We start from the raw sequence: 56,386 nt of genomic DNA on the forward strand, positions 1-56,386 counted from the left end.
GCACGATATCGGTCCTGCCGGCTGTACGTATGTGCAAGGCATCTATCACAGCACGTCGGGTTCGATCAAGAACAACGTGGTCTACCGCGTCGGTTCGGCAGCGATCCACCTGTGGCACGATGCAACGAACCTGAAGATCACCAACAACACGGTGAGTGCGTCGAACTTCGGGATCATCGTCGGCGGTGGCGATTACTACTTCACGAGTGCCGGCGCGAACAACGTGCACGTGCACAACAACATCGTGTACGACAACAAGTACGGTATCTCGGAACAGGGCAAGACCGGCACCGGCAACACGTACAAGAACAACCTGGTGTTCAAGAACACGACGTATGCCTGGCAGCTGCGCAATGGCTTGAAGCACACCGGCACCATCAGCTCGGACCCGCTGCTGGCCGGCTACTCGCGCACCGCCGCGATGCCGAATTTCAAGCCAAGCACGAGCTCGCCGGTGATCGGCCGCGGTATCGCGACCTATGCCCATCCGACCGACATCGACGGCAAGCCACGTAACACCAGCACCGGTGTCGATATCGGCGCTTACCAGCACTAATCAGCGAGTTCGATATCGAAATTGCTCGTCAAGCCTGTCGGCTTGACGCCCCCGCGCAGCCGCAAGGCGCGCGGGTTTTTTTTGCGAAAAAATTAAGTGTATTGAGTTGGCGCAAATACTGATTGCAAATGCGTATTGAACAGCAGGATGCTTCGTGTAGAATCAATTCCTTCATGTGCTTGTCGATGTCCACACAGCGCCACCGGCACCCCTGTCGCCAGGCGACTCGCCCGGCTCGCCTGATCTCGGCCGACGCGGCGCGTCATGCCCGAGCATCCCGACCTGTTGTCGCTCACGGCGGTTCTGCAGTCCCGCATTTGCCGGGTTTCCGGAAGTTACGTAATGGAGTTGAGATGAACACAGAAGACGATTCGACACAACAGATGGGCACGAATGGCGTCCGTCCGCGCCGCACTATCGCCAAGCAGGTAGTGGAACGCGGCCAGCGCCTGCGTACCCGCGCCGGCGTGCTGATCGGTATGTCGCTGGGACTGGTGGCGCTGCTGACCGTCCTCGAATAAACCCGGCCTGACATTTCCGGGAGCACGCCATGGCGCACGCGCCCTGTGCGGCCCCGCGGCATGCTACTCGGGCATCGGCAGCGCCATCTGCGCTCTGTCGGTAGTCGAGCGGTTCATTTCCGGCCTTACCTTGAACCACTCGAAGGCATCGGGCGGCAGCGCCGCATGGCGCGCCAGCTCGAGCGCCTGTTCGGGACTGATAGCCGGATCGAGCCAGAGAGCGGCGCTGGCAGCGTCGAGCACGACCGGGCGCCGGTCGTGGATGTCGAGCATGCCTTCGGCGGCGTCGTCGGTGACGATCACGAAACCGGCTTCGGCGCGGTTTTCGGTAGAGGCGCCGAAGTTCGCCAGCGCCAGCATGAACAGCGGCGCGCGGTCCTTGCGGTGGATGTGCCAGGGCTGCTTTTTCCCCTTTTCGCCGGTCCATTCGTACCAGCCGTCAGCCGGCACGATCGCGCGGCCGTTCTTCAGCAGCCGGCTCCAGTAGCGATTGCTCAGCTTGTCGAGGCGGGCGTTGATGGAGATCGGAAGTTTGCCTTCAGCCCATTTTGCGCGATAACTCCAGAACACGTCGTCGATGCGATGTTCGCCATCCTGGATGTGCATGAGGGGGCGGTACGTCCCGGGCGGCACGTTGTAAGCGGGCGTCGATTCGCTGTCGTACACGGCATCGGCCCAACCGAAGACGTTCGCATAAAATCTCGCCGTTTGGCTTTGGTCAAATCGTCCACACATGGGGTCATGGTACTGCAGAATCATGCGCCGCACGATTGCCCTGCTCGAGGGGAGCGGGGCAGGGCCCAGGTGGTGCTATGCTGTACAAACGACAAGCAAATGGAGAAGGTACTATGGCGGGAGCATGGCTGAGAGTGTTGAAGTCCGTTCCGTGGAGCGAGGTCATTTCGGCCGCGCCCCAGGTGGCAAGCAGTGCGCGCCGGCTGTGGGACACGGTCGGTGGGAAAGGCGTGCGGACACCAAATACCGAGCTCGACGAAGCGGTCGCGCACATGCCCCTCGACGACGGGATGGCGATGATCGCCGTTCAGGTGGAACAGCAGGACATCGCCATCACCCAGCTGCAGGGCCAGATGCGCGACGCGTCGAGGCTGATCGCGGAGCTGGCCGACCAGAACGCCCAGCTGGTGGCGAAGCTGCAGGCCGCGCGCGAGCGCCTGACCCTGATTGGCTTCACTGCGGCGGCCTCAGGCGTGCTGGCCATCATCGCGCTCAGCCTGGTGCTGGCCCGTACCTGAGGGCCGAGCCGTGAAATTTGTTCTGACCCTGTTCGCAAGCTTCGTCTTCATTGCGATGCTGATGAATTCCGGGCGCAAGCGCGGCATGTTCGGCAAGGACGCCGACAAGGCGGTGACGGGTCTCGCCACCGCGATGCGGTATTTTCTGTATGGCCTGCTTGCCGTCGGCGCCGCCGCCATCGCGGTGCTGATCTACCAGGGCAGTTAGGCAACGGGCGCCCGCGCAGCGTGGTGCGTCGGGCTTCCTCCCGTGTTATCAATCCTGGATGCCATCCTGTTCACTGTGTTGTGCCGATGATGCAGAAAAGCAAGAGAATCGTGGTTGCCCTGTCATGAAATCCGGGATCGGCGGCAGAGAAGCATAGAATTCGCGTAGGAATTGCCCTACGGAATTTTTTACCTCTGACCGAGGCGCCACGCGCCCCCACCGCCACCGATGACCTTCATCACCCGACGGCACTTGCCGCTTGCATGCCTGCTCCTGTCCGCACTGCCGTTCGCGCACGCCGATCAACCTGCCGGCTGCGCGCCTGAGAGCGCCTGGAGCATGACCGGCAACGCCGCCATCGCTTCGCAATACGTGTCGCGCGGCTTTCGCCAGACCTGGGGCAAACCTGCGCTGCAAGGCGGCATCGACATCGCCCATGCCAGTGGCTGGAGCGCCGGCAGCTGGGTGTCGAATGTCAGCGGGCGCTACATCGAAAACGGCAAGCTCGAATGGGACTTGTACGCCGGCTACAGCGGCAGTCTGGGCGCCGTCGGTTACAGCCTGATGGCGGTCTACTACAAGTATCCGGGCGCTGTCATTGGCGCCACCGGGACCCGTTTCGACTATGGCGAACTCTCGGCCGGCCTCAGCTACAAATCGGTCTACGCCAAATACAACACCACGCTGACGCGCGACTTCTTCGGCGTCACGAACGCGCGCGGCAGCGGCTATTTCGATGGCGGCGCGAATCTTCCGATTGCACAGGGCACCACGCTCAACCTGCATGCCGGCCAAGGCCGCGTGGCCGGCGCCGGTAACGACTACTGGAACTGGCGCGACGTGAAAGTCGGCCTGACCCGCACCCTGCACGGCGGCTGGAGCGTGGCCGGGGCATACACCCGTGCCTATGGCGCAACCCATGCCTACGACCGCTACAGCACCGGCGTGCCCGACGCGGCCGGCCGCATCGCCTATTCGAATCCAGCGCAGGGCAGCGTTGTCCTGACCCTGACCCGCAACTTCTGAAGCGCCACTCCAGCACCCTTACCCGAACTCCCATGACAACTCCCTCGACTTCTGCACGTCCGGCGCGTTTCGCGCTGTCGCTCAACGCGCGCATCTGCACAACCGCCACCTTTCTCGTCGTCCTCAGCCTGGGCATCACCTCGACCTTCATCGGTTTCAAGGGCAGCGCAGCATCCGAAGAGGCGGCGCTGCGCCTGGCGCACACTGCTGCGCGCGAAACCGCCAGCGTGCTCGAAGGGCGGATCGGCGCCAACCTGAAAGCGGTCGACGTCCTGTCGGCCAGCGTCGCCGCGACGCTGGCCGGCGGCGAGCCGCTCGCACGTACCCAGCTGGGCGCGGTCACCAGGGGCGTGCTGCTGGGTGCATCCGACCTTGTCGGCTCGGCCGTGACGATGGAGCCGGACGCACTCGACGGCAAGGATGCCGAGTTCGCCGGCAAGAAGCCGGAGTACGACGACAGCGGCCGCTTCATGCCGTACTGGACGCGTGCCGAGGACGGTGCGATCCGGGTCGAGCCGATCGTCTTCGACGGCACCCCGACCACCGACGGCTGGTACGACATTCCGAAAGCCAGCGGCAAGCGCTATTTCTCCGAGCCATACGCGTACCCGATCAACGGCAAGCCAGTGCTGATCGCTTCGCTTGTGGTGCCGATCATGGTCGACGGTAAGTTTAAGGGCGCGACCACCGGCGACATCATGGTCTCCAAGCTGTCGGCGATCCTGGCCGGCATGAAGCCGATCGAAGGCGGCGTGCTGACGCTGGTGTCGAACGGCGGCTTGTACGCCAGCCACCCGGATGCGGCGCGCAACGGCAAGAAGGCCGACGACATCCCGGCCGCCGCGTTGGAAAACATCCGCCAGGGCAAGCCTTATACGTTCACGGATGACAAAGGCATGGTGCGCCTGCTGCAGCCGCTGCGTCCGCACCCGGAGATGGCGCCATGGGCAGTCCAGCTCAGCTTCCCGCACGCTGTCGCCACTGCCTCGGCGCGCGAACTGCTGACCTATTCGCTATTCGTCTCGCTCGCCTGCGCCGTGCTGGCGGCGTTCGCGATGGTCACCGTGCTGTACCGACTGATGCGCCCGGTGCGCGCACTGGCCGCCACCATGCACGATCTGGCCGGCGGCAATGCCGACCTGTCGGCGCGCCTGGAGGTGCGCGGCAGCGATGAACTGGCCACGATCGCCGACGGCTTCAACAGCTTCGTGGCGAAGATCCAGAATGTCCTGCTGAGCGTGCGCAGCAGTTCCGACAGCGTTGCCGGGGCCAGCCTCGAGATCCGCCAGGGGAACGCCAACCTGTCGGCACGCACCGAACAGCAGGCCAGCGCGCTGGAAGAGACGGCCGCCTCGATGGAAGAACTGACCTCGACCGTGCGCCAGAACGCCGACAACGCCCGCCAGGCCAACCAGATGGCGGCCTCGGCATCGCAAGTAGCGGTGCGCGGCGGCGACGTCATGGCGCAGGTGGTCGACACCATGGCCTCGATCGACGCTTCCTCGCGCAAGGTGGTGGACATCATCGCCGTGATCGACGGCATCGCCTTCCAGACCAACATCCTGGCGCTGAACGCGGCAGTCGAAGCAGCCCGCGCCGGCGAACAGGGCCGCGGCTTTGCGGTCGTGGCGAGCGAAGTGCGCAACCTGGCGCAGCGCAGCGCGGCCGCCGCGAAGGAGATCAAGGGCCTGATCGGCGACTCGGTCGACAAGGTCGGCATGGGTTCGATGCTGGTGCGTGAAGCCGGCCAGACCATGCAGCAAGTGGTCGACAGTGTGCGCCGCGTGACTGACATCGTCAGCGAAATCAGCGCCGCCAGCGCCGAGCAGAGCACCGGCATCGGCCAGGTCAACCAGGCCATCGTGCAGATGGACGATGCGACCCAGCAGAACGCAGCCCTGGTCGAGCAGGCCGCCGCCGCCACCGAAAGCCTGCAGGAACAGGCGGCGACCCTGGTGGCCCTGGTCGGTGAGTTCCGCCTCGACAGCGCGGCCGCTCCTGGCGCCGGTCGCCAGCTCGCCCTGGCGGCACCGCGCTGAGCGCGGCGCAATGCACCCTGGCGCCCAGGCGGGCGCGGCGCCGCCCTCAGGCCCGCCGCGTCCGCTGCAGCACCAGCCATTCCAGCACCAGCACGACCGCCGCCGAGATCCCCAGTAGCGGCATCAAGACGCACATGGCGGCAGCGCCGATCAGGGCAGGGGGGCCCGACACCAGCGAAAACAGCACCCCGGCGCCGAACAGGAACAGCACCAGCTGGTTCCACAGGCCGAATTCGCCGCGGTGGAATGGAATGCCGACGGCGGTCGCCTTGCCGAAAGCCGTTTGCTGACTCCACCCGGCGCGGTGCAGCACGCGGCCGTCGTAGGCGTCCAGCACCAGGTCGAAGCGCCTGGTCGGGCTGGTGCGGTCTGCCCCGGCCGTGCGGCACCCGTGGCGATGCCTGCCCGGCGGCGTCGCGCAGGCGGCGCACCGGCTCGCCCGCATACTGGCTCCACGTAATGCCGGTCATCACCATCACCAGGCTCAAGAGGCCAAGCGCGACCCCGGCGAACGCATGCCACTCGCGCCACGCGGCACGCCCTCTTTTGTCGGCGCGCGGCAGGCCACCCTGGCCAGGGCGCGGCCACCATCGATAACAACCCGTCAGCAGCATCACCAGCATCGCGCTGGCCGCCAGCTCGATCATCCAGCGCCAGCCGTCGCCCTGCAGCAGGCGCGAGTAACGCGAGCGCCGAATGGACGGCGCCGCAGAGCCTGCGATGTGCGCACAAGGGGCAGCGAACGAAAAAAAACCCGCTTTGCCGGGACGGCAAGCGGGTTTCAATCACTGCTCAAGCTTGTTACTGCATGCCGCCGGCGCTGACGAAATGCTGACGCGCGTAGGCAAGCAACTGGCCGTCCGACGGATGATCCACCGTCTCGACCGCTTTGATCTTGCCGGCAATGGCAGGCAGCTTGTCGTTCAGATAGCTGACGAAGGTCGTCTTCTCTTCCGCAGGCCCGACCACCAGGATCTGCTCGCTATCGGTCAGGGCGTTGGCGATGTCTTTGTAGAAGAGCGTGTTGTCATCGCCATTGACATGGTTGTCGCCGTGCTTCTGGTGCGGATGTGGATGGGTCGAGTGCGTCTTAAGCGACTCCGACTCCGACGCGTTTTTGTCGAAGTGGATGATTTGGGCTTTGGTATGGTCGAGCCAGACAACGGCGTTATTGAATGATGACATGGTTGCTTTCATAGGAGTGCATGACGTCAAGTGCATCTTTGGCCGCCGCGTTGGCAGCGACAAGATGACGACGTCGGGCGGATGCGGGCTGAGATGCGCTTGCCCGCAACCGAAGAATGGAAATACCGTCAGGTCGCCGGCGGTTCACGGTGACTGACAACAAGGCCAGCATAACGCATGCCGCGCTTCGGGTAAGTGCGGTACCACACCGAGAACGGTGGACGCCTGCTGCCCGGGCGCTCGCTCCCGCGGTCTTGCAACTTTGAACGCATTGCGTCACGGCTGTGCTAGAATCCTGCCGCTGCCCGGATGGTGAAACTGGTAGACACCCGGGACTTAAAATCCCGTGCTCGCAAGGGCGTGCCGGTTCGATTCCGGCTCCGGGCACCACTGTCATTCGCAATACAAGGCCAAAGCAAGAAACCCGTTGATCTCTTCTGACAGCGGGTTTTTTTACGTCCCGACCGGGCTCGGGAAAGGGCGCCAGCCTATGGCCGGGCCATCGGATGGTGTAGCATGCTCACCGGCGCAGAGAAGCTTCGAATGAGCGCCGTGACAAGAGCTGCAAGGACCTGAATTGACCACCACTATTATCATCAACGACCAGCTGCGTGCTTTCGTCGACCCGCTGAGCGATATCGAACACGATGCCCTCGAACGCAGCCTGCTGGCCGAGGGCTGCCGCGACGCCCTCGTGCTGTGGCGCGACGTCCTGATCGACGGCCACAACCGCTACGAGATCTGCCGCCGGAACAACATTCCATTTCGCACCATCCACAACAACAACTTCGAGACCATCGAAGATGTCATGCTGTGGATGATCGATAACCATCTGGCGCGCCGCAGCGTCTCGGATTTCCAGCGCGGCTTGCTGGCACTGAAGAAAAAAGAGATCGTCAGCGCGCGCATGGCCCAGAAAATGGCCGACGCGCCGCCGGCGCCGGACCCGGACGACATGGATCCGCGCCCGCCGCCGCCTTGGAATACGCGCGAGGACGTCGCGAAAGCGGCGCGCGTATCGAGCAATACCATCAGCCAGATCGAACGCATCCAGAAGGCGGCCACGCCGCAACTGGTCGAAGCGGTGCGCTCGGGCACGATCTCGATCAACGCCGCCGCCAACGTGTCGCAACTGCCGGAAGAAATGCAGATTGCCGCCGTTGCCGGTGGCCGCAAGGAACTTCAGCAGGCGGCGCGCCAGGTGCGCGAGCAGAAGGCGGCGAACAAGCCGAAGAAGCTCGGGCCCGACGGCGAACCGGTCGACGAAAAGGCCGCCTTGAAAGCGGAGATCGCCGCGCTGAAAGACCGCATGGCGACCTTGCTGACGGAGAACGAGGTCCTCAAACAAAAGCTGGCCCACGCTACGTGAACTAAATAACGATAACAACACCGGAGAATCGCGCATGATCCTGTCCCGTTTCGCAGCAATCACCTTGGCCGGCACGGTGTTCGCCGTCGCCGCCCCGTTTCCTGCGCTAGCCGAGCAGCCAGCTCCGGCAAGCGTAGCGGCCACAGCCCCCAGCGCGGCGGAACTGGCGCGCTGGCAAAAGACGGCGAAGGAGGTCACGATCATGCGCGACAAATGGGGCATTCCGCACGTGTTCGGCAAGACGGACGCCGACGCCGTGTTCGGCATGCTGTACGCCCAGGCCGAGGACGACTTCAACCGCGTCGAACTCAATTACATCAATGCGATGGGGCGCCTGGCCGAAGTCGAGGGCGAGAAGGAAGTCTGGCGCGACCTGCGCATGAAGCTCTACATCACCCCAAGCGACATGCAGGCCAAGTATGCAGCCAGTCCCGCCTGGCTGAAGGACTTGATGAATGCCTTCGCCGACGGCCTGAATTTCTACCTGCACACCCATCCTGACGTCAAACCAAAGCTCCTCACCCGGTTCGAACCGTGGATGGCGCTGTCCTTCAGCGAGGGCAGCATCGGCGGCGACATCGAATCGATCGAGCTGAAGGACCTGGAAGCGTTCTACGGCAAGCTGCCGAAGCTGGCGCTTGCCGACAATCGCAATCTGCACGACGCCGAACCGCGCGGCTCGAACGGCTTTGCGATCGCGCCGAAGCTGTCCGCCTCCGGCCATCCGCTGCTGCTGATTAATCCGCACACCTCGTTCTACTTCCGTCCCGAAATCCACATGGTCAGCGAAGAGGGCCTGAACGCGTATGGCGCCGTGACCTGGGGCCAGTTCTTCATCTACCAGGGTTTCAACGACAAGGCCGGCTGGATGCATACCTCGGGCGGCGGCGACGTGATCGACGAATACCTCGAGACCGTCGTCGAGCGCAAAGGCAAATTCTTCTACAAATATGGCGGGGAGGAGCGCGCCCTGCGCGCCGTCCCGGTGAGCCTGCCGTACAAGAAGGCCGACGGCAGCATGGGCAGCCGCAGTGTCACGGCGTACTTCAGCCACCACGGCCCGATCGTGAGAAGCGACAATGGCAAATGGGTCGCCGTCAAAATGATGGACGAGCCGGTCAAGGCGCTGACCCAATCGTATTCGCGCACCAAGGCGAAGAACTACGCCGCCTTTTACAAGGCGATGGAATTGCGCACCAATTCCTCGAACAATACGGTGTATGCCGACGCGGATGGGAATATCGCTTACTTCCACGGTAACTTCATTCCGAAGCGCGACCCGAGATTCGACTGGTCCAAGCCGGTCGACGGCAGCAATCCGGCCACGGAATGGCAAGGCCTGCACGCTATTCCAGAGACGATCACCCTCTTCAATCCTGCCAGCGGCTATATCTCGAACACGAACAACTGGCCCTTCAGTGCCTCCGGCGCCAACAGCCCGAAGCGCGAGGACTATGCGGACTATATGTGGTCGCTGCCCGAGAATGCGCGCGGCGTGCACGCCGAGCGGGTGCTGAAGGACGCGAAGGCGCTGACCTTGGAGAGCCTGATCGCCAGCGCCTACGACAGCTACCTGACGGCCTTCGAGCCGCTGCTGCCGCAGTTGGTGAAGGACTTCGATGCGCTGCCCGCAGGCGACGCGCGCAAGGGCGCGCTGGCCGGGCAGGTGGCGAGCCTGCGCGGCTGGGACCTGCGTTTCGCGGCGAACTCGGTGCCGACCGCGCTGGCCGTTTACTGGGGCCAGGAAATGGTGGCGGCGCACGCGCCACGCGCACGTGCGGCCAACATTCCCACGGTCGATTTCATCACGACGAAACTGAATGCCGACGAGCGCCTCGAGGCATTGCATCGCGCCAGTGCGAAGCTGACTAAAGACTTCGGCACCTGGAAAACCCCGTGGGGCGAGATCAACCGTTTCCAGCGCATCAGCGGTGATGTTCAACAGGAATACGACGACAGCAAACCGAGCTGGCCGGTTGCCTTTACCTCGGCGAACTGGGGTTCGCTGGCCTCGTTCGGCATGGTCGCCAAGCAAAAAACCAAGCGCATCTACGGCGACCGCGGCAACAGTTTCGTCGCCGCCGTCGAATTCGGCCCCAAGGTGAAAGCGAAGAGCATCCTGGCCGGCGGCCAAAGCAGTGATCCGGCCTCGAAGCATTTCGCCGACCAGGCCGAGATGTACAGCCGCGGCGAGTTCAAGGATGTCTTGTTCTACAAGGAAGACATCCAGAAGCAGCTGGAGCGCAGCTATCACCCGGGGCAATAACATGGACAACGGCGCAAAAAGCGAACTGGAAAAAATGCTGGCAGGCGAGCTCTACCACGCCAGTTGCGCGGAGATCCAGCCCGAGCTCGCCGCCTGCGCCGCCTGGCTGGCACGCTACAACGCGGCGCTCGGTGAAGTCTCGAGCGTCTGGGACGCGCTGCTGCGCGAGCGCCTGGGGGCAGTGGGCGAGGGCGCGCTGCTGCGTCCGCCGTTCTACTGCGACTACGGCAGCAACATCCACCTCGGCAAGAATGTCTTCATCAACTACAACTGCGTGATCCTCGACGTCGTGCGCGTCACGATCGGCGAGGAAACCCGCATCGGACCGGCCGTGCAAATCTACGCGGCCGACCACCCGCGCGACCCGGATGTGCGGCGCAGCGGCCTCGAATCCGGTATTCCCGTGACGATCGGCAGCAATGTCTGGATTGGCGGCGGCGCCATCATCCTGCCTGGCGTGACGATCGGCGACAACGCGATCATCGGCGCCGGCAGCGTGGTGACGCGCGACGTGCCGTCCGGGGTCACCGTGGCCGGCAATCCGGCGCGCGTCCCAGGCAGTATGGCCAAAGGCTGAGCTGGCGCGGGCACTACCCCGCGCGCTATAATTTCGCTTCAGTTCTTCATCTTCACTAGGCGCACGGGCACGGTAGTGGCAAAACTCTATTTCAGGTACTCGGCGATGAACGCCGGCAAGTCGACAGCGCTGCTGCAGGTCGCCCATAACTACGAAGAGCAGGGCCAGCAGGTCAAGCTGTACACGGCGGCGATCGACAACCGCTACGGCGTCGGCCTGATCACCTCGCGCCTCGGTCCCCAGCGCGAAGTCGATACCTTCGACGGCGGCACCAACTTCCTGGCCGCCGCGCCCGCGGTCGCCTGCGTGCTGGTCGACGAGGCGCAATTTCTCGCCAAGGAACAGGTCCAGCAGCTGCACCAGCTAGCCCAGGTGCGCGGCGTGCCCGTCATTTGCTATGGCCTGCGCAGCGATTTTCGCGGCGACCCGTTCCCGGGTTCGGCCTATCTGCTGGCGCTGGCCGACGACATCGAGGAAATCAAGAACATCTGCAGCTGCGGCAAAAAGGCGACGATGAATATCCGCGTCGACGATACCGGGCGCCGACTCCGCGAAGGCGAGCAGGTCAGCATCGGCGGCAATGAACACTACCGCCAAGCCTGCGGACGCTGCTTCTACAGCCACTGAAACCTTATAAAGGATGAGCCTGCTGCCTGCCTGCACGGCCGTGCTGCCGGGCTTCCTGTGCGGCCACGCCGACATCCTGCTGTACCTGGTGCCATCCGGCGCGCTCGCCTTCCTGTTCTGGATGCTGTCGCGCGCGCATCCGGCCTTCTTTCTCCTGACCGCAGCCGGCACCCTGTGCCACGAGCTCGCGCATTTCGGCGCCGGCCTGCTGACCAATGCCGAGCCGACCAAGATCAGCCTGTTCCCGCGCCGCAAGGGAAAAGTCTGGGAACTCGGTTCGGTGAGCTTTTCCAACCTGCGCTGGTACAACGCTGCGCCGGCCGCGCTGGCGCCGCTGTCGATCCTGGTGCTGCCGCTGGCGGTGGCCGCCTGGCGCACCAGCCCCGGCTGGCGCTTCGCGCCGATCGACCTGTTGATTGCCGTGCTGCTGGCGCCGCAATTCCTGTCGTTCTGGCCGTCGCCCGTCGACTGGCGCCTGGCGGCGCGCTCCTGGCCATGGCTGATCGTGCTCGGGCTGGGTGGCGCCTTGTACCTCTGGCATGACTTGTTGTTTCGACTCGTACGGGGCTGAGCGCGCGGCTTAAGCGAGCCTTAACAGGGGACGTACGCCCCGCACAAGCCAACTCGACGCGCGCCCGCGTTCCTGTAGAATGGGTTCGCACGCTGTCGATACCGCAGGTATCCGGCGTCCACTTGCAGTTACCCAAGTTTCGGAGAACGACTACATGAAGAAGCAGATGTTGATCGTCGCCCTGGCCGCCGCCTGTGCCATGTCGACGCACGCGGTCACCGCGCAGCCAGAAAAAGTCGCGTCCACCCAGATGAAACCCGTTGCCGCACAGACGCAAGCCGCGCTGTGGGCTTCGCGCGTGCTGGGACGCTACCACTACAAGGCGCTGCCGCTCGACGATGCAATGTCGGAAAAAATCTTCGATAACTACTTCGAAACGCTCGACAGCGAGAAGCTGTACTTCACCCAGGCCGACGTCGACCGTTTCGCACCGATGCGCACCCGCTTCGACGACGCGATCAACAACGAAGACCTGGCGCAGCCGTTCGCCATCTACAACCTGTACCAGCAGCGCTTTGCCGACCGCATGAACTATGCGCGCGGCCTGCTGAAAACCAAACTCGACTTCACCGTCGACGAGACCTTGCAGCTCGACCGCGAAAAAGCCCCATGGGCGAAGAGCGAGGACGAGGTGCGCGACCTCTGGAGGAAGCGCGTCAAGAACGACTGGCTGCGCCTGAAACTGGCCGGCAAGGAAGAAAAAGCCATTCGCGAGACGCTCGACAAGCGCTACGAGAACTACATCTCGCGCATGAAAAAGCTGAACAACGAAGACGTGTTCCAGATGTTCATGAACGCGTACGCTACCGCGATCGAGCCGCACACGAACTACCTCGGCCCGCGTTCGGCCGACAATTTCGATATCGCCATGCGCCTGTCCCTGGAGGGCATCGGCGCCGTGCTGCAGTCGCGTGAAGACTACACGGTGATCCGCGAAGTCGTGCCGGGCAGCCCGGCCGACAAGTCCGGCAAGCTGAAAGTAGGCGACCGCATCGTCGGCGTGGCCCAGGGTAACGGCCCGTTCACCGACGTCCTCGGCTGGCGCATCGACGATGTCGTGCAACTGGTGCGCGGCGAGAAGGGTTCGACCGTGCGCCTGGACGTGATTCCGGGCGACGCCGGCGTCGACGCCAAGCACGTCACCGTCTCGATGGTGCGCAAGAAGATCAGCATGGAAGAGCAGGCCGCGAAGAAGTCGATCATCCAGGTCAAGGAAAACGGCGTGGCCCGCCGCATCGGCATCATCTCGCTGCCGACCTTCTACCAGGACTTCGAAGCGCGCCGCAAGGGCGACAAGGACTTCAAGAGCGCCACGCGCGACGTCGCCCGCATCCTGGGCGAACTCAAGAAGGAAAAAGTCGACAACGTCCTGATCGACCTGCGCAACAACGGCGGCGGTTCCCTGACCGAAGCGGTCGAACTGACCGGCTTGTTCATCGACAAGGGCCCGGTGGTGCAGCAGCGCACTGCGGAAGGGCGCGTCGAAGTCGAAAGCGACACGGCAGCCGGCCTGGCATGGGATGGCCCGATGGGTGTCCTGATCAACCGCGGTTCGGCCTCGGCCTCGGAAATTTTTGCCGCCGCGATCCAGGATTACGGCCGCGGCCTGGTGATCGGCGAGCCGAGCTTCGGCAAGGGCACGGTCCAGACCCTGATCGACCTCGACCGCTTCTCGCAGTCCGAGAAAGTGCGTTATGGCGAACTGAAAATGACGATCGCCCAGTTCTTCCGCATCAATGGCGGCACCACCCAGCTACGCGGCGTCACGCCCGACATCAAGCTGCCGGTGACCTCCGACATCGAGAACTTCGGCGAATCCTCGTTCGACAACGCCTTGCCGTGGGTGTCGATCAAGCCGGCCACCTACATCCCGGCCGGGGACCTGAAGGAACTGGTGGCGCCGCTGCAGAAGCGTCACGAGGCGCGCATCGCAAAGGACAAGGAATTTCATGACCTGCGCGAAGACATCGCCGAGGTGATGAAGCTGCGTAAGGAAAACGCGATCTCGCTGAACGAAACGGTGCGCCGCAAGGAACGCGACTCCCAGGATGCGCGTGCCAAGCTGCGTGAAGCGCGCCTGGCGGCCGGCAAGGGCGGCAGCGTGGACGAGCCGGCCGCAGCGCCGGGCGGCAAGGAAGCCCGCAGCAAGGTGCCCGAGCCGACCCGTCCGGGCAAGGCGGTGATCGCGGCACGCAACACGCCGATGCGCGACGACGGTTTGCAGGGCGACGAACGCGCCTTGTCGGCCGAGATCGCCGCCGAAAAGGCAGCCAAGGATGCGAAGGACGTGCTGCTGCAGGAAGCCGCACACATCCTGGCGGACGAGGCCGGCATGCTGAAGACCGATACCCGGATGGCAACGCGCACCATGCCTTACATGGCAACGGGGAAGGCTGACCCAAGCGCTGCGTCGCTGGCCAAGTAAGGGGTCGTCTTGCATTGCGCATGAAATGGCGTGATCAGATCGAGTAATACGATTTGATAGCAGAAAGGTGGCATTGCCCGAGCGGGCAATGCCACCTTTTTCATTTGATAACAGCGTCTTCTTTTCGGGTACAATTCTTCCAGAACGATCGTGCTTTTTCGCCCGGCACGACGACAACGAGGAGACTGAATGGACCTGAACTATCTCGATGAGGACCTGGCATTTCGCGAAGAAGTGCGGACCTTCCTGGCTGAGGCACTGCCCGCCGACCTGCAGTACAAGGTGCGCCACCACCTGCGCCTGAACAAGGACGACAGCGTCCGCTGGCACAAGATTCTTGCCGAAAAAGGCTGGGTCGCACCCGGCTGGCCGGTCGAGTTCGGCGGACCGGGGTGGACCCCGGTCCAGCGCCACATTTTTGACGAAGAATGCGCGCGTGCGGGCACTCCCCAGATCATGCCCTTCGGCGTCAACATGGTCGCCCCGGTCATCATGGCCTTCGGCAGTCCCGAGCAAAAAGCCCATTACCTGCCGCGCATCCTGTCCTGCGAGGACTGGTGGTGCCAGGGTTATTCCGAGCCGGGCGCCGGCTCCGACCTGGCCTCGCTCAAGACCACGGCTGTTCGCGACGGCGACCACTACATCGTCAACGGCCAGAAGACCTGGACCACGCTGGCCCAGCACGCCGACATGATCTTCTGCCTGGTGCGCACCGATACCGGCGTGCGCAAACAGGAAGGCATCTCCTTCCTGTTAATTGACATGCACACGCCCGGCATCACGGTGCGCCCGATCATCATGCTCGATGAAGACCATGAAGTGAACGAAGTTTTCTTCGACAACGTGCGCGTGCCTGTCGCGAACCTGGTCGGCCAGGAAAACCGCGGCTGGACCTATGCCAAGTACCTGCTCGGTCACGAGCGCACCGGCATTGCCGCAGTGGGCCGCTCGAAGCGCGAACTGGCCTTCCTGAAAACGCTCGCCGCGCGCGAGAGCAAGAACGGCAAGCCGCTGATCGAGGACCCGCTGTTTGGCGCCAAGCTGGCCAGCCTGGAAATCGAACTGATGGCGCTCGAGACGACGGTGCTGCGCGTGCTCTCGCGCGCCGACAAGGGGCCGGGACCGGAAGCGTCGGTATTGAAAGTGCGCGGCACGGATATCCAGCAGCTGCTTTCCGAATTGATGGTGGAAGCCGTGGGACCGATGGCGCTGCCCTTCGACCCGGCCTATCTGGACGGCGAGCGTGAACACAGCAGTGTCGAGGACGACGATGCCGCGCCGCTGCTGTCGCACTACTTCAACTATCGCAAGACCTCCATCTACGGCGGCTCGAACGAGATCCAACGCAACATCATCACCCAGATGATCCTGGGCCTGTAAGGAGAACTGCATGGACTTCAACTTCAATTCCGAGCAGCTCCAGTTCGCCGATGCCCTCAAGCGCTGGATCGGCCGCGACTACACCTTCGAGACGCGTCGCGCGATCATTCAATCAGGCGCCGGCACCTCAAGCGCCGCCTGGGCCACGCTGGCAGAACTCGGCATGACGGCGCTGCCGGTGCCCGAAGAATCGGGTGGCTTCAACGGCAACGCCGTCGACATGTTCGTCGTGATGCAGGAACTCGGCCGCGGCCTGGTCGTCGAGCCCTACTTTGCCACCGTGCTCGGCGCCGAATTCCTGCGCCTGGCGGGCGGGCGCGGCGCATTGCTGGAGCAGGTCGCCGGCGGCGAACTGAAACTCGCCTGCGCACTGGGCGAGCGCCAGTCGCGCCACGACATGTTCGATATCGCCACGCGCGCGGGAGCCAATGGCGACGGCTGGGTGCTGAACGGCGAAAAGAAAGTCGTGATCCATGGCGCCCAGGCCGGCATGCTGATCGTCTCGGCACGCACGAGCGGTGAACAGCGCGGCCAGGATGGCGTCTCGCTGTTCCTGCTGCCTGCCGACACGCCGGGCATCACCATCCTTGACTACCGCACCCTCGATGGCCAGCGCGCTGCCGATGTGCGCTTCGAGAATGTCCAGGCGCCGCGCGCGAGCCTGTTGGGTGCGGAAGGCGCGGGCGGCGGGATCCTCGACGCCGCGCTCGACTACGGCGCCGGCCTGCTGTGCGCGGAAGCGCTGGGCGCGATGGAAGCCATCTTCGAAGCCACGCTCGAGTACCTGAAGACGCGCCAGCAGTTCGGCGCCCCGATCGGCAAGTTCCAGGCATTGCAGCACCGCATGGCCGACATGTACATCCACCTCGAGCAGGCGCGCTCGATGGCGCTGCTGGCAGCGGTGAAGCTGGCGTCGAACGACGTCACCGAGCGCCGCCGTTCGGTGTCGGCGGCCAAGTACCGCATCAACCTGGCCGCGCGTTTCGTCGGCCAGCAAGCGGTGCAGCTGCACGGCGGCATGGGCGTGACCGACGAACTGCCGGCCGCGCACTATTTCAAGCGCCTGGCGACGATCGAACTCACGCTCGGGGACGCCGACCACCACCTGGCGCGCTTCATGGCCCAGCCAGGCTTTGGCGAGAGGGCCGCCGCATGAGCAAACAATGGTATTTCGACGACTTCGTGCCGGGCCAGGAAATCGAGCTCGGCCGGCGCACGGTCACCGAGGACGAGATCATCGCGTTTGCTACCCAGTTCGACCCGCAGCCCTTCCACATCGACAAGGAAGCGGCAGCGAAATCGATCTACGGCGGCGTGATCGCCAGCGGTTGGCACACCTGCTCGATGATGATGCGGATCGTCGTCGATGGCATGCGCTGCGAGGAAGCGAGCATGGGTTCGCCAGGCCTGGACGGCGTGCGCTGGCTGCTGCCTGTGCGGGCCGGCGACACGCTGTCCGTGCGCTATGTGACGAAGGAGGTCAAGGCGTCCACGTCCAAACCGGATCGCGGCGTGGTGTTTACGACCTGGATTGCCACGAACCAGCGCGGGGAGACGGTGTGCACGATCGATGGCATGGCGATGTTCCGCAAGCGGCCGGAGGGCGCGGCGGACTAGTTACGCAAGGCAGTAACGATTGCGCCCCTCGTCCTTGGCCTGGTACAGCAGCGCATCGGCCGCGCGAATCAGCGAAGCACTCGTCTCCGACCGCTCCGGCACCAGCGACGCGATCCCCATGCTGGTCGTTAGCAGCGGGGCGGTCGGCGACACCGCGTGCACAATTCCGAGCGCGGCCAGCTCGTCCAGCACGCGCCGCGCCACGCACGCCGCCCCGGCCACATCCGTCTCAGGCAGCAGGATCGCGAATTCCTCGCCGCCGTAACGCGCGACCAGGTCCTGGGCGCGATTCGCGGCGCGGGACATGGCGTGCGCGGCCTGGCTGAGGCCGGCGTCGCCGGCCTGGTGGCCGTAATGGTCGTTGTACATCTTGAAATGGTCGATGTCGGCCAGGATCAGCGACATCGGCAGGCCCGTCCTGACGGCGCGGCGCCATTCGGTGTCGATCCGTTCGCTGAAGGCGCGCCGGTTGGCCACGCCCGTCAGGCTGTCGGTGAGCGTCAGGGCGCGCAGCGCATCGGCCTGGCGTTTCACCGTCAACTGGGTGCGTACTCTTGCGCGTACGACGGCGGCATTCACGGGTTTGCCGATGAAGTCGGCCGCGCCGGCGTCGAGCGCGCGCGTCTCGTCCTCGGGCGACACCAGGGCGGTCACGAAAATGACCGGTGTGTCGGCGGTCTCCGGGGCGGCGCGCAAGGCCTGCATGACGGCATAGCCATCCATGCCCGGCATGACGGCGTCCAGCAGGATCAGGTCCGGGTGCTGGCTGTGTGCCAGCGCGAGCGCTTTTGCGCCGTCGAGGGCGAACAGCACTTCGTGCTCGTCCTGCAGCGCCCTGTGCAGGATCTGGATGTTTTCCATCGCGTCGTCGACGATCAGGATGCGCCCGTTCAGGGCCAGTTCGGTGAAGATCATGCGTCTCCTTGTTGTTCCAGTATGGCCTCCACCAACAGCGCCGCGTGCGCGAAGCGCAGCGTGGCCACGGCCTCGGCGAGCTCGCCTGCCTCGCTGGCGGCAAGCCGTGCGCCCAACCCGGGCGCGAGCGCCGCGTGGGCCGCGATCGCCCTCATATTGTTATTTTGAAGCAGTTCCAGCAGCTGTGCCAACGCGTGTGTGCCGACATCCGCAGCGGGGCTCGCCTGCAGGCCAGGCGCCAGGCCGCGCGCTGCCGCCTGCAGCGATGCCAGCTCCGCTCGCAAGGGCGTCAGCCGGCTTTTGGCCTGTGGGTCGTCGCCCGCGTGGAGTGCCGCTTCCAGTTCCAGGGCGTGCGCCGCCAGCCTTGTGGCCCCGAGGTTGGCCGACACGCCACGCAGGCGGTGCGCCGTTGCCAGCGCGCCCGCACGGTCGGCCCCCTGCAACTGCGCGTGCAGCTCGTCCAGGGTCTGCCCCGCGCCGCCGACGAAACGGGTGAAGAGCGCATTGAACGCGGCGATGCTGCCCTTGAAACGCGGCAGAGCCGCTTTCAGATCGACGCCGGGCATGTTCGGAAGTAGCGCGTCGGTAGCGGCAGTGCCGACCCCGGTGGAAAGCCCGGCGCTACGCCCGGTCAGGCGCGCCAGCGTCGCCACCAGCGCGTCGACATCGATCGGTTTCGGCAGATGGTCGTCCATGCCGGCGTCGAATGCGCGCCGGCAGTCATCCTCGGCCGTGTTGGCGCTCATCGCGATGATCGGCAGGCGATGCAGCCCCATGGCGCGGATTGCTTCGGCCGCATCGTAACCGTTCATGACCGGCATCTGCAGGTCCATCAGGACCGCGTCGAACCCCGCACCAGAGGCGGCCAGCAGGTCGAGCGCGATGCGGCCATTCGCGGCGAGCGTGACCTGCGCGCCGGCATGCCCCAGCACATAGCCCGCCACTTCCTGGTTGACCGCATTGTCCTCGACCACCAGCACGCGCAGGCCCGCCAGGCTTGCCGCCAGCGCGCCGTGCCCTGTCGCATGCGCCGGGGCCGCGCCGCGCAGTTCACCCAAGGCCGCTTCCAGCGATGTGCCCGTAAACGGTTTACCCAGCAGCGCCAGGCGCGCGGCGCCCGGCAAGGCCGGCGCAGGACCGTATGGATCGGCCATCAAGAGCACGGTCGGCGGCAGGGTGACATCGAGCGTGGCAAACCCGGGCAGGGCGGCGTCAAGGAAGACGAAGTCGAAGCGTTCGCCGTGCAGGAGCGCCAGGGCGTCGTGCGCGCCCCCTGCGCACACGGCCTCCCAGCCGCGTGCGCGCAGCTGCACCGCCAGTGCCGCGCCCGTGCTTCGATTGTCGTCGGCCACGAGGACGCGCAGCGCGCAGTCGAGCGTCCCGGGGGTAATGGGGCCGGGTGCCTCGGGCGCGCCGAAATCGGCTTCGAAATCGAAGCGCGCGCCCCGGCCCGGCCGGCTTTTCACGGTCAGGTCGCCTCCCATCAGCGTCACCAGGCGGCGCGCAATCGACAGGCCAAGGCCGACGCCGCCAAGCTGGCGGTCGCTCGCGCTCGCGCTCGCGCCCATGGCCTGCGCAAACGGTTCGAACAGGCGCGCCTGCTCGGACGGGGCGATGCCGATGCCGGTATCGCGCACGGAAAAGCGCAGGCGCACCCGTCCCGGGCTGAACGCGGCGACCTCGATCGATACCACGATTTCGCCGCTTTCCGTGAACCTGACGGCATTCCCGACGAGGTTCAGCAGCACCTGCTCGAGGCGGGCCGGGTCGCCGCGCAGCAGGCGCGGAACATCGGGCGCCACCGCGAACACGGTCTCGAGGCCTTTGGCCCGGGCGGCCGGGACGTTCAGCACGGCGATGCTGTCCAGGGTGGCGTCCAGCTGCAGCGGGACGTGTTCCAGCACCAGCTGTCCGGCGTCGGTCGCGGCGTAGTCGAGCAGATCGCTGACGATGCCGAGCAGCGAGGCCGAGGCGCTGCGGATATGGGCGACGTGGGCGCGCTCGCGTGGGGGCAGGGGCGCTTCCTCGAGCAGGCGCGCCAGGCCCACGATCGCGTTCATCGGGGTCCGGATTTCGTGGCTCATGTTGCCGAGGAATTCGCTCTTGGCGCGGCTGGCCCCCTCGGCCTCGCGCAGCGCCTGCACCAGGCGGCCTTCGGTGCGCTTGAGTTCGGAAATATCGGCGTGCAGCGCGTAGAAGCCACGCACCCGTCCCGTCTTGTCGACGTCGGGCAGGTAGCTGCCCCAGACGTGGACCGGTTCGCCCTTCGCATTCTGCAGGGCGGCCTCGAAATTCTGCGGCTGGCCGCCGAGCACGCCCTGCACATACGGCCGCAAGGGCGCCATTTTGGCGCCGGGAATGAGCTCATCCGCGCGCCGCCCGAGCGCGGCGGCATCGTCGCCGGCACCCAGCCAGGCCAGGGCCGGCCGGTTGGCGAAGCGCAGGCGGTAGTCGGCGTCCCAGTAGGTGACCAGGGCCGGCAGGTTGTCGGTCACGGTGCGGATGAAGCGCTCGCGCTGGCGCAGCTGGGCGCCGCTGGCGCGCAGCGCGGCATCGGCCGCGACACGGGCGCTGATGTCGCGGATGGTCACCTGCATCATGCCGGGGCCGCCGATGTCGACGCTGCTCAGCCTGACGTCGGCGTGGAAGTTCGTGCCATCGCGGCGCCGGGGCACCCATTCGAACCCGATGCCGCCTTCGTCGAGCGCGCGGCGCATCAGCTCGGTCGCCATCTCGTCCGAACGGCGCCCGTTCGGCTGAAATTCGGGCGACGCGCCCGCCGGGGAGAGCATCAGCACCTCTTCGACGCTGGCGCAGCCGAACAAGGCGGCCGCCGCCGGGTTGGCGCTGACGAAATTGGCGTTGTAGGCAAGCAGCGCCTGGGCGTCGCCGGAACCTTCGAACAGGACCCGGAACAATTCCTCGTTGTCGCGGTTCTGCTGCTCGAGCATCTTGCGCTCGGTGATGTCGATCACGACCGCATTGATGCCCACCAGTTCGCCTGCGGGACCGAACACCGGGTAGTAGCTCGACAGCCAGTAACGTGTCACGCCCGGCTGGGCCGGCACTTCGCCGGCCACCTCGAGGTCGCGTAGCGCGCGGCCGCTGTCGAGCACGCGGCGATATGGCTGCTCGAACGCCACGCCCGCCTCGCCCAGCAGTTCCGGCAGCGTGCGCCCGAGGTGGCTCAGCGCCGGCGCGTTGTTGATGGCGGCCAGGTAGTCGTTGATCATGACGAAGCGCAGGTCGTGGTCGACGAAGCACAGGCCGACGGGCGCGGTGGCGTAGACCGTTTCGACGCGCGCGTGCAGGCGTTCCAGTTCGGCGGTGCGGTCGGCCACGCGCGATTCGAGTCCGCTGCGGTAACGCAGCAATTCGCCTTCGACTTCCTGCAGCGCCCCGGCCACGACCGCCGTCTCGCGGATCGTCGCAGGCGCGAACACGAGCGGCCGGCCCCGCCCCAGCGCGGCCGCCGGTTTCACCAGGCCCTGCACCGAACGGGCAATGGTGCCGCCGATAGTCCGGGCCAGCAGCAGGCCGAGACCCAGCAGGCCGCTCGCGGCGGCCAGGGTGGCCGGCACCGTATCGCCGAGCAGTTCGTGCGCGGCGTCGTCCGGATAGGTCACGGCGACAATCCAGCCGTGCTCGCCGGAGCGCAGCCAGGCCGCGTGCCGCAGCAGGCCGTCGCCATCGTCCGGCAGTTCGACCGTGCCTTCGAGCCTGGCGGCCGCGTTCGAGGCCAGCACGCCATTCATCGGCGCGCCGGCGTAGAGCGCGCCGCCGACGCTGCGCGCAACGCTCAAGCCGCGCCCGTCGATCACTTCGGCGACCCAGCCGGGAGGCAAGTGTTGGGCGCCGAGCAGGTCGGCAATGCGCTTTGGGCGCACCTGGCTCGAGAGCACATAGGCCACTTTGCCGTCGCGCCAGACCGGCACGTCGCTCGAGAACACGAACGGCAGGCCGGGCGAGGGCCGGTACAGGCTGGACACCCGGGCATCGCCGCGGCGCAGGACCGCTTCGATCGACGCCTGGTTGGGCGTCGATGGCAGGGCGGCACCAAACGCGTTGCGGGTGTCGAGCAGGGGCCGTCCATCCGCGCCGCTCAGGGCGAAGTACGAGACGGGGAATTCGGGACGCAGCAGGGCGCGTGCCTGGGCGTGGAACTGGCCGAGCGTGCCGGGCGCCAGCGTTGGCCAGGCGGCGACGACGCGCGCGGCCGTTTCCGCGCTCTCCAGGTCGCGCTCGAGCGCGGCAGCCACGGCACGGGTGAGGGTGGCCGCGTCGCGCGCCACGTGGTCCGCCTCACGCTCCCAGGCGTCGTGCAGGAACGCGATACAGCCGAGTACGATCGGCAGGACACTGGCGAGGACGAGCGTGAGCAACTTCGAACGAATCGAAGGCAGGGAAGTGCGGCGAAACAGTGGCAAAAGCAATCCAGGACGATACGGCGCGGATGCGCCTCCAGCGAGCATGGTAGAGGAGTGGCCAGGCCGGCGAAAGCGCAGCCGGCCTGGCACCCTTCTACGTGTAGACGTTCAGCAACAGGTCACAGGTATTTGGCAAGCTCGACCTTGGCGATCGCGTTCCGGTGCACCTCGTCCGGGCCATCGGCCAAGCGCAGGGTGCGGTTGCCCGCCCACTGGTAAGCCAGCGGGAAGTCGTCCGACACGCCGGCAGCGCCGTGGGCCTGGATCGCCCAGTCGAGCACCTGCTGGGCCACGTTCGGCGCCAGCACCTTGATCATCGCGATCTCGGCCGCCGCGACCTTGTTGCCGACCGTATCCATCATCCACGCCGCTTTCAGCGTCAGCAGGCGCGCCGTGTCGATGCGGATGCGCGACTCGGCAATGCGCTCGCGCCAGACGCCCTGTTCGGAAATCTTCTTGCCGAAGGCGACGCGGCTGTCAAGCCGCTTGCACATCAGCTCCAGGGCGCGCTCGGCCACACCGATGGCCCGCATGCAGTGGTGGATGCGGCCCGGCCCGAGGCGGCCCTGGGCGATCTCGAAGCCGCGGCCTTCGCCGAGGAGCAGGTTCGAGCTTGGGACCCGGACGTTCTCGAACAGGATTTCGCAGTGGCCATGCGGGGCATCGTCGTAGCCGAACACGGGCAGCGGCCGCTTGACGGTGATGCCGGGCGTATTTGCCGGGACCAGGATCATCGACTGCTGCTGGTGGCGCGCAGCAAGCGGATCGGTCTTGCCCATCACGATGTAGATCTGGCAGCGCGGGTCGCCGGCACCCGAAATCCACCACTTGTGGCCGTTAATGACGTACTCGTCGCCATCGCGCTCGATGCGGGTGGCGATATTCGTCGCGTCCGAGGAAGCCACGTCCGGTTCGGTCATGGCGAAGGCCGAACGGATCTCGCCGCGCAGCAGGGGTTCCAGCCACTGCTGCTTGTGTTCTTCGAGGCCATAGCGTTCGAAGGTTTCCATGTTGCCGGTGTCGGGCGCCGAGCAGTTGAACACTTCCGGCGCCCAGCCGACCCGGCCCATGATTTCGCACAGCGGGGCATAGTCGAGGTTCGACAAGCCTTCCGGCGCGCGCTTTGATTTCGGCAGGAACAGGTTCCACAGGCCCTGTTCGCGGGCGAGCGGTTTCAGGCGCTCGATGATTTCCGTCGGCACCCAGCGGTTGCCGGCCACGCCGTTGCGGTCGATTTCCTGCTTGTAGGCTTTTTCGTTCGGGTAGATATTCTCGTCCATGAAGGCGAGCAGGCGGGTGCGCAGTTCCTTGCAGCGGTCGGAATAGTCGAAATCCATGGGGGTTCCTTAGCGGTTTGCGAAGTGCCAGGCCATCTCGGCCATCGGGCGGGCGGCTTTGCCGTTTTCCAGCGCCTGCGCGCTCGAGGCGGTGCCGTCGACATAGCGTTTCATGATGCCTTGCATGATGCCGGCCAGCCGGAACATGTTGTAGGCCAGGTAGAAATTGAAGTCTTCCTTCCTGATGGTCTTGCCGGTGCGCTCGGAATAACGCGCGATGTAGCTGTCCAGGTCCGGAATGCCGAGCGCTTCCAGGTCGAGTCCCGCAATGCCGCGAAATTTTCCTGGCTCGATATGCCAGCTCATGCAATGGTAGGAAAAATCCGCCAGCGGATGGCCGAGCGTCGACAGTTCCCAGTCGAGCACGGCGAGGATGCGTGGTTCGGTCGGGTGGAAGATGATGTTATCCAGCCGGAAGTCGCCGTGCACGATCGATGTGTCTTCGCCGGGCGGGATATTCTTCGGCAGCCATTCGATGAGACGGTCCATCGCTTCGATCGGTTCCGTAACGGATGCCTGGTATTGCCTGGTCCAGCGTTCAATCTGGCGCCCAAAATAATTGCCGGGCTTGCCGTAGTCGGAGAGACCGATGGCGGCGTAGTCGACCGTATGGAGCTGGGAGATGACGCGGTTCAGTTCGTCGTAGATGGCGCTGCGTTCTTCCACACTCATGCCGGGCAGGGACTGCTCCCACAGCACGCGGCCTTCGACGAAGTCCATCAGGAAGAATGCGCGACCGATGATCGCTTCGTCGGTGCACAGCGCAATCTGGCGCGGCACCGGAAAACCGGCGCCGTGCAGCGCGTTCATGACGCGAAATTCGCGGTCGATGGCGTGGGCCGAGGGCAGCAGTTTCGCGGCCGGGCCGGGTTTGGTGCGCAGGACGTATTGCTTGTCGCCGGCACGCAGTTTGAAGGTCGGATTCGATTGCCCGCCCTTGAATTGTTCGACGTCGAGCGGGCCGGCCGGGAAGTCCGGCACATTCGCCCGCAACCAGGTCGCAAGCGCATCGACATCGAATTTCTGGCGCTCGGACACGGGCTTGGTCCCCATCATCTCTTCATACACTGGCGTCTCCTCCTCGTGTTGTTGTCAAAAGATTGTAGCTGATGAAGCGAACGACCGTACTATTCATTTTGCCAAAAATCAGGGTGCGCGGCGGTACTGTGAATACAGCTGTTCCATGGTCGTGCTGCGCGCATCTGGTTGGAGCGGTGCAGGCGGCACGTGGTTCACGAAGCGCACCACCCAGTCGCGTGGATCGTCGCCGACGTCGAGGGCATTGATGCAGCCGGCTTCCTGCGCCAGACCACCTAAAAACAGGCGTTGGCCGGTGAGCGCCAGCGACAGGATCGCGCAATTCACGCCGCCGTGCAGGACCAGCAGGATCGTGTCCCAGGTCGGGTCGGCGCGCAGCCGGTCCAGCGCCGGGTGGACCCGGTCCATCATCTCGCCGACCGACTCGCCGCCGAGGAAGCGCTGTTCTGGTGCGACCAGGCCTTCGAAGACGCCGGTGAAGGCGCGCTTCAGGTCCGCTTCCGGAATCGCGGACAGGCGCCCGCCCCGGATTTCGTGCAGCTCGGGCCAGGTGTCGAGGTCGATCTGCTGGCCAGTGACGGCCAGCACGCGGGCGGCCGTCTCCACCGTGCGGGGCAGGCCGGAGACGATCACGCGGTCAAACGTGATGCCGGCGGCGGCAAACGTGCTGCCTGCGGCATCGGCTTGCCCGCGGCCGGCTTCGTTCAGGGGGACTTGTTCCGGCAGGACGGGGCGGCCGGCGGCGTCGAAGTAGGTGACGCTGCCGTGGCGCATCAGGAAGATGCGGCGGCGCTCTGTAGCTTGATCGTGCATGTGGCTCCTCGAACGGTCGACAATCTTGTTGATATTACACGTAACGAACGGCCGGGCGCGGTGTTTCAACCACAAAATAAATTCCAACGGTAAATATTGCCCGGTTCTGCCTTAAAATGATTTCCCATTTTGACGGCATTACAAGGGGTGGTATGGCAAGGCCAGAAAAAGTCAGGCTCGGTGAAATCCTGGTGCAGCAAAAGCTGTTGTCCGAGGAGCAGCTGAACCAGGCGCTCTCCGACCAGAAACGCACCGGACGCAAGCTCGGGCGCGTGTTCGTCGAGAACGGATTCGTGACCGAAGAGCAGATCTCGGGCGCGCTGGCGCGCCAGCTCAACATCCCGTACATCAACCTGAAGTTCTACAACATCAGCGACACCCTGGTGCGCCTGCTGCCGGAAACGGCCGCGCGCCGCTTTCGGGCGCTGGTGCTGGAAGAGCGGTCTGATGCGATGCTGGTCGGCGTGTCGGACCCGACCGACCTGTTCGCCTACGACGAGATCGCGCGCCTGCTGAAGAAGAACATCGAGCTGGCCGTGGTCAACGAGACCGAGGTGCTGCACACGATCGACCGCATCTACCGCCGCACCGGCGACATCACCGATTTCGCGCGCGAAGTCGAGGCCGACATCGGCGACGCCTTTGTCGACTTCGGCGCAATGACCGCCAATCCGGGCCTGGAAGAAGCGCCGGTCGTCAAGCTGCTGCAATCGGTGTTCGACGACGCGACCCAGGTGCGGGCCTCGGACATCCATATCGAGCCGCAGGAAGGGCGCCTCCAGATCCGCTTCCGGATCGACGGCGTGCTGCACCTGCAGACCGAGGCCGACATCAAGATCGCCACGCCGCTGGCCTTGCGCCTGAAACTCATGGCGGACCTGGATATCTCGGAAAAGCGCCTGCCGCAGGATGGCCGCTTTGCGATGAAGGTGAAGAACCAGCGCATCGACGTGCGTATCTCGACCATGCCGACCCAGTTCGGCGAATCGGTCGTCATGCGACTCTTGAACCAGGCGGGCAACACGCTGCGTCTGGAATCGATCGGCATGCCGCGCAAAATGCTGGAGCGCTTCCGGGCGATCGTCCAGCGTCCGAACGGCCTGGTGCTGGTGACCGGTCCCACGGGTAGCGGCAAGACCACCACGCTCTACAGCGCGCTGGCCGAGCTCAACTCGGTCGAGAAGAAACTGATCACGGTCGAGGACCCGGTCGAGTACCGCCTGCAGGGCATCAACCAGGTGCAGGTGAACGACAAGATCGAGCTGTCCTTCGCACGCGTGTTGCGCTCGGCGCTGCGCCAGGACCCGGACATCGTGCTGGTCGGCGAGATGCGCGACCAGGAAACGGCGCAGATCGGCCTGCGCGCCGCGATGACGGGCCACCTGGTGCTCTCGACCCTGCACACGAACGATGCGGCCAGTACTCCCTTGCGCCTGATGGACATGGGCGTGCCGCGCTACATGGTCGGCGGCTCGCTGCAGGCCGTGCTGGCCCAGCGCCTGGTGCGCGTGATCTGCGAAAGCTGCACCACCGCGTATGTCCCGACTCCGCCGGAACAGACCTGGCTGCGCGCCGAACTCGGCAATTTCGTCGAACAGGCGCAGTTCTTCCACGGCAAAGGCTGCTCGCACTGCAACGGCACCGGCTACCGCGGCCGCACCGGCGTCTACGAGCTGCTGGAGATGACGCGCGCCGTCACCGACGCCGCGAACCACCCGGACCCGGCCCACTTCCTGAAGGTCGCGCATGCCGAGATGAATGGCGACACGCTGCGCCGCCACGGCGTGCAGCTGGCTGTGCAGGGACGCACAACGATTGGGGAAGCCATGCGCATCAGTAACCAGGTCGACGACTGATGCCTTTCTTCGCCTACAAGGGCCGCAACGCGCGCGGCGAACTGATGGAGGGCGTGCTGGAAGGGCTCGATTCCGGCGCCGTCGCCGACCAGCTGTTCGGCACCGGCGTGACGCCGGTCGAGATCGTCGTCACGCGACGCGGCGCCACCAGCGGCGGGGGCAACCTGCAGGAAATCTGGCGGCGCCTGCGCGAGAAAAGCGTCACCTCGATGGATGTGCAACTATTTAGCCGCCAGATGCATACGCTGCTGAAATCGGGCGTGCCCATCATGCGCGGCCTGGCCGGCCTGCAGGAGTCGGCCACCAGCCCGGCGTTCGGGCGCGTGATCAAGGATTTGCGCGAGTCGCTCGACTCCGGGCGCGAACTGTCCGCGGCGATGCGCCGCCACCCGGCAATCTTCTCGACCTTCTACCTGTCGATGGTGCGCGTGGGCGAGATGACGGGCCGCCTGGAAGAAGTCTTCCTGCGCCTGTTCGACCACCTCGAATTCGACCGAGACATGCGCGACCGCGTGAAAACCGCGCTGCGCTATCCGAGCTTCGTGATCATCGCGATGGTGATTGCCATGGCGATCGTCAACATGTTCGTCATTCCCGCGTTCGCCAAGGTGTTCGAGGGCTTCCACGCGACGCTGCCCCTGATGACGCGCATCCTGTTGGCGACCTCCAACTTCACGGTCGACTACTGGCCGCTGCTGCTTGGCCTGACGGTGGGCGCCTTCGTCGCCTTCCGGTCCTGGGTCGGCACGCCCGCCGGACGCTACAGCTGGGACAGGCGCAAACTCGGTTTTCCGATCGCCGGCAAGATCCTGCTCAAAGGCATGATGGCGCGTTTCGCGCGCAGCTTCGCGTTGTCGATGAGGAGCGGCGTGCCGGTGGTGCAAGCCTTGACCGTGGTATCGCAGACGGCCGACAACGCCTACCTGGCCGCGCGCATCGAGCAGATGCGCGACGGCGTCGAGCGCGGAGAAAGTATCTTGCGTACCTCGACCGCGGCGAACGTGTTCACGCCCATCGTGCTGCAGATGATTGCCGTCGGCGAGGAAACCGGTTCGCTCGACGATCTCATGGACGAGATCGCCCTGATGTACGAACGGGAAGTCGACTATGAACTGAAAACGCTGTCGAGCCAAATAGAACCGATCCTGATCGTCTTCCTCGGCGTGATGGTCCTCATCATGGCGCTCGGTATCTTCCTGCCGATCTGGGACCTCGGCAAAGCGGCGATGCACCGCGGATGAGGCCATTTTCCAGATCGCGCCAAGGCGGGGCGAGCCTGCTGGAATTGGTCGTGGCCGCGATCTTCACCGCCGTGATGGCCGGCGTTCTGTTGAAAAGCATTATTAGTTACCAGGGAGAAAGCGAGCGAGTTGCGGTAAAACAACTGATCGGTTCGCTACGCACCTCCCTTGCCCTGCGGTCCAGCAAGGTCATTTCGACAACGGGTGAAGCCGGTTTGATAGCACTTGCACATCAGAATCCGATGGCATTGTTGCAAGAACCGCCCGGAAACTACCTCGGTGAATACTATTCTCCTAACAAAAGTACGCTTCCGGGCGGGAATTGGTACTTCGACCGAAGTACACACACGCTGGTATATTTATCTGCCGCAGAGAAATCTTTTTCTTCTGGGACACAAAAAGACCTGACCTTCAAGGTAAAATTGCTTCACGTTCCAGGTCCGGTCAACCCAGGTGGACAAAGAAACGGCAGCACAGGCCTGGTCCTCGATCAACTCAACGATCAGGCGGTCGCCATCAACAATTCTGCGGGATTCGGCCCGCGTCCTACTCTCTCGGAGAAATAGTAATGAACAAGAGCATCAAAGCGTCGCAAGGTGGTTTTACCCTGATCGAATTGATCGTCGTGATCGTCATCCTGGGCATCCTGGCTGCGACCGCGCTGCCGAAATTCGCCAACCTGAGCGGCGAAGCCCGCCTGGCGAGCCTGAACGCGGCCAAGGGCGCGCTCGGCGCGACGTCGGCAATGACGCATGGCAAGTGGCTGGTCACGCCTGGTAACAGCAAAGTCAAAGTCGAAGGCACGGAACTGACGATGGACACCACGTACGGCTACCCAGTCGTGACCGACGCTGCTTCGGCGAAACTGCTTGCCGAGGCGGCCGGCCTGTCGACCACGGACTATACGGTGTATGTTGCCGGCAATGGCACGACCGAGCCAGCCGTCACCGCAGGCAGCGGCAAATTCGCTGTCGTGCCAAACAGCATTGCCACGACCAAGACCGCTGCGAAATGTTTCGTACTGTACTCGGCTCCGACCGCCACCAACCCGGTACCGGTCATCACCGTCGGCGCTTCGACCAACGCGCTCGCCATCGACGCCTGCGAGTAAGCGCGTAACAAGCCCGTGGCTGGCCTGCATCCCCGACCCTTGCGTCCTGCATCCAGCCGCGGCACCCGCCACCATGGCTTCACCATGGTGGAACTGATCGTCGTCATGGTCCTCATCGGCATCATCGGCACGGTCGCCGTGGGCAGGTTCATCGACCGCGGCAGTTTCGACACGGTCGCCTGGACCGAGCAGGTCAGGTCGACGCTGCGCTACGCGCAGAAAGTGGCGATCGCCCAGAACACCCCCGTGTACGTCCACATCACCCCGGACCGCCTTGCCGTCTGCCTCGACAGCGACGCCGCCTGCGCGCGCCCTGACGCGCGCTTGAGGGCGCCCGGCGGCGCCAACAGTGGATCGAAGCAAACGCAAACCGCCTGCGGTTCTGGCAGCTGGATGTGCGAAGCCCGTCCGCAAGGCGTCAGCATGGGCTTGCCCGGCAAGCCGCTGGCGCCCATCGGCGGCGTCGTCTTCAACGGCCTGGGTCGGGCCACCATGCAGGGCGACTTCGGCGGCAAACTCGACATCAAGGGCGACGGCATCACGACCGTCGTCAGCATCGATCCGGAGTCCGGCTATGTCGAATAGGTCGCTGCACACGCGCCAGCGGGGCATCACCCTGGTCGAACTGATCATGTTCATCGTGATCATGTCGGTCGGGCTGGCCGGCATCCTGCAGGTGATGCGCTTTACCACGGCGAACTCCGCCGACCCGCTGCGCCGCAAGCAGGCCCTGATGATCGCCGAGGCCCTGCTCGAAGAAGTGCGCCAGGCCGGGTTCACCTATTGCGACCCGCGCTCAAGCAATGCGGGCGAGGCCACCAGCACAACGGCCTGTGCGATTCCGGAAGCCTGGGGCAGCGACGGCGTGGTAGGCGCGCTGCGTCCTTACGATAATGTCAACGACTACGTCGGCGCCGCAGGCAGCCCAACGGCCGCCTTCGGCGCTACGGGCGCGCTGCTCGACGCACTCGGCCGTCCGATGAACCTGGCCGGCTACAGCGCGACGGTCGCCATTACACCTGACAAGCTGGGCAACATCGCCGTCAGCGGCACGGGCGCCAACACCGACGCGCTGCGCATCCGCATCGTCGTCAGCTATGCCGGAGAAGATAAGCCGGTCACCCTGGACGGCTACCGCGCGCGCTATGCGCCGGAGCAGGGCGCCGAATGATCCAGCACACTCCACGCCGCGGCCAGCGCGGCTTCACCCTGGTCGAGGCGATCATTGCGATCGTCATCATCGGCATCCTTGGGGCGATTGTCGCGGTGTTCATCCGCGCGCCGATCCAGGGCTATGTCGACAGCGTCGCACGCGCCGAGGCCGGCGACGAAGCCGACCTCGCCCTGCGCCGCATGGCGCGCGAAATTCGCCTCGCGCTGCCCAACAGCGTGCGCGTCAGCCCAACTGGCGACGCCATTGAATTTTTGCTCACCAAGACCGGCGGACGCTACCTGGCTGCCGAGGATGGCGCGGTGGGCGGCAAGCCGCTCGACTTCGTCGATGCCACCAGGCTCACGTTCACCGTGGTGGGCGGCCTGCAGGCCGCTGTAGCGAAAGGCGAGTACCTCGTCGTCTATAACCTGGGTTCCGGCATGGGGCCGGCCGACGCCTACGGTTTCAACGGAACGGACCGCAACATCGCCAGGATCGACCTCGCGGCCGCCCGCGACGCCACCGAAATCACGCTGTCCGACAATCCATTCGCCCGCAATGATGCCATGCCTTCGCCAGGGCGACGCTTCCAGGTTGTCAGCAGCCCCGTCACCTTCCAGTGCGAAAGCAAGGGCGGCAAGCTGGTACTGACCCGTTACTCAGGCTACAACATCCGCACCGGCATGAACGAGGCCATGGCCGGGACCATCGGTTCGGCCTTGCTGGCGCGCCGCGTCGCCTCCTGTGCCAACCTGTTCAATTACGCCGAGAGCGACGCTGAGCTGCGCCGCACTGCACTGGTCCTCTTGACGCTGGTGCTGCACACGCGCGGCGCCGGCGACGCGGGTGAGGGCACGGTGCGTCTTATCCACCAGGTTCACGTCGACAACACGCCATGAAGCCGTCTTCCCACGCCATCGTTACCAGACGCCGCAAAAGCCGCGGCGTCGGCCTCGTCACCGCGATCTTCCTGCTGGTGGTGCTGGCCGGCCTCGGGGTCGCGCTGGTGAGCATCTTCACCAGCCAGCGCCAGGCCATCCTGCTCGACGAGCAGGGCGTGCGCGCCCACCAGGCCGCGCGCGCCGGGATCGAGTGGGGGCTGTTCCAGCGCCTCAGTTCCAGAGGAGGCGCATGCCTCTCCGGCAGCACGACCGCCGTCGCGCTTGGGGGCGACGTGCTCGACAAATTCACCCTGAGCGTCACCTGCAAGATGCTCGAGGGCCCCGAGGTGCGCGCCGATGAGGCGAAGCTCTACCGCTGGGTCATCAGCGCAACCGCCTGCGCGCCGGCAGTCGATGGCGTGTGCCCACTGAACTCGAACAACCCCGATTACGTGCGGCGCGTGATGGAGGTGCAACTATGAGGCGCCTGCATGGCTTGCTCGTGCGCCTGCTGGCGCTCTTGATCCTGCTGGCGGGGGCTGCACCCGCGCGCGCCGATACGCCGATCGCCTTGTGGAAAACCTTCGACGGCAGGGTCAATTTCACCGGTATCCAGGCCACGGTGCGCACCGCGTCGAACGGCAGCGGCAGCCCGTGCACGGTCGTCGCGCCAAGCACCATCCGCAGCGCGACCCTGACCCTGCCGGCCACGGCCGTTGTCGTATCGGCCCAGTTGTACTGGGCCGGTTCCGGCATTCCCGACAGCACCGTGACCTTCCAGGGCAACGAAATCACGGCCAGCCGCAGGTTCACATCGAGCAGCATCGGCGGCGGCTTCGATTACTTCGGCGGCGCGGCCGATGTGACCAACCTCGTCACGGCGAGCGGCACCTACAATTTTTCCGGCCTCACCGTCGCCAATGGCGCGCCCTGGTGCGGCTCGCAGGGCGTGCTCGGCGGCTTCTCGCTGCTGGTGGTCTACAGGCTGTCGTCGGAGCCGCTGCGCGTGCTGAATATCTACGAAGGCTTCCAGCACCTGCGCAATACCGGTGTGGTCGTCAACGCGAGCAATTTCCGCTGGAACCGCACCATGGCGCCGACCGAGGAAAAGGCACGCATCGGCCATATCACCTGGGAGGGCGACCCGACCCTGGGGCAGGACGGCGAGAACCTGAGCTTCGAAGGAAACACGCTCAGTGATCCCAACAACGCCGCCGGTAACCAGTTCAACTCGTTCAGCAACGTTAACAACGACCGCGCTTCGCACGGCATCGACTTCGATGTGTATGACACGACCGTCACCATTTCTTCCGCCAACGATGCGGTCGTGACCGCCGGCTACAACACCGGGCAGGACATGGTGCTCCTGAATGCCGAGATCCTCTTGGTGCCGACGATGCAGATCTCGGATCTGGCGATCAAGATCACGCGTACCGGCGCGCTCAAGATCAATACCGATGTCGAGTACACCGTCACCGTGACCAACAACGGACCGGTGACCGAATCCGGGACGATCACGGTGACGAATACGCTGCCCCCCGGCATGTACTATACGGCGGGCATTGTCACAGGCTGGTCGTGCACCGCCACCGCCACTGCCGGCACCTGTACCTACACGCGGGGGCTTGCCCCGGGCGCCACCGCGCCGGTGCTGACGGTCAAGGCGCGCGTGGGCTCGCTGGGCGAGAAAACCAACACCGTTGTCGTGAAGGGCACCACGAGCGACGACGTGCAGGCCAACAACACGGCGTCCGATACCGGCACGGCCACCAATGCCGACGGCACGACCGGGACGCTCCCACCGCCGCCGCCGCCCTCGTATATTTTTACTGACAGCAAATGCGTGGCGGACATCGCCATCGGCGCCGCCGGTCAGACTTGCAAACGGTACACGGCCTCGATGGTGGGCGGCACGAGAACGAAGATCTGGCTGACGGCGACCACGTCCAAGGGCGTGCCGAGCGAAGCCAGTAAAAAGGACGACACAACAGCATCGTTCCAGTTCATGCTCGAGTGCGAAAATCCCTCCTCCGGTACGGTTAGTGCAACGTTTGAGGGCGTCTCCATTCCAGTGTGCGCGCCCCCGGGGCAGCTGGCCACATGGTCGAATCCTGTGAATGTCAAGTTCCTGGCCAAAACCGTTTCGGTTGAACAAACGCTCATCTACAACGATATCGGCAAGATCAGGCTCAACCTGAAAGAGAGCACCGGGATGGACCGGACCGACGGGTTCGTGAGCGCGCCACTGCGCATCGACTTCAAGCGCATTCACAATGGACCGCACGACAATCCGGGCAACATCACGAGCGGCGGCGCCGGCTTCGCACGGGCCGGAGAGGCCTTGTCGGTTGAGGTCGGTGCGGTGCTGGCGGGCAGCGCCGGTTTCGCGCCGAATTTCGGCAACGAACGCCTGACCGCGCTCATCGTGCTCGACAAATCGGTTGCCGTGGCCGGTCTTGCGAGCCAGGGCGCCGTCGTGGAAGAGCAAGCCGAGCTGCGCAAGTGGGACAAAGGTATCCTCGCGACCAAGGCGTCGTGGAGCGAGGTCGGTGCCGTCAATTTCACAGTCAGTGCGCACGACCCTGAGTTGGGCACCGGCGGGGCGGACCGTTACCTGGGCGTGCAGGTCGGCAAGGGCACGGCGGCGGTGGGGCGCTTCTATCCGGCTTACTTCACGACCGATGTCATCGGGCCCTTCAATTGCCCGAAGAACTTGCCGACAACCATTGCCTGCCCGCGGGCCATCGACGGCCTCATCAACGGCGCGGTCTATTCGCAACAGCCGTTCAGCGTGACGGTCGAAGCGTATAACCTGCTTAACGCTCGCCTGCAGAATTTTCCCGGCACCTGGTTCAAGCCTATTACCCTGTCGGCTGTCGTCGCCGGCGGGGACCCGCTGGCGATCAACCTGACGCCGCCAAGCGGGAAGACGCAGACCACGGCCACCACTGCGGCCGAATTCCCGCTCATGACCTCGTACAAGCTGGCGGCCAGCTACAACGATGACGCACCCCGGGTTCCCGTGACCGATCCAAGCACGATTGCCGTGCGCGCGGAGGCCAGCGAAACGACCCTTGCCGGTAACGTGAGGATTACCTCGAAGCGCAGCGGCGAGGTGTCGGACGAGGGCGACATCCTGGTGTTGAACGGGCGCGTGAAGCTGCCGAACGCACTTGGCAGCGACCTGCTGCGCACGCCGCTCAAGCTGCGCACGGAATACTGGGCCGGGCCTGCCGCCGGCTGGATGTTCAATGCGAGGTACGACGAAAACCGCGTTGTGGCCGACGCGAACCTGATCTTCAAGGAGTGCAAATTCGATTTTGCCGTGAATGGCGCATGTAACACGAACTTGCTCGGCCTGGCACCGATCGTTGCGCCGAAGACGTCCCTCGTCCAGATGCGGGACGGCACGCTGTGGTTGAAAGCACCCGGCAAGAACGGCGGAGCGTCACGACGCGGTGGATTCGGCGTGCGCTACAACGACGTGACTGCTCCTTGGCTGCCGGGCGCCACCGGCCGGGTTGGTTTCGGCAGCGCGCGCAGCCCGGTGATCTACGTACGGGAGATGTATTTCTGAGCGCCGAGCAGAGTGTGGTGCGATGCGCAGCAACAGTGTTGCCCCACGACGATTTATTTCGGAGTTAGACCCGTTCTTGAATATAATCAAGCTCCTACAGTCAAAACATCAGACACCGCTTCACCTCGACAACGGTCCGCATGCGTTTTTTTAGAAAAGCAAAGAAAAGAGAAGGGTGGCTCGCCATTGCGCTGCAGGGCGATGGCTTATGCGCCGTCAGCATGCAGACCGCGCCCGATATCCGTCCCCAGGTGCGCCAGGCTGTGTTCTATCCCGGCAAGAACCACGCCGAGTTGCTCGAGAAAGCCGGACGCGAGCTGCATGCCCACGCCTACCGCTCGATCACGGTGCTCAACGGCGGCGAATACCAGATCCTCTCGGTCGACGCGCCGAACGTTCCCGCCGACGAATTGAAGACCGCGGTGCGCTGGCGCCTGAAGGACATGCTCGATTTCCACGTCGACGACGCCACGGTCGACGTGCTCGACCTGCCGGTCGATCCGAACGCGGCCGTGCGTGCCCAGCATTCGATGTTCGCCATCGCCGCCAGGAACAGCGTGATCGAAGCGCGGCAGACGCTGTTTACCGCCGCCAAGGTCGAGCTGGCCGTGATCGACATTCCCGAGATGGCGCAGCGCAACATCTCGGCCCTGGTCGAGCCGCCCGGGCGCGGCGTGGCGATGCTCTCGTTCGGTAGCGAAGGCGGCTTGCTGACGGTGTCCTTCCGGGGTGAGCTGTACCTGGCACGGCGCATCGACCTCGGCATCGAACAATTGCTCGACGAAGACATCGAGCGCCGCAACGCCGCGTTCGATCGCGTCACGCTCGAGCTGCAGCGTTCGCTCGACAACTTCGAGCGCCAGTACTCCTTCATCAGCGTGGCCAAATTGGTGCTCGCTCCCTCGGCCGTGATCGGCCTAGAGGAATACCTGTCGAGCAACCTCTACATGCCGGTCGACACGCTCGACCTGGCAAGCCTGTTCGACTTCGAGCGCGCGCCCGAGCTGACGGACAAACGCTTGCAGCAGCGTTTCCTGGTGCCGCTCGGCGCCGCCCTGCGCCACGAGGAGACGGTGCTGTGAGCCAGCAAATCAACCTGTACAACCCAGTCTTCCTGCAGCAAAAGAAGATTTTTTCCTCGCGTACGATGGCCGGTGCACTGCTCGTGCTGTTCCTCGGTGTCGCCGCGATCAATGTGTACGGCAACATGCGCGTGAAGGACTTGCAGCAGCAGGCCGACGCCGGCGCGGCCCAGCTGGCGCAAAAGCAGGCGCGCCTGGCGAGCGTCACCCTCGAGTTCGTCCCGCGCCAGAAAACTGCCGAGGTTGCGGCCGAATTGGCTGAAGTCGAGGGCCAGCTGGCCGCCTTGCGCGAAGTGTCGGGCGTCCTCGCGCGCGGGGAACTGGGCAATACACAAGGCTATGCGGAGTACTTCCGGGCGCTGGCGCGCCAGCATGTCGACGGCCTCTGGCTGACTGGCGTGAGCATCGCCGGCGCCGGCCTCGACATCGGCGTGCGCGGCCGCGCGCTCGACCCGCAGCGCGTGCCGGGCTACCTGAACCGCCTGACGGCCGAGCCCATCATGCGCGGCAAGGCTTTCGGCAGCCTGCAGATCGGCCAGGGCGTGCCCGTGGCCCGCATCGACGCGAGCGGCAAGGATGTCGCCACGCGCGCGCCGTATGTCGAATTCAGCCTGCAATCGACGCCGGAAGGAGCCAAACCGTGAAGGAACAGATCACCCGGCTTGCCACGCGGATCGATGCCTTGAACCTGCGTGAGCGCGTGCTGCTCTTCGCAGCGGTCGCGGCCGGCTACGTCTTCCTGATGTATTTCTTCGGCCTCGGGCCGATGTTCGCGAAACAGGAGGTGCTGCGTACCCAGATCGTCCAGCAGCAGAACAACCTCGAGGGCATCGACAACGAGATCCGCGACAAGGTGCTGGCGGCGCAGGTCGATCCGGATGCGCCGACGCGCGTGCGCACCGCCGAGGTACGGGGCCAGCTCGATGTCCTGGCCACCAGCCTGCGCGCGATGCAGAACGGCCTGGTGCCGCCGGAGCGCATGGCGCCGCTGCTGGAAAGGATCCTGCGCACGAATGGCCGCCTGCAGATGGTGGCGATGCGTACGCTTCCGGTCGAACCGGTGATGGGCACGCCAAGGTCCGCATCCACTGCGGCGCCGGCCCCGTCCGACGCGCCGCAGGCGCAAGTCCAGCCTGCCGGCGCGCGCGCGCCGCTGTTGTACCGTCATGGCGTCGAAGTGACGGTGCGCGGCAACTATCTCGACATGATCGGCACCATGGCGGCGCTTGAATCGATGCCGACCCAGCTGTTCTGGGGTCGTGCCCAGCTCGAGACCGAAACCTGGCCGACCTCGCGCCTGACCCTGACCCTGTACACACTGAGCCTGGACGCGAAATGGATGAAGCTGTGAAGCGCGCCTGTCACAGCGCATGCGCCGGGCTGCTGTTCGCCTGCGCCAACCTGGCCTGGGCCCAGGGCCTGCAGGATCCGACCCGCCCGCCCGCGTCCTTGATTGCGCCGCAGACTGGCGCCGGCGACATCGGCAGCGGCGCGAAGCTGGAGCGCGCGCCGCGGCTGCAATCGGTGCTGGTCGCGCGCCAGCCAGGGGGACGCCACGTCGCCGTGATCGATGGCGAGACCCTGCGCCTGGGCGACACCTTCAGGGGCGCGCGCGTGACGCGCATCGGACAGAACGAAGTGGAACTGCGGCGCGGCAACGCGCGCCAGGTCCTGAAACTACATGCGGCCGCGGCATCGAACGCCGGCGCCATCGAGCGAGTGAAAAACGAATGACGGACAGGACACCCATGCGACATACCTCCCTGCTGGCGCTTGCCGTGGCCGGCGCGCTGCTCGCCGGCTGCCAGAGCACGCCGCCGCACCAGACCTATGACGCCATCAAACGCGAAGTGGCCAGCGCCAGCGCCGTCAACAGCAAAGCGGCGCCGAACGAGGACGCCGTCGCCAACGCCTTGTTGCCGCCGGCGGCCAGCCTTGCGCGCGAGCTGCCGAAAGCCCGTCCGGCGCTGGAAGAGCGCTTCAACGTCGCCTTCAACAACGTGCCGGCCCAGCAGTTCTTCCGCTCGATCGTGGCCGGCACGCGCTACAACATGCTGGTCCATCCCGAGGTGAGCGGCAACATCAGCGCCAACCTGAAGGACGTGACGCTGGCCGAAACCCTGGAGGCCGTGCGCGAGATGTACGGCTACGACTATAAAATCGACGGCACCCGGATCTCGATCCGCCCGCTGACGATCCAGACCCGCATGTTCCATGTGAACTACCTGGTCGGCAGCCGGCGCGGCTCGTCGAACCTGCGCGTGACCTCGACCTCGGTGTCCAGCGTCGGCAGCAACAACAACGGCGGCAGCGGCCAGGGCCAGCAGGGCAACGCGCCGGGTCAGAACCAGAACGGAAACAACCAGAACGGGAATGCAGGCGGCTCGACGCAGGTCGACAGCACCGACGTCAACACGCTCTCGAACAGCGACTTCTGGGTCGACCTGAAGTCCTCCATCGAAGCCATCGTCGGCTCGAAGGACGGCGGGCGCAGCGTCGTCGTCAGTCCGCAGTCGGGCGTGCTGGTGATCCGGGCGATGCCGGAAGAGCTGCGCAACGTCGACATGTACCTGAAAGCCACCCAGCTCTCGGTCGACCGCCAGGTGATCCTGGAAGCGAAGATCCTGGAAGTCGAGCTGAACGACCAGTTCCAGAGCGGCATCAACTGGGCCAGCTTCTCGTCGATCGGCAGTTCGCGCAACAACCGGGTCTCCACCGGCCTCATCTCGCCGGGCGCCAGCCTGTCGCCGCTGCCCTTCAACGGCGGCCAGCCGCCCGTCATCAGCAACGGCCGTGGTTTGGCTGCCAGCACCGGCTTTTCGTTGTCGAACGCGGCCAATGCCGCCGGCGCCCTGTTCGGCTTTGCCTTCCAGACGAATAATTTCGCCACGCTGATTTCGCTGCTCGAGCAGCAGGGCACGGTCCACGTTCTGTCGAGCCCCCGGATTGCCGCCGTCAACAACCAGAAGGCGGTGCTGAAGATCGGCACCGACGAATTCTTCGTGACCGGCGTGACGACCACGACCAACACCAGTACGACCGGCAACACGGTCACGCCGAGCGTGACCCTGCAGCCCTTCTTCTCGGGCGTCGTGCTGGACGTGACGCCGCAAATCGACGAAAAGGGCAACATCCTGCTGCACGTGCACCCGTCGGTGAGCCAGGTGACGACCGTCACCAAGGGCATCGACCTCGGTTCGGCCGGCTCGCTGACGCTGCCGCTGGCTGCGTCCTCGACCTCGGAACTGGACAGTATTGTCCGCGGCCAGGACGGGCAGGTGGTGGCCGTGGGCGGCCTGATGCGCCAGGCCTCGACCGACGACACCAGCCAGTTGCCGGGCGCCGGCCGGGTGCCGGTACTGGGTGCGCTGTTCCGCAACAAGAACAAGGTCAACCAGAAGCGCGAGCTTGTGGTGTTGATCAAGCCGACGATCGTCGACAGCGCCAGCAACTGGAGCCAGGACCTGCTCGATACCACGCGCCGCATCGAGACCCTGGATCCGCGCACCCTGGAGCGCAAGTAATGTACGCAGCGCATTTCGGCTTGCGCGAACTGCCGTTCGGGATCACACCGGACACGAGCTTCTTTTTCGGCAGTCCGCACTCGCAGGAAGCGCTCAACACCTTGCTCATCGCCGCGCGCAGCGGCGAAGGCTTCATCAAGATCACGGGCGAGGTCGGCACCGGCAAGACGCTGCTTTGCCGCAAGTTCATGGCGACCCTGGGCGACGATTTCGTCACCGCCTACATCCCGAACCCCTTTCTCGAGCCGCGCACGCTGATGCTGGCGCTGGCCGACGAACTTGAACTGACGTTCGAGCGCGACGTCGACCAGCACCGCCTGCTCAAGTCGATCATGCAGCGCCTGCTCGATCTGGCGCGCCAGGGCAAGCGCGTGCTGCTGTGCCTGGACGAGGCGCAGGCGATTCCGGTCGAGAGCCTGGAAGCGCTGCGTTTGCTGACGAATCTGGAAACGGAAAAGAGGAAGCTGCTGCAGATCGTCCTGTTCGGCCAGCCGGAGCTGAACCGCAAGCTCGAACTCGACTCGATCCGCCAGCTAGCCCAGCGCATCACCTTTCATTACCACCTTGGCCCCTTGAACCGCGACAACCTCGATTTCTACATCGCGCACCGGCTGCGCGTGGCCGGTTTCAGCGGCGCGCGCCTGTTCTCGCCCGGCGCCGTGCATCGCCTGTACCGCGCCAGTGGCGGCATCCCGCGCCTGGTCAACATCCTGGCGCACAAGTCGCTGATGCTGTGCTACGGCGAGGGCAAGCAGATGGTGGCCGCTTCCCATGTCAATGGCGCCGCGCGCGACACCGTCGCGCCAAAACGCCGACTCTGGCCCTACCTGGCGGGCGCGGGCGCGCTGGCCGGCATGGCGGCCGGACTTGCCTGGACCTTCGCACGATGAGCCTGATTAACAAGATGCTGCAAGACCTCGATGCGCGCGGCACCACGCGCGCGGAAGGCGTTCCGGCCGAGATCAAAACGGTGGCAAGCGACAAGGGGCGCCTGCCGGTGGGCCGTATCGCCGCCATCACGGCGGCCGTGCTGGTGCTGATGGGCGGTGCGGCGGCCTGGTACGTCTTTCCGCTCAAGGGCTATACGTACCAGGAGCAGCCAGCCGCGGCGCAGGTGACTGTGCCCGTCGCGCCGGCCGCTCCCGCCGATCCCGTACCGGTGACGGTAGCCGAGGTGGCGCCGCCGCAGCCTGCGCCTGCGGAGGAGCCCGCCACCGCCGCAAGGCCGGAACCGCCACAGGAGGAGGCTCCACCGATGCGGGGCAAGGCTGCCCTGCCTGCGATCGCGAAAAAAGAAGCGCCGGAGCCAGTCCGCGCAGCGCCGGCCGAAGGTGTGCGCCAGGGGGCGCCTGTCGTCGTCGCCGAACCGCAAAACGAAGGCACGGTCACCTCGTGGGCCGTCGCCGACGCGCGCGCGCGCGCCGAAGAAGCGCGGCTCGCGAAGCGCTGGAAGGCCGAGGAAACCCGGCTCGCCGCGCTGCCGGCAGGCCAGCGCCGCGAGGGTGAACGCAAGCTGCGCGAGGAACAGGCGCGCGCGGCAAGCCGGGCGAAAATCGAAGCATCCTGGCTCGCTTCGCTCAAGCGCAGGGAAGCCGCCGCCGGCGGCGTTGTTACCGATGCGCCGGCGGCTGCGCGCGGCCAGGGCCGTGTCGAGACGGACAGCCAGGGCGCCGAAAACGCCTACCGGCGCGCCTTGAACAGTCTCCAGGATGGGCGCGTCGGCGACGCGATATCAGGTCTGCAGGGGACGCTGCGCATCAATCCACGCCATGAAGCGGCTCGCCAGACCCTGGTCAGCCTGCTTATCGAAAACAACCGCGGCGACGAAGCGATGGCCCAGCTCCAGCAAGCCTTGACGCTCGATCCGCGCCAGCCGGCGCTGGCGATGCTGCTGGCGCGCCTGCAGATCGAACGCGGCAAGACCGGCATCGAAGCGCTGCTGCGCACGCTCCCCTATGCCGCCGGTAACAACGAATACCACGCCTTCCTCGGCGCCGCGCTGCAGCGCCAGGGACGTTTCCGTGAAGCGGCCGATCAATACGACACGGCCTTGCGCACGGCGCCCAACAATGCGGTATGGTGGATGGGACTCGGGATTGCGCTGCAGGGCGAAAAGCGCAATGCCGAGGCGGCCGATGCATTCCGCCAGGCCAGGACCTTGGGCACCTTGTCGCCGGACCTGCAGGCGTTCGTGGAACGCAGGTTGCAGCAAGTGGCGCGGTAATACCCTGGGCTGCGGCGTGGTCGCGAATTAAATCGCCGCCAACCGGTCGAGCGCGAGACGCAGGGTGTCATCCTGTTTCGCGAAGCAGAAGCGCACGATGCCCGACTCCTTCTGGCTGGTATAAAACGGCGACACCGGAATCGCCGCCACCTTCAATTCGCTCGTCAGCCACTGTGCGAACTGCGCTTCCGGCAGATCCGATACGGCCCGGTAATCCACGCACTGGAAATAGGTCCCGTCGGCCGGCAGCAGGCGCAGGCGCGTGCCTGCCAGCCCGGCGCGGAACAGGTCGCGCTTTCGCTGGTAGAAATCGGACAGTCCAAGGTAGGGCGCCGGGTCAAGCATGTAGGCAGCCAGGCCATGCTGCATCGGCGTGTTCACCGTGAACACGTTGTACTGGTGGACCTTGCGAAACTCGGCCGAGAGCGGCGCAGGCGCGGCCACGTAGCCGACCTTCCAGCCGGTGACGTGATAGGTCTTGCCGAAGCTCGAGACGACAAAGGCGCGCTCGGCCAGTTGCGGGTGGCTGGCGACCGAAGCGTGCGTCTGTCCGTCGTAGACCATGTGTTCATACACCTCGTCCGACAGGATCAGGATGTCCGTGCCGGCGACGATCGCCGCCAGCTGGTCGAGGTCGCTGCGGCGCAGGACGGAGCCGGTCGGGTTGTGCGGCGAGTTGATCACGATGAGGCGCGTGCGCGGCGTGACGGCGGCGGCCAGTGTTTGCCAGGGCACGCTGTAGCCGTGTTCTCCCACTTCCATTTCGAGGGGCACCGCCACGCCGCCGGCCAGGGCGATGGCCGGCAGGTAGCTGTCGTAGGCCGGCTCGATGACGATCGCCTCGTCGCCCGGGTGCATGCAGCACAAGATGGCCGTGGTCAGCGCCTGGGTGGCGCCGGCGGTCACGGTGATCTCGCTGGCGGCGTCGTAGGCATGGCCATACAGCGCGGCGATCTTGCTCGAGATCGCCGCGCGCAGTGCCGGCACGCCGGTCATCAAGGGATACTGGTTATGGCCGGCGCGCATGGCGTCGTTCACCGCGTCGAGCAGGCGCAGGTCGCAGCCGAAGTCGGGGAAGCCCTGGCCCAGGTTGACGGCGCCATGCTGGCTGGCCAGCGCCGACATGGTGGAAAAGACGGTGGTGCCGAAGCCGGGCAGGCGCGATTGCAGGGCAGGGGTGGTCATGGGGAGCGAAAAAGTGTGCGGTGGTCTATTCTAGCGCGCTTGCGCTGTGCAGTTTGACCCAGGCTTCCGGCAGCATGATCCGGAACATGCCGGCCTGCGTGGTCTTGCGGTTCAGCTTGAGCAGGGCCTTGTCCTTCGTGACCAGGATCGCCGCGCCGGCATCGCGCGCGAGCTCGAGGAATTTCTGGTCGTCGCGGTCGGTGCAGACGGGCAGGCGTACCGGCTTGCTGTCCGGCGCCACGACCGTGATCAGGCTGTCGAAGCGGGCGGCAGCGGTGGCACGGCTGTCCTCGTCGAGCGGCAGGTGCGGGTAGCGCAACACGATATGGTACTCGTCGCGGCAGTCGGCGCGCGTCACGGCCTTCAGTTCGCCGCCCTCGAGCGCCGTCAACAGAAGTGCCCAGCGCGGGTCGTGGAAAACGAACAGGTCGAGGCAGACATTGGTATCGATGACGATGGGTTGGGCGGAAGCGGGTATCATGTGGGAAATTTTAATTGGTTAATTGCTCGTTTTTATGCTGATCGTTTTATCGCCTGCCAAATCGCTCGACCTCGACACCCCAACACCCACCCAGGAACAGTCGCTCCCCGATTTCAGTCAGCGCGCCGCGCAGCTGATCGGCGTGCTGCGCGACCTGTCGCCCGGCCAGGTCGGCGACCTGATGCGCATCTCGGACTCCTTGTCAGTCCTCAACGTGGCGCGCTACGCAAGCTGGACGCTTGACCATACCGACGGCTACCAGGCGATGATGGCCTTCAATGGCGACGTGTATGCGGGCCTGGATGCGCGCAGCCTGGATGCTTCGTCCTTGACGTTCGCCCAGCGCCACTTGCGCATCCTGTCCGGACTGTACGGCCTGCTGCGTCCACTTGACCTGATCTATCCTTACCGGCTGGAGATGGGCACGAAACTGGCGACGCCTGGTGGCCGCGACCTGTATGCGTTCTGGGGCGAGACCATCGCCAAGGCATTGAACGCGCAACTGGCTGCCACGGGATCGTCGGCGCTGGTGAACCTGGCTTCCGAAGAATACTTCAAGTCGGTCAAGCCGAAGCTGCTGGACGCGCCGGTGATCACGCCGGTGTTCGAGGACTGGAAGAGCGGCAAGTTCAAGATCATCTCGTTCTACGCAAAGCGGGCGCGCGGGATGATGGCGCGCTTTGCGATCGAGAACGGGATCACGGCGCCGGAAGAATTGAAAGCGTTCGACGTCGGCGGCTATGCATTCGTGCCGGGCGAGTCGACGGAGAAGAGCTGGCTGTTCCGCAGGAAAGACGCGGCCTAATCATCGGGTGGCCGGGCCACCCGATGTGAGTCACGGAACACGCTTACTTGATCGCATCCTTCGGCGCGGACTTCGCCCAGAACTGCCACCAGCGCGCATCGACCCTGGCGTTCGGATTCAGGAAGCGGCTGTTCGGATAGTTCAGGGTCAGCACGCGCTGGGCATCGTCGCGCAGGGACAGCATGCCGAGACTGTCGTAGCTGCGCACCATGATGAACAGCGCTTCCTCGCGCGCCGGCGCACCGGCGTATTCGGCCACGGCGTTCTGGGCGCGGTTGACGGCGGCGATATAAGCGCCGCGGCGATAGTAGTAATTCGCCACGTGCACTTCGTAGGACGCCATCGCGTTGATCAGGTAATTCAGGCGCGCGATCGCATCCGGCGCATATTTGCTGTTCGGGAAGCGATCGACCAGGGCCTTGAAGGCGGCGAAGGCTTCGCGTGTCGCTTTCGGGTCGCGCTCGGTCGGGTCCTGTTCGTAGATCACGCTCAGGAAGCCGATCTGGTCATTGAAATTGATCAGGCCGCGCAGGTAGTACATGTAGTCCACCTGCGGATGGTTCGGGTGCAGCTTAATGAAGCGCTCGACCGCGGCCAGGGCTTCGCCCTGGTCCTGCGCCTTATAATGCGCATAGGCGATTTCCATCTGCGCCTGGGTGGCGTAGGTGCCGAACGGATAATTCGCTTCGAGACGCTGGAACAACTTGATCGCGGCCTCATAATGGGCACCGGACATCTCCTCGCGTGCCTCAGCGTATAATTTCTCCGCTGACCACTTTGCGGTCTCATCGGTTTTCTCAGGCAAGAGCCCGCAGCCCGACAGACCCAACAGGGCACTCATAGCAACAACCACCAACAGTTTTTTTTGCATAGCTTTTTGCAGAAAAGTTTTACCTGGATTCAACGAACGGCTGATTATAGCCGATGGGACTGACGTGATATTAACTCCTGCGCCGATTTCGGCGGATTTGCCCCTTGACCCCGATGTCGACGATGAAATCGATGTCGAATTTCTTGCCCCCAACGGCATCGACCTCTCTCCGATCACCTTGCACCTGGACGAATCGGCTTGCGGCCAGCGCCTCGACAAGGTCGTCGCTTCCATGGTGCCGCAGTTCTCGCGCAGCCGCCTGCAGCTGTGGTTCGACGGCGGTCATGTGCTGGTCGACGGCAAGACCGCGCGCGGCAAGGACACCGCGTATGGCGACGAAACGATCGAGGTGCTGCCGCAGCCCGCGCCCGAAGACACCGCTTTCGCGCCGGAAGAAATCGCACTGAACATCGTCCATGAAGACGATCACATCATGGTCATCAACAAGCCGGCGGGCCTGGTCGTGCATCCGGGCGCCGGCAACTGGTCGGGTACGCTGCTCAACGGGTTGCTGCACCATGCGCCGCAACTCGGCTCGGTGCCGCGTGCCGGCATCGTGCACCGCCTCGACAAGGACACCAGTGGCCTGATGGTGGTCGGCAAGACGCTGGCGGCACAGACCGACCTGGTGCGCCAGCTGCAGGCGCGCACCGTCAAGCGCGAATATTTCGCGCTGGTCTGGGGCACGCCTCAGCTGTCGGGCACGATCGACGCGTCGATGGGACGCCACCCGAAAGACCGCGTCAAGATGGCCGTCTCGACCAGCCTTGGTGCAAAACCGGCGATCACTCACTACACGCGCCTTGCCGAAGGCATGCTCGACCGTCGTCCGGTCAGCCTGGTGCAGTGCCGTCTCGAGACTGGCCGCACGCACCAGATCCGCGTGCACATGCTCTCGATCGGTTTCGGCCTGGTGGGCGACTCGGTCTACGGCAAGGCGCACCTCTCCCCGGTGTTCCATCGCCAGGCGCTGCAGGCACGCCGCCTGGGCCTGGTGCACCCGGCTACCGGCGAGGCGGTCGAGTGGATCGTGCCCCTGGCCGACGATTTTGCCGAGCTGATCGCCAAGGCAGGCATTCCCGAGCCGGTAAGCGTGTAATGGACGAGAAGGACCTCGTCATTCCCGATTGGCCGGACGCGCCGGCGAATATCGGCGCGCTGGCGACGACGCGGCGCGGCGGCGTGTCGCGCGTGCCGTATGACGACGGCAGTGCTGGCGGCGGGCTGAACCTTGGTCTGCACGTGGGCGACGACCCCGCCGCTGTTGCCGGGAATCGCGCACGCCTGCAGGCACTGCTGCCGGGTCGTCCGGCCTGGATCTCGCAGGTGCACGGCGCTGATGTCGTCGACGCCGCGACAGTTGGCATCGACCAGAGCGTGCGCGTGGGCGACGCCAGCATCGCCACCGAAGCTGGTGTGGTCTGCGCGATCCTGACCGCCGATTGCCTGCCAGTGCTGTTCGCCGACCGGGCGGGCAGGGTGGTGGGGGCGGCCCATGCGGGCTGGCGCGGCCTGGCCGGCGGGGTGCTGGGGCAGACGGTGGCCGCCATGCGCGCAGCCGGCGCCGACGACATCACGGCCTGGATGGGGCCGGCGATCGGGCCGCAGGCCTTCGAGGTCGGGCAGGACGTGTTCGACAGTTTTGCCCGGGCACTGCCGGGGATCGATGTCGGCTTCGCTTTCGCAGCGCGGCCTGAGCATGAAGGCAAGTACCTGGCCGACATGTGCGGGTTGGCGCGGCGGATGCTGGCGCGCGACGGCGTCACCAGCGTTTTCGGCGGCACGGATTGCACCGCGCTCCAGCTTGACCGCTTCTATTCCTATCGCCGCGACGGCGTGACGGGACGCCAGGCGAGTTTGATCTGGCTCAAGTAACGCGTTTCGCCTCAGTTGAATCCGTATCTTGTGCGTTTTTTACAACGCTTTCCTCTTCCACTTCAGGCACCTCGGCTGCGGTTTGCGCCGCCTGCCGGGCCAGGGTTTCGGCCCTCAGCGCACGCCGTGCCTGACGCCGCTTTCCACCGGTGAGGTAAAAAAGTATGGACAGGGGTATCATGCAATAAAAAAGCAAAGTCATGATTCCCGCGATGATTGACGTTTCCGTCGCCGCCATCAGGATGACGACATAGCTCCAGCCGATTGCAACGATCCACATGCGTTTCTCCAGTTGATAACCCGATTCTAACGGACGCCGACATGAATATGCCCGACCCTCAAGCTTTCGCCACCACCTGGATGAACCAGCTGAGCAACCCCTCGGCCTGGCAGGAGTGGATGAAGATGCCCACGACGGGCGGCATGGGGTCGCCCACAGCCAATCCGCTGGCGAGCGTTTTCAAGGATTTCAATGTCAGCATCGCGCCCGCGCGCCTCGACGCGCTGCGCCAGGATTACCTGCAGAAAGTAGGGCAGCTGTGGCAGGACTTCATGTCCGGCAAGGCGCCGCAACTGCGCGACAAGCGTTTCTCGAGTTCCGATTGGAACGCGACCCCGTTCGCCGCGTTTACCGCCGCCTCCTACCTGCTCAACAGCGAATTCATGATGGCGCTGTCCGACGCGGTCGAGGCCGGCCCACGGGAGCGCCAGAAGATCCGTTTCGCGGTGCAGCAGATGGTCGACGCCATGTCGCCGGCCAATTTCCTGGCCACGAACCCGGAAGCCCAGGCCAAGCTCATCGAGACCAAGGGCGAGAGCCTCACCAAGGGCCTGCAGAACATGCTGGAGGACTTGCGCAAGGGGCGCATCTCGCAGACCGACGAGTCGGCTTTCGAGGTCGGCAAGAATGTCGGCACCACGCCGGGCCAGGTGGTCTATGAAAACGAGTTGTTCCAGCTGATCCAGTACAGCCCGGCAACGCCGACGGTACGCGCAGTGCCGCTCCTGATGATCCCGCCGTGCATCAACAAGTTCTACATCCTCGACCTGCAGCCGGAAAACTCGGTGGTGCGCTATACCGTCGAGCAGGGCAATACCGTATTCATGGTCTCCTGGCGCAATCCCGATGCATCGATGGGAAACCTGGCTTGGGACGATTATGTCGAACGCGGCGCGATCGAGGCGATCCGGGTTACGCGCGAGATCAGCGCCCAGGACAAGGTGCATGTCTTCGGCTTCTGCGTCGGCGGCACGATCGCCGCGACGGCGCTGGCAGTGCTCGCCGCGCGCGACCAGCAGCCGGCCGCCAGCTTGTCGCTACTCACCACGCTGCTCGATTTTTCCGACACCGGCGTACTCGAAGTTTTCATCGACGAAACCCAGGTGGCGCAGCGCGAGTCCAAGCTGGCCAAGGGCGGCATCATGCCCGGGGGCGACCTCGCCACGACTTTCTCGGCGCTGCGCCCGAACGACCTGGTATGGAATTATGTCCAGCAAAACTACCTGAAGGGCAAGACGCCCCCGGCGTTTGATTTGTTGTACTGGAATGCCGACAGCACGAATTTGCCGGGGCCGATGTTTTGCTGGTACCTGCGCAACACCTATCTCGAGAACAAGCTGAAGGTACCGGGTCAACTGACCGTGTGCGGCGTGCCGGTGGACCTGGGCCGCATCGATGCGCCGCTCTTTGTGTATGGATCGAAAGAAGACCACATCGTGCCATGGCCGGCCGCGTTTGCGTCGCTGGGCCTGCTGAACCCGAAAAATCCGAAGGCCAACCGCTTCGTGCTGGGCGCCTCGGGCCATATCGCCGGCGTGATCAACCCGGCCTCCAAGGGCAAGCGCAGCTATTGGGTGAACGACGGGGTGGACGCCGGGTCGGGCGGCAAGAAGGGCCGCAAGGGTCCGCGCTCGGCCGATGAATGGTTTGCCGGCGCGCTCGAGCACAAGGGCAGCTGGTGGCCGGAATGGGCGCGCTTCCTGCAAGAAAACGGTGGCGAGGAAGTGACGGCGCCGACACAGGCGGGCAACGCACACTACCAGCCGTCGGAGCCGGCGCCAGGGCGGTATGTGAAGGTGCGCGCAGAGTAGGGCGGGGACTTGTCACTTGTATCTTGCCTTGAAATAAATTCAGTGGCAAAAGCGATAATTGCTGCACCTGCGCATTGAACGTGGTATTTTTATTCGGTTTGTCCTGCTCGGCAACATTTTGGCTGACGCAAACGAAGCGACGCGGCAAGCTGGCGAGACAAGCCGGCGCGACATTTGAACAATCTTCGCAGCGCGTCGCCCACAAGGCGGCGCAACAATGGAACTTGAGATGAGTAGTGCAAAAAACAGTACTGAACGCCTGATCAAGAAATACCCGAACCGTCGCCTCTACGACACCCAGACCAGCTCCTACATCACCCTGACGGACGTGAAGCAGCTGGTACTCGACGCCGACGCGTTCACGGTGGTCGACGCCAAGACAAGTGAAGACCTGACCCGCGCGATCCTGCTGCAGATCATCCTGGAAGAGGAAGCAAACGGCGCGCCGATGTTCTCGAGCGCCGTGCTGTCCCAGATCATCCGTTATTACGGCCATGCGATGCAGGGCATGATGGGTTCGTACCTGGAGAAGAACGTGCAGGCGTTCACCGACATCCAGAACAAGTTCACCAGCAGCGCCGCCGGCGCCGTCGAAGGCAAGCCGTTCAGCCCGGAAATGTGGACCCAGTTCATGAACGTTCAGGGCCCGATGATGCAGGGCATGATGAACAGCTACATCGACCAGAGCAAGAACCTGTTCGTGCAGATGCAGGAGCAGATGCAAAACCAGAGCAAGGCCCTGTTCAGCGCCTTCCCTTTCCCCCCGACCACACCGACCACGCCGACGGACAAGAAATAAACGTCGCTTTCGGGGCCGCGGGCTTGTCGGTTCGATAAGGCCCCGCGGTGCCAAACGGCGTCATTCGTTGCAAGCAGGTCGGCGCACGGGTCAAAACGCCCCTCGCGGTTCTCCAGGGGCGCGTCATCGGGTACAATCCTCGATTGCCCAAATACTGTTGACGCCCGCCGCCCATGCTTGAACTTCGTCGTAATCCCGTCCCCGCCGCCAATCCTGAAGCGCTTGCTGCCGCCCCGGCAGCCGCACCGAAGGTCGGCTTCGTCTCGCTCGGCTGCCCGAAGGCCCTGGTCGATTCCGAGCAGATCCTGACCCAGCTGCGCGCCGAGGGTTACCAGACCGCCAAGTCGTACGCCGGCGCGGACCTCGTGATCGTCAATACCTGCGGCTTCATCGACGCCGCGGTGCAGGAGTCGCTCGATGCCATTGGCGAAGCGCTTGCCGAAAACGGTAAAGTCATCGTCACCGGCTGCCTGGGCGCGAAGAAGGATGCGCTTGGCCAGGACATCATCACCAAGGTGCACCCGAAGGTGCTGGCCGTGACCGGCCCGCACGCGGTGGCCGAAGTGATGCAGTCGGTGCACCTGCACCTGCCGAAACCGTTCGAGCCGTTCATCGACCTGATGCCGGACCACGGCGTCAAGCTGACGCCGAAGCACTATGCCTACCTGAAGATTTCCGAAGGCTGCAATCACCGCTGCAGCTTCTGCATTATCCCGTCGATGCGCGGCGACCTGGTCTCGCGCCCGATCCACGAAGTCCTGATCGAAGCCGAGAACCTGTTCAAGGCCGGCGTCAAGGAACTGCTGGTCATTTCGCAGGACACCAGCGCGTATGGCGTCGACGTCAAATTCCGCACCGGCTTCTGGAACGGCCGCCCGGTGAAAACCCACATGACCCAGCTGACCGAAGCGCTCGGCCAACTGGCGCGCCAGTACGACGCCTGGGTGCGCCTGCACTACGTGTACCCGTATCCGCACGTCGACCAGGTCATCCCCTTGATGGGCGACGGCCACGTGTTGCCTTACCTCGACATCCCGATGCAGCACGCGCACCCGGACGTGTTGAAGCGCATGAAGCGCCCGGCCAGCGGCGAGAAAAACCTCGACCGCATTCTGGCATGGCGCGCGATGAATCCGGACCTGACGATCCGTTCCACGTTTATTGCCGGCTTCCCCGGCGAGACCGAGGCCGAGTTCGAATACCTGCTCGACTTCCTGAAGGAAGCGCAGATCGACCGCCTGGGCTGCTTCGCGTATTCGCCGGTGGAAGGCGCGACCGCCAACCTGCTCGCCAATCCGGTGCCGCACCAAGTACGCGAAGAGCGCCGCGCGCGCGTCATGCTGCTGCAGGAAGAAATATCGCTCAAGCGCCTGCAAGCGAAAGTCGGCAAGACGATCCGTGTGCTGATCGATGAAGTGAGCCCGCGCGAAGCGATCGGCAGGTCGAGCGCCGACGCGCCGGAAATCGACGGCGTTGTCCACATCAAGCGTTCGCTCATGCAAGGCAAGGGCAAGCTGGCAGTCGGCCAGTTCGCCGACGTCGTCGTCACCAAAGCCGACGCCCACGACCTGTGGGCCAGCCTGGTTTGAACAGCGCGCGACCATGACGAAGAAGTCCCTCCAGACCACGCTGATCCACACGGACTACCAGGCGCCGGAGGGTTTCGATGCCTTCCCGCCGGCGATCCACCATGCCTCCACCGTGCTGTTCAAGAACGTCGCGGCGATGCGCTCGGGTGAGTGGAAAGAGAAGAACGCCTATACCTACGGCCTGCACGGCACGCCGACCACGTTTACGCTGGAAGCGCGCCTGGCCGACATCGAGGGAGGCACGCACTGCCTGCTCGCGCCCTCGGGCCTGGCGGCGATCGCGATGGTCGATTTCGCCCTGTTGAAAAGCGGCGACGATGTCCTGCTGCCGGATAACGTCTATAACCCGAACCGCGAGCTTGGGCGCTGGCTGTCGAACGATTTCGGCATCACCGCGCGCTACTACGATCCGTTGATCGGCGCCGGCATTCTTGAACTGATCCGACCGGACACGAAACTGATCTGGACCGAGTCGCCGGGATCGGTGTCGATGGAAGTGCCGGATTTACCAAGCATTTGCGCCGCCGCGCATGCGCGCGGCGTGCTCGTCGCGCTGGACAACACCTGGTCGGCAGGCCTGGCATTGCGTGGTTTCGACCTGGGTGTCGACATCATCATGCAGGCGCTCACCAAGTACCAGTCGGGCGGCTCGGACGTCCTGATGGGCGCCGTCATCACGCGCGAGCGCGCGGTCCACGACAAGCTGGCCATGGCCCACATGCGCCTCGGCCTCGGCGTCAGCGCCGACGACGCTTACCTCGTCATGCGCGGCCTGCCGAGCATGAAGCTGCGCTTCGAGGCCCATGATTGCGCCGCGCGGACGGTGGCGACCTGGCTTGCAGCGCGCCCCGAGATTACGCGCGTGCTGCACCCGGCCTTCCCCGACTGTCCTGGCCACGACATGTGGAAGCGCGATTTTACCGGCGCCGGCGGCCTGTTCTCGGTCATTCTCGACGAGCGCTACACAGAGGAGCAGGTGGACCGCTTCGTCGATTCGCTGGAACTCTTCGGTCTCGGCTACAGCTGGGGCGGCGCTAACAGCCTCGTCATGCCCTACCGAATGACCACGATCCGCCGCGACTGGCAAGGCAAGGGCATGCTGGTGCGCTTTAACATCGGCCTCGAAGACACGGACGACCTGATCGCCGACATCGAGCAGGCGCTCGGCAAGCTTTAATTCGGGACCCTTGTAAAAAACGCCCGGGCATAAACAAAAAGGCCGCGACATCATCGCGGCCTTTTGCATTGTCCGTGCAGCTTTACAGCTTCAAGACCCGGCGCAAGGTCCCCGACAGATCCTCGGCCGAAAACTTCGCCACATATGCATCCGCGCCCACGTTCTTGACGTGCTCTTCGTTCGTCGTCCCCGACAGCGAAGAGTGAATCACCACCGGCAGGTTCGCAAAACGCGCACTCTTCTTGATGTTGCGGGTCAGCGTGAAGCCATCCATTTCCGGCATCTCGAGGTCGGTGAGCACAAGGGCAACGCGGTCATACACGCTCTTGCCTTCGGTGTCCGCCACGTTCGCGATCGTGTTCAACTGATCCCAGCATTCCTTGCCGCTCTTGGTCATGATGAAAGGCAGGCCCATCGCCTCCAGGCCTTGCTCGATCAGCGCGCGTGCGACGACCGAATCGTCCGCCGCGAGGATGACCGAGCCCGGCTTGATCTGGATCTTCGCGCCGACGGTCTGCTGGCTGATGTCGGGACCGGTGCCCGGATTCATGTTGCGCAGGATGGTCTCGACGTCGAGCACCTGGGCCAGACGGCCAGGTTCGCCGTTCTCTCCCGCCAGGCGGGCGATGCTGGTCACCATGCCGCTGCCGGCGCTCTGCTCGGCCGACATCACATCGCTCCAGTCCAGGCGCACGATTTCTTCGACGCTCTCGACCGCGAAGGCTTGCGTGGTGCGGGCGAATTCGGTGACCAGCATGATGTTCAGCCCGGTCTTCGGCGTGATGCCGGCGATCCCCGGCAGGTCCAGCACCTGGATGATCTGGCCGCGCAGGTTCACCACGCCGAGCACGTGGGCGGGCGCGCCGGCCACGGCGGTAATCTGCGGCATCGCCACGATTTCGCGAATCTTGAATACGTTAATGCCGAACAGTTCGCTACGCTCGCCGTTCTCGTCGCCCCCCAGGCGAAAGAGCAACAGCTCGAATTTGTTGGTGCCCGTCAGATTGCTGCGCTCGTCGACTTCCTGCTGAACCGATTTCATATCTTGTCCCGAATGGTGATGGTGCTCTCAGGAAAGTATTCTATCTGCGAATATGCCGAAAAGCGCAAAACAATCGTCAGACTGGCATCGATTTGTTGCTGTTCAGGTCCAAAAAGCCACGAATCAGACGATAGGCCTTCCACAACCACGCCAATGTCCAGACCAGCCAGGCCACTGGAATGCCGATGATCGTGGCAAACAGGATGCCACCGACCACCATCCACAGGAAGTAGAACCAGAATGAACGGATCATCCAGCTGTGATGGCTGTACACGAGGGTGCCGTTGGTGTCCGGACGCTTGATGTAATTGACGATCAGCGGCAGGAAGGACAGCATGCCCAGCGAAAAGAAGAAGGTGGCTGCGTGGACCAGGTAGAGAATGCGCGCCATTTGCTTGGCGTCTTCCGTCCCGCGGTCCAGAACGAGTTGTTGCGACATGAATGGCTCCTTACGGGACGACCCCGCTTTCGGTCCCGATTGTAGCAGCCATTCATGGCGATTTCGCTAACGTTGCACATTGCGTGATTCTTAGAGTTGCGACTGCACCCAGGCAACGATGTTCCCGGCATCCATCGCCCCTGCCTGGCGCGCCACCTCGCGCCCGCCGCGAAACAGGGCCAGGGTGGGAATGCTGCGGATGCCGAACTGGCTTGACAAGGCCTGCGCGCGCTCGGTATCGACCTTCAGCAGGCGCACGCGCGGCTCGAGCCGGCTGGCCGCCTGGGCATAGGCGGGCGCCATCATCTTGCACGGCCCGCACCATTCGGCCCAGAAGTCGACCAGCACCGGGATGTCGTTACGCGCGATGTGCTTGTTGAAGCGCTCGACGTTAGCGTCGAGCGGGCGGCCGTTGAAGAGGGGGGCGGCGCATTTGCCGCAGACGGGCTTGTCAAGCAGGCGTGCAGGGGCGAGGCGGTTGACGGCGTCGCAGGCCGGGCAGACGATGTGGATGGGGTCGGTCACAAGCATTCCTTCAAAAGTAATCGTTGCCGATATTCTAAGACGATTGCGCGGGGCGCGCGGTTCGTGCTCTCAAAGCTCAACCATGCGCCCCGGGGAGCGCGCGGCGCGTACAATCGGCGTAACACATTTGCAAGACAGTCAATGAAAAAACAGAGCAACGCCGCCCCGCTGATCGGTTGCGCCGGCTGGAACATTCCCAAGGAAGCGGCAGGGAGTTTCCCTGAAGCGGGCAGTCACCTCGAGCGCTATGCCGCCGTGCTTCCGGTGGTGGAGATCAATTCGTCCTTCTACAAACCGCACCGTCCGCACACCTATGCGCGCTGGGCCGAGAGCGTGCCGGAGGATTTCCGCTTTTCGGTGAAGGTGCCGCGCTCGATCACGCACGATGCGGCGATGCGCGACATCGACGACTTGCTGGCGCGCTTCGCCGGCGAGGTCGGCGAACTGAAACACAAGCTCGGCTGCCTGCTGGTGCAGTCCCCGCCCAAGCTCGGTTTTCACGACCAGACCGCGCGCGACTTCTTCCTCAAGCTCGAGGATACCTTCGGCTGCATGATGGCCTGCGAAGGACGGCATCCGAGCTGGTTCAGCGACATCGCCACCGAAGTGCTGCGCGAACGAAAGGTCACGCGCGTGATTGCCGACCCGGCGGCCGGCCAGCCGGGCCCGCACGTGCCGACCACGAACGACATCTACGTGCGCCTGCAT

At 64.6% G+C, this 56,386-nt stretch carries 53 protein-coding genes, 1 tRNA gene and 1 pseudogene (1 of these 55 cut by a window edge); 40 read left to right on the plus strand and 15 right to left on the minus strand.

Features of this window, described 5'->3' with window-relative positions:
• Together ACHAC9_RS00005 and ACHAC9_RS00010 are read left to right on the plus strand one after the other, a co-directional pair.
• Nucleotides 1–556: right-handed parallel beta-helix repeat-containing protein (locus tag ACHAC9_RS00005; protein ID WP_435755871.1), on the plus strand; the 556-nt coding region annotated here is incomplete at its 5' end.
• A gap of 353 nt (nt 557–909) precedes the next feature.
• Nucleotides 910–1,077: a hypothetical protein gene (locus tag ACHAC9_RS00010; protein ID WP_435755873.1), complete on the plus strand. Its 168-nt coding sequence runs from the start codon at nt 910–912 to the stop codon at nt 1,075–1,077.
• A gap of 63 nt (nt 1,078–1,140) precedes the next feature.
• Here the strand turns inward: ACHAC9_RS00010 and ACHAC9_RS00015 are convergent, their stop codons facing one another.
• Nucleotides 1,141–1,836, minus strand: a complete 696-nt coding sequence (locus ACHAC9_RS00015) for an SOS response-associated peptidase (RefSeq protein ID WP_435757215.1) — start codon at nt 1,834–1,836, stop codon at nt 1,141–1,143.
• A 110-nt stretch (nt 1,837–1,946) separates the two neighbouring features.
• On the opposite strand from ACHAC9_RS00015, the gene ACHAC9_RS00020 reads away from it, so the two are divergent.
• The 4 genes from ACHAC9_RS00020 (at nt 1,947) to ACHAC9_RS00035 (ending at nt 5,603) form a co-directional block, all read left to right on the plus strand.
• Nucleotides 1,947–2,330 carry a hypothetical protein gene (locus ACHAC9_RS00020; protein WP_435755875.1) on the plus strand — a complete coding sequence of 128 codons (384 nt, stop codon included), beginning with the start codon at nt 1,947–1,949 and terminating at the stop codon, nt 2,328–2,330.
• Nucleotides 2,331–2,340: 10 nt separating this feature from the next.
• Entirely contained in the window at nt 2,341–2,538 is a 198-nt protein-coding gene (locus tag ACHAC9_RS00025) for a hypothetical protein (RefSeq protein WP_435755877.1), read from the plus strand.
• Nucleotides 2,539–2,766: 228 nt separating this feature from the next.
• Nucleotides 2,767–3,564, plus strand: a complete 798-nt coding sequence (locus tag ACHAC9_RS00030; RefSeq protein ID WP_435755878.1) for a TorF family putative porin — start codon at nt 2,767–2,769, stop codon at nt 3,562–3,564.
• Nucleotides 3,565–3,596: 32 nt separating this feature from the next.
• The gene (locus ACHAC9_RS00035) at nt 3,597–5,603 is read left to right on the plus strand and encodes a methyl-accepting chemotaxis protein (protein WP_435755880.1); all 2,007 of its coding nucleotides are present in this window, start codon (nt 3,597–3,599) and stop codon (nt 5,601–5,603) included.
• Nucleotides 5,604–5,649: 46 nt separating this feature from the next.
• Here the strand turns inward: ACHAC9_RS00035 and ACHAC9_RS00040 are convergent.
• Together ACHAC9_RS00040 and ACHAC9_RS00045 are read right to left on the minus strand one after the other, a co-directional pair.
• Nucleotides 5,650–6,250: pseudogene (locus tag ACHAC9_RS00040) on the minus strand (PepSY domain-containing protein).
• A 154-nt stretch (nt 6,251–6,404) separates the two neighbouring features.
• Nucleotides 6,405–6,800 carry a translational machinery protein gene (locus ACHAC9_RS00045; protein WP_435755882.1) on the minus strand — a complete coding sequence of 132 codons (396 nt, stop codon included), beginning with the start codon at nt 6,798–6,800 and terminating at the stop codon, nt 6,405–6,407.
• A 291-nt stretch (nt 6,801–7,091) separates the two neighbouring features.
• Here ACHAC9_RS00045 and ACHAC9_RS00050 point away from each other — a divergent pair.
• The 10 genes from ACHAC9_RS00050 (at nt 7,092) to ACHAC9_RS00095 (ending at nt 17,620) form a co-directional block, all read left to right on the plus strand.
• Nucleotides 7,092–7,178: transfer RNA gene (locus ACHAC9_RS00050), tRNA-Leu, on the plus strand.
• A 187-nt stretch (nt 7,179–7,365) separates the two neighbouring features.
• Complete coding sequence (locus ACHAC9_RS00055; RefSeq protein WP_435755884.1) at nt 7,366–8,157, plus strand: hypothetical protein; 792 nt, start codon at nt 7,366–7,368, stop codon at nt 8,155–8,157.
• Between the two features lie 34 nt (nt 8,158–8,191).
• Nucleotides 8,192–10,423 carry a penicillin acylase family protein gene (locus ACHAC9_RS00060; RefSeq protein WP_435755886.1) on the plus strand — a complete coding sequence of 744 codons (2,232 nt, stop codon included), beginning with the start codon at nt 8,192–8,194 and terminating at the stop codon, nt 10,421–10,423.
• Between the two features lies 1 nt (nt 10,424).
• Nucleotides 10,425–11,000, plus strand: coding sequence for a sugar O-acetyltransferase (locus ACHAC9_RS00065; RefSeq protein WP_435755888.1), 576 nt, complete (start codon nt 10,425–10,427; stop codon nt 10,998–11,000).
• Nucleotides 11,001–11,075: 75 nt separating this feature from the next.
• Nucleotides 11,076–11,627, plus strand: coding sequence for a thymidine kinase (locus ACHAC9_RS00070; protein ID WP_435755890.1), 552 nt, complete (start codon nt 11,076–11,078; stop codon nt 11,625–11,627).
• Between the two features lie 13 nt (nt 11,628–11,640).
• On the plus strand, nt 11,641–12,198 hold the full coding sequence (locus ACHAC9_RS00075; protein ID WP_435755892.1) for a hypothetical protein: 558 nt from the start codon (nt 11,641–11,643) through the stop codon (nt 12,196–12,198).
• Between the two features lie 154 nt (nt 12,199–12,352).
• Nucleotides 12,353–14,623: a carboxy terminal-processing peptidase gene (locus tag ACHAC9_RS00080; RefSeq protein WP_435755894.1), complete on the plus strand. Its 2,271-nt coding sequence runs from the start codon at nt 12,353–12,355 to the stop codon at nt 14,621–14,623.
• 189 nt (nt 14,624–14,812) lie between these two features.
• Nucleotides 14,813–16,003: an acyl-CoA dehydrogenase family protein gene (locus tag ACHAC9_RS00085; RefSeq protein WP_435755896.1), complete on the plus strand. Its 1,191-nt coding sequence runs from the start codon at nt 14,813–14,815 to the stop codon at nt 16,001–16,003.
• A 10-nt stretch (nt 16,004–16,013) separates the two neighbouring features.
• Nucleotides 16,014–17,159 (plus strand): acyl-CoA dehydrogenase family protein, encoded by a 1,146-nt coding sequence (locus ACHAC9_RS00090; protein WP_435755898.1) that lies wholly within the window; start codon nt 16,014–16,016, stop codon nt 17,157–17,159.
• On the plus strand, nt 17,156–17,620 hold the full coding sequence (locus ACHAC9_RS00095; protein WP_435755900.1) for a MaoC family dehydratase: 465 nt from the start codon (nt 17,156–17,158) through the stop codon (nt 17,618–17,620). The genes ACHAC9_RS00090 and ACHAC9_RS00095 overlap by 4 nt, the downstream gene beginning before the upstream one ends.
• On the opposite strand, the gene ACHAC9_RS00100 is transcribed toward ACHAC9_RS00095, so the two are convergent.
• The 5 genes from ACHAC9_RS00100 to ACHAC9_RS00120 form a co-directional block, all read right to left on the minus strand.
• Nucleotides 17,621–18,535 carry a diguanylate cyclase gene (locus ACHAC9_RS00100; protein ID WP_435755902.1) on the minus strand — a complete coding sequence of 305 codons (915 nt, stop codon included), beginning with the start codon at nt 18,533–18,535 and terminating at the stop codon, nt 17,621–17,623. It lies immediately after the preceding gene.
• Complete coding sequence (locus ACHAC9_RS00105) at nt 18,532–22,962, minus strand: PAS domain-containing protein (RefSeq protein WP_435755904.1); 4,431 nt, start codon at nt 22,960–22,962, stop codon at nt 18,532–18,534. The genes ACHAC9_RS00100 and ACHAC9_RS00105 overlap by 4 nt, the downstream gene beginning before the upstream one ends.
• A 119-nt stretch (nt 22,963–23,081) precedes the next feature.
• Nucleotides 23,082–24,299 carry an acyl-CoA dehydrogenase family protein gene (locus tag ACHAC9_RS00110; RefSeq protein WP_435755906.1) on the minus strand — a complete coding sequence of 406 codons (1,218 nt, stop codon included), beginning with the start codon at nt 24,297–24,299 and terminating at the stop codon, nt 23,082–23,084.
• 9 nt (nt 24,300–24,308) lie between these two features.
• On the minus strand, nt 24,309–25,352 hold the full coding sequence (locus ACHAC9_RS00115; protein WP_435757217.1) for a phosphotransferase: 1,044 nt from the start codon (nt 25,350–25,352) through the stop codon (nt 24,309–24,311).
• 93 nt (nt 25,353–25,445) lie between these two features.
• Nucleotides 25,446–26,150: a histidine phosphatase family protein gene (locus tag ACHAC9_RS00120; RefSeq protein ID WP_435755908.1), complete on the minus strand. Its 705-nt coding sequence runs from the start codon at nt 26,148–26,150 to the stop codon at nt 25,446–25,448.
• 152 nt (nt 26,151–26,302) lie between these two features.
• On the opposite strand from ACHAC9_RS00120, the gene ACHAC9_RS00125 reads away from it, so the two are divergent.
• The 16 genes from ACHAC9_RS00125 (at nt 26,303) to ACHAC9_RS00200 (ending at nt 42,799) form a co-directional block, all read left to right on the plus strand.
• Entirely contained in the window at nt 26,303–28,006 is a 1,704-nt protein-coding gene (locus tag ACHAC9_RS00125) for a GspE/PulE family protein (RefSeq protein ID WP_435755910.1), read from the plus strand.
• Complete coding sequence (locus tag ACHAC9_RS00130; RefSeq protein WP_435755912.1) at nt 28,006–29,247, plus strand: type II secretion system F family protein; 1,242 nt, start codon at nt 28,006–28,008, stop codon at nt 29,245–29,247. Before ACHAC9_RS00125 ends, ACHAC9_RS00130 begins: the two co-directional genes overlap by 1 nt.
• A gap of 50 nt (nt 29,248–29,297) precedes the next feature.
• Nucleotides 29,298–29,813: a hypothetical protein gene (locus ACHAC9_RS00135; protein WP_435755914.1), complete on the plus strand. Its 516-nt coding sequence runs from the start codon at nt 29,298–29,300 to the stop codon at nt 29,811–29,813.
• Nucleotides 29,814–29,815: 2 nt separating this feature from the next.
• A complete protein-coding gene (locus tag ACHAC9_RS00140) occupies nt 29,816–30,358 on the plus strand; it encodes a type II secretion system protein (RefSeq protein ID WP_435755916.1) in 543 nt (180 codons plus the stop codon).
• A gap of 39 nt (nt 30,359–30,397) precedes the next feature.
• Nucleotides 30,398–30,943 (plus strand): pilus assembly FimT family protein, encoded by a 546-nt coding sequence (locus ACHAC9_RS00145; RefSeq protein WP_435755918.1) that lies wholly within the window; start codon nt 30,398–30,400, stop codon nt 30,941–30,943.
• Complete coding sequence (locus ACHAC9_RS00150) at nt 30,933–31,529, plus strand: type IV pilus modification PilV family protein (protein WP_435755919.1); 597 nt, start codon at nt 30,933–30,935, stop codon at nt 31,527–31,529. Before ACHAC9_RS00145 ends, ACHAC9_RS00150 begins: the two co-directional genes overlap by 11 nt.
• Nucleotides 31,526–32,410: a prepilin-type N-terminal cleavage/methylation domain-containing protein gene (locus tag ACHAC9_RS00155; RefSeq protein ID WP_435755921.1), complete on the plus strand. Its 885-nt coding sequence runs from the start codon at nt 31,526–31,528 to the stop codon at nt 32,408–32,410. Before ACHAC9_RS00150 ends, ACHAC9_RS00155 begins: the two co-directional genes overlap by 4 nt.
• Nucleotides 32,407–32,874 (plus strand): agglutinin biogenesis protein MshP, encoded by a 468-nt coding sequence (locus tag ACHAC9_RS00160; RefSeq protein WP_435755923.1) that lies wholly within the window; start codon nt 32,407–32,409, stop codon nt 32,872–32,874. The genes ACHAC9_RS00155 and ACHAC9_RS00160 overlap by 4 nt, the downstream gene beginning before the upstream one ends.
• Complete coding sequence (locus ACHAC9_RS00165) at nt 32,871–35,969, plus strand: DUF6701 domain-containing protein (protein ID WP_435755925.1); 3,099 nt, start codon at nt 32,871–32,873, stop codon at nt 35,967–35,969. The genes ACHAC9_RS00160 and ACHAC9_RS00165 overlap by 4 nt, the downstream gene beginning before the upstream one ends.
• Before the next feature lie 221 nt (nt 35,970–36,190).
• Complete coding sequence (locus tag ACHAC9_RS00170; protein ID WP_435755927.1) at nt 36,191–37,051, plus strand: agglutinin biogenesis protein MshI; 861 nt, start codon at nt 36,191–36,193, stop codon at nt 37,049–37,051.
• Nucleotides 37,048–37,695 carry a PilN domain-containing protein gene (locus ACHAC9_RS00175; RefSeq protein ID WP_435755929.1) on the plus strand — a complete coding sequence of 216 codons (648 nt, stop codon included), beginning with the start codon at nt 37,048–37,050 and terminating at the stop codon, nt 37,693–37,695. Before ACHAC9_RS00170 ends, ACHAC9_RS00175 begins: the two co-directional genes overlap by 4 nt.
• Complete coding sequence (locus ACHAC9_RS00180; protein ID WP_435755931.1) at nt 37,692–38,402, plus strand: hypothetical protein; 711 nt, start codon at nt 37,692–37,694, stop codon at nt 38,400–38,402. The genes ACHAC9_RS00175 and ACHAC9_RS00180 overlap by 4 nt, the downstream gene beginning before the upstream one ends.
• On the plus strand, nt 38,387–38,785 hold the full coding sequence (locus ACHAC9_RS00185; RefSeq protein WP_435755933.1) for a hypothetical protein: 399 nt from the start codon (nt 38,387–38,389) through the stop codon (nt 38,783–38,785). Before ACHAC9_RS00180 ends, ACHAC9_RS00185 begins: the two co-directional genes overlap by 16 nt.
• A gap of 14 nt (nt 38,786–38,799) precedes the next feature.
• A complete protein-coding gene (gene mshL, locus ACHAC9_RS00190) occupies nt 38,800–40,575 on the plus strand; it encodes a pilus (MSHA type) biogenesis protein MshL (RefSeq protein ID WP_435755934.1) in 1,776 nt (591 codons plus the stop codon).
• Nucleotides 40,575–41,465 carry an ExeA family protein gene (locus ACHAC9_RS00195; protein ID WP_435755936.1) on the plus strand — a complete coding sequence of 297 codons (891 nt, stop codon included), beginning with the start codon at nt 40,575–40,577 and terminating at the stop codon, nt 41,463–41,465. The genes mshL and ACHAC9_RS00195 overlap by 1 nt, the downstream gene beginning before the upstream one ends.
• Nucleotides 41,462–42,799, plus strand: coding sequence for a tetratricopeptide repeat protein (locus ACHAC9_RS00200; RefSeq protein WP_435755938.1), 1,338 nt, complete (start codon nt 41,462–41,464; stop codon nt 42,797–42,799). The genes ACHAC9_RS00195 and ACHAC9_RS00200 overlap by 4 nt, the downstream gene beginning before the upstream one ends.
• Nucleotides 42,800–42,826: 27 nt before the next feature.
• On the opposite strand, the gene ACHAC9_RS00205 is transcribed toward ACHAC9_RS00200, so the two are convergent.
• Nucleotides 42,827–43,984: a pyridoxal phosphate-dependent aminotransferase gene (locus ACHAC9_RS00205; protein ID WP_435755940.1), complete on the minus strand. Its 1,158-nt coding sequence runs from the start codon at nt 43,982–43,984 to the stop codon at nt 42,827–42,829.
• 25 nt (nt 43,985–44,009) lie between these two features.
• Nucleotides 44,010–44,465, minus strand: coding sequence for a putative toxin-antitoxin system toxin component, PIN family (locus tag ACHAC9_RS00210; RefSeq protein WP_435755942.1), 456 nt, complete (start codon nt 44,463–44,465; stop codon nt 44,010–44,012).
• A 34-nt stretch (nt 44,466–44,499) separates the two neighbouring features.
• Between ACHAC9_RS00210 and yaaA the strand changes: the two genes are divergently transcribed.
• A complete protein-coding gene (gene yaaA / locus ACHAC9_RS00215) occupies nt 44,500–45,270 on the plus strand; it encodes a peroxide stress protein YaaA (protein WP_435755944.1) in 771 nt (256 codons plus the stop codon).
• Between the two features lie 43 nt (nt 45,271–45,313).
• Here the strand turns inward: yaaA and ACHAC9_RS00220 are convergent, their stop codons facing one another.
• Entirely contained in the window at nt 45,314–46,141 is an 828-nt protein-coding gene (locus ACHAC9_RS00220; protein WP_435755946.1) for an outer membrane protein assembly factor BamD, read from the minus strand.
• Nucleotides 46,142–46,205: 64 nt separating this feature from the next.
• Between ACHAC9_RS00220 and ACHAC9_RS00225 the strand changes: the two genes are divergently transcribed.
• A complete protein-coding gene (locus tag ACHAC9_RS00225) occupies nt 46,206–47,240 on the plus strand; it encodes an RluA family pseudouridine synthase (protein ID WP_435755948.1) in 1,035 nt (344 codons plus the stop codon).
• Complete coding sequence (gene pgeF / locus ACHAC9_RS00230) at nt 47,240–48,016, plus strand: peptidoglycan editing factor PgeF (RefSeq protein ID WP_435755950.1); 777 nt, start codon at nt 47,240–47,242, stop codon at nt 48,014–48,016. Before ACHAC9_RS00225 ends, pgeF begins: the two co-directional genes overlap by 1 nt.
• Here pgeF and ACHAC9_RS00235 read toward each other — a convergent pair.
• Entirely contained in the window at nt 48,009–48,296 is a 288-nt protein-coding gene (locus ACHAC9_RS00235; RefSeq protein WP_435755952.1) for a hypothetical protein, read from the minus strand. The genes pgeF and ACHAC9_RS00235 overlap by 8 nt on opposite strands.
• A gap of 41 nt (nt 48,297–48,337) precedes the next feature.
• Here ACHAC9_RS00235 and phaC point away from each other — a divergent pair, with 41 nt between their 5' ends.
• The 4 genes from phaC to ACHAC9_RS00255 all read left to right on the plus strand — a co-directional run bounded on the left by phaC (nt 48,338) and on the right by ACHAC9_RS00255 (nt 53,672).
• Complete coding sequence (gene phaC, locus ACHAC9_RS00240) at nt 48,338–50,107, plus strand: class I poly(R)-hydroxyalkanoic acid synthase (protein ID WP_435755954.1); 1,770 nt, start codon at nt 48,338–48,340, stop codon at nt 50,105–50,107.
• Between the two features lie 229 nt (nt 50,108–50,336).
• The gene (gene phaR, locus ACHAC9_RS00245) at nt 50,337–50,906 is read left to right on the plus strand and encodes a polyhydroxyalkanoate synthesis repressor PhaR (protein WP_435755956.1); all 570 of its coding nucleotides are present in this window, start codon (nt 50,337–50,339) and stop codon (nt 50,904–50,906) included.
• Nucleotides 50,907–51,079: 173 nt separating this feature from the next.
• On the plus strand, nt 51,080–52,495 hold the full coding sequence (gene rimO, locus ACHAC9_RS00250; protein ID WP_435755958.1) for a 30S ribosomal protein S12 methylthiotransferase RimO: 1,416 nt from the start codon (nt 51,080–51,082) through the stop codon (nt 52,493–52,495).
• A gap of 13 nt (nt 52,496–52,508) precedes the next feature.
• Complete coding sequence (locus ACHAC9_RS00255; RefSeq protein ID WP_435755960.1) at nt 52,509–53,672, plus strand: cystathionine beta-lyase; 1,164 nt, start codon at nt 52,509–52,511, stop codon at nt 53,670–53,672.
• Nucleotides 53,673–53,754: 82 nt separating this feature from the next.
• Here the strand turns inward: ACHAC9_RS00255 and ACHAC9_RS00260 are convergent, their stop codons facing one another.
• The 3 genes from ACHAC9_RS00260 to trxC form a co-directional block, all read right to left on the minus strand.
• Nucleotides 53,755–54,714 (minus strand): chemotaxis protein, encoded by a 960-nt coding sequence (locus ACHAC9_RS00260; RefSeq protein WP_435755962.1) that lies wholly within the window; start codon nt 54,712–54,714, stop codon nt 53,755–53,757.
• Nucleotides 54,715–54,790: 76 nt separating this feature from the next.
• The gene (locus ACHAC9_RS00265) at nt 54,791–55,153 is read right to left on the minus strand and encodes a DUF4870 family protein (RefSeq protein WP_435755963.1); all 363 of its coding nucleotides are present in this window, start codon (nt 55,151–55,153) and stop codon (nt 54,791–54,793) included.
• 90 nt (nt 55,154–55,243) lie between these two features.
• The gene (gene trxC / locus ACHAC9_RS00270) at nt 55,244–55,684 is read right to left on the minus strand and encodes a thioredoxin TrxC (protein ID WP_435755965.1); all 441 of its coding nucleotides are present in this window, start codon (nt 55,682–55,684) and stop codon (nt 55,244–55,246) included.
• A 135-nt stretch (nt 55,685–55,819) separates the two neighbouring features.
• Here trxC and ACHAC9_RS00275 point away from each other — a divergent pair, with 135 nt between their 5' ends.
• A protein-coding gene (locus ACHAC9_RS00275) for a DUF72 domain-containing protein (RefSeq protein ID WP_435755967.1) crosses the window boundary here: on the plus strand, nt 55,820–56,386 show its 5' portion. The gene runs 192 nt beyond the window's last position; 567 of the gene's 759 nt are visible here — the first part of the coding sequence; the start codon lies at nt 55,820–55,822; its stop codon lies off the right edge, out of view.

It is taken from the genome of Massilia sp. CMS3.1 (genome assembly GCF_051262535.1).
Lineage (GTDB): Bacteria > Pseudomonadota > Gammaproteobacteria > Burkholderiales > Burkholderiaceae_D > Telluria.

Excerpts from the sequence above, each read along its gene's own strand:
- ACHAC9_RS00010 (WP_435755873.1), top strand. The coding sequence starts at position 910 with ATGAACACAGAAGACGATTCGACACAACAGATGGGCACGAATGGCGTC.
- ACHAC9_RS00015 (WP_435757215.1), bottom strand. The coding sequence starts at position 1,836 with ATGATTCTGCAGTACCATGACCCCATGTGTGGACGATTTGACCAAAGC.
- ACHAC9_RS00030 (WP_435755878.1), top strand. The coding sequence starts at position 2,767 with ATGACCTTCATCACCCGACGGCACTTGCCGCTTGCATGCCTGCTCCTG.
- ACHAC9_RS00035 (WP_435755880.1), top strand. The coding sequence starts at position 3,597 with ATGACAACTCCCTCGACTTCTGCACGTCCGGCGCGTTTCGCGCTGTCG.
- ACHAC9_RS00045 (WP_435755882.1), bottom strand. The coding sequence starts at position 6,800 with ATGAAAGCAACCATGTCATCATTCAATAACGCCGTTGTCTGGCTCGAC.
- ACHAC9_RS00060 (WP_435755886.1), top strand. The coding sequence starts at position 8,192 with ATGATCCTGTCCCGTTTCGCAGCAATCACCTTGGCCGGCACGGTGTTC.
- ACHAC9_RS00065 (WP_435755888.1), top strand. The coding sequence starts at position 10,425 with ATGGACAACGGCGCAAAAAGCGAACTGGAAAAAATGCTGGCAGGCGAG.
- ACHAC9_RS00075 (WP_435755892.1), top strand. The coding sequence starts at position 11,641 with ATGAGCCTGCTGCCTGCCTGCACGGCCGTGCTGCCGGGCTTCCTGTGC.
- ACHAC9_RS00080 (WP_435755894.1), top strand. The coding sequence starts at position 12,353 with ATGAAGAAGCAGATGTTGATCGTCGCCCTGGCCGCCGCCTGTGCCATG.
- ACHAC9_RS00085 (WP_435755896.1), top strand. The coding sequence starts at position 14,813 with ATGGACCTGAACTATCTCGATGAGGACCTGGCATTTCGCGAAGAAGTG.
- ACHAC9_RS00090 (WP_435755898.1), top strand. The coding sequence starts at position 16,014 with ATGGACTTCAACTTCAATTCCGAGCAGCTCCAGTTCGCCGATGCCCTC.
- ACHAC9_RS00095 (WP_435755900.1), top strand. The coding sequence starts at position 17,156 with ATGAGCAAACAATGGTATTTCGACGACTTCGTGCCGGGCCAGGAAATC.
- ACHAC9_RS00100 (WP_435755902.1), bottom strand. The coding sequence starts at position 18,535 with ATGATCTTCACCGAACTGGCCCTGAACGGGCGCATCCTGATCGTCGAC.
- ACHAC9_RS00110 (WP_435755906.1), bottom strand. The coding sequence starts at position 24,299 with ATGGATTTCGACTATTCCGACCGCTGCAAGGAACTGCGCACCCGCCTG.
- ACHAC9_RS00115 (WP_435757217.1), bottom strand. The coding sequence starts at position 25,352 with ATGGGGACCAAGCCCGTGTCCGAGCGCCAGAAATTCGATGTCGATGCG.
- ACHAC9_RS00120 (WP_435755908.1), bottom strand. The coding sequence starts at position 26,150 with ATGCACGATCAAGCTACAGAGCGCCGCCGCATCTTCCTGATGCGCCAC.
- ACHAC9_RS00125 (WP_435755910.1), top strand. The coding sequence starts at position 26,303 with ATGGCAAGGCCAGAAAAAGTCAGGCTCGGTGAAATCCTGGTGCAGCAA.
- ACHAC9_RS00130 (WP_435755912.1), top strand. The coding sequence starts at position 28,006 with ATGCCTTTCTTCGCCTACAAGGGCCGCAACGCGCGCGGCGAACTGATG.
- ACHAC9_RS00140 (WP_435755916.1), top strand. The coding sequence starts at position 29,816 with ATGAACAAGAGCATCAAAGCGTCGCAAGGTGGTTTTACCCTGATCGAA.
- ACHAC9_RS00150 (WP_435755919.1), top strand. The coding sequence starts at position 30,933 with ATGTCGAATAGGTCGCTGCACACGCGCCAGCGGGGCATCACCCTGGTC.
- ACHAC9_RS00155 (WP_435755921.1), top strand. The coding sequence starts at position 31,526 with ATGATCCAGCACACTCCACGCCGCGGCCAGCGCGGCTTCACCCTGGTC.
- ACHAC9_RS00160 (WP_435755923.1), top strand. The coding sequence starts at position 32,407 with ATGAAGCCGTCTTCCCACGCCATCGTTACCAGACGCCGCAAAAGCCGC.
- ACHAC9_RS00165 (WP_435755925.1), top strand. The coding sequence starts at position 32,871 with ATGAGGCGCCTGCATGGCTTGCTCGTGCGCCTGCTGGCGCTCTTGATC.
- ACHAC9_RS00170 (WP_435755927.1), top strand. The coding sequence starts at position 36,191 with ATGCAGACCGCGCCCGATATCCGTCCCCAGGTGCGCCAGGCTGTGTTC.
- ACHAC9_RS00185 (WP_435755933.1), top strand. The coding sequence starts at position 38,387 with ATGGATGAAGCTGTGAAGCGCGCCTGTCACAGCGCATGCGCCGGGCTG.
- mshL (WP_435755934.1), top strand. The coding sequence starts at position 38,800 with ATGCGACATACCTCCCTGCTGGCGCTTGCCGTGGCCGGCGCGCTGCTC.
- ACHAC9_RS00195 (WP_435755936.1), top strand. The coding sequence starts at position 40,575 with ATGTACGCAGCGCATTTCGGCTTGCGCGAACTGCCGTTCGGGATCACA.
- ACHAC9_RS00200 (WP_435755938.1), top strand. The coding sequence starts at position 41,462 with ATGAGCCTGATTAACAAGATGCTGCAAGACCTCGATGCGCGCGGCACC.
- ACHAC9_RS00205 (WP_435755940.1), bottom strand. The coding sequence starts at position 43,984 with ATGACCACCCCTGCCCTGCAATCGCGCCTGCCCGGCTTCGGCACCACC.
- ACHAC9_RS00210 (WP_435755942.1), bottom strand. The coding sequence starts at position 44,465 with ATGATACCCGCTTCCGCCCAACCCATCGTCATCGATACCAATGTCTGC.
- yaaA (WP_435755944.1), top strand. The coding sequence starts at position 44,500 with ATGCTGATCGTTTTATCGCCTGCCAAATCGCTCGACCTCGACACCCCA.
- ACHAC9_RS00220 (WP_435755946.1), bottom strand. The coding sequence starts at position 46,141 with ATGCAAAAAAAACTGTTGGTGGTTGTTGCTATGAGTGCCCTGTTGGGT.
- pgeF (WP_435755950.1), top strand. The coding sequence starts at position 47,240 with ATGGACGAGAAGGACCTCGTCATTCCCGATTGGCCGGACGCGCCGGCG.
- ACHAC9_RS00235 (WP_435755952.1), bottom strand. The coding sequence starts at position 48,296 with ATGTGGATCGTTGCAATCGGCTGGAGCTATGTCGTCATCCTGATGGCG.
- phaC (WP_435755954.1), top strand. The coding sequence starts at position 48,338 with ATGAATATGCCCGACCCTCAAGCTTTCGCCACCACCTGGATGAACCAG.
- phaR (WP_435755956.1), top strand. The coding sequence starts at position 50,337 with ATGAGTAGTGCAAAAAACAGTACTGAACGCCTGATCAAGAAATACCCG.
- rimO (WP_435755958.1), top strand. The coding sequence starts at position 51,080 with ATGCTTGAACTTCGTCGTAATCCCGTCCCCGCCGCCAATCCTGAAGCG.
- ACHAC9_RS00255 (WP_435755960.1), top strand. The coding sequence starts at position 52,509 with ATGACGAAGAAGTCCCTCCAGACCACGCTGATCCACACGGACTACCAG.
- ACHAC9_RS00260 (WP_435755962.1), bottom strand. The coding sequence starts at position 54,714 with ATGAAATCGGTTCAGCAGGAAGTCGACGAGCGCAGCAATCTGACGGGC.
- ACHAC9_RS00265 (WP_435755963.1), bottom strand. The coding sequence starts at position 55,153 with ATGTCGCAACAACTCGTTCTGGACCGCGGGACGGAAGACGCCAAGCAA.
- trxC (WP_435755965.1), bottom strand. The coding sequence starts at position 55,684 with ATGCTTGTGACCGACCCCATCCACATCGTCTGCCCGGCCTGCGACGCC.